Below are 57671 nucleotides of genomic sequence, written 5' to 3' on the forward strand. Positions count from 1 at the left end.
CGCTTCGCTCGCAATGACCGAAAATATTGGGGTCATTGCGAGGAACAACGTGACGAAGCAATCTCTCTGGACTGGTATTCGGAACGCTTATTTAGCCCCTGGCCCCTGATTTTATTATGACTCGCTTGCTACGCGCGTATTTGCTATTGTTCAATCGTTTTATTGAATAAACGAGGTCACCTCCATGACGCAAGATACGCCCGCCGGCCTGGCCACGCGCAGTATTCACGGGCATAGCCTCAAGGATGTCCATGGCAGTCCCCATACGCCGATCTACGAGACCACGACTTTCACCTTCGACACGACCGCGGAAGTTCTGGATGTGGTGGAAGGGCGTACGGTCGGGAGTCTTTATACCCGCTACGGGCTCAACCCCTCTATTTTCGCGCTGGAGGAGACTCTGGCCGGCCTGGAGAATGCGGAAATGGCCTGGGTATTCTGCTCCGGCATGGCGGCGGAAACGGCGCTGTTTTTAACCCACGGCCGTGAAGGCATCATCTGCATCGGCGACGCCTACGGTGGCACCATGGAGCTGCTTGCCGATCAACTGCCCCGGCTGGGCATTCCTACGCACCTGATCCTTGGCAACGAGCTGGATCAACTGGATGCGCTGCTGGCGGCCGGCGCGGGCATGGTGTTCCTCGAGACCCCGACCAATCCGACGCTGGAACTGTTCGATATTGCCGACATCGCCCGTCGGGCCCACGCCCATGGTGCCATTCTGGCCATTGATAACACCTTCGCCTCGCCGGTCAATCAACAGCCCCTGTCACTGGGAGCTGACGTCGTCGTGCACAGCGCCACCAAGTATCTCGGCGGACACAGTGATCTGACGGCCGGCGTGTTGCTGGGGTCCAAAGCGTTGCTGGCACCGGTCTGGAGCTGGCGCAAGAACCTGGGATCGATGCCGTCCCCGGCGACCGCCTCGCTGCTGGCGCGAAGCCTGCGCACCCTGGTGATTCGGGTGAGACAGCAGAACGCCTCGGCACAGGCGATCGCCGAGGCGATGGCCGGGCATCCGAATGTCGAACGGGTCTTCTATCCCGGCCTGCCGGATTTCCCCGGTCATGCCCTGGCCCGCGAGCAGATGCACGGTTTCGGCGGCATGCTCAGCATCGAGATCAAGGGAGGGCGAGAGGCCGCGACCCGCACCGCGGACCGACTGCAGCTGTTTGCCCTGGCGCCAAGTCTGGGCGGTGCCGAAAGCCTGGTGACCCAACCGTGTACCACGACCCACCACGGCCTTGCGCCGGAAGAGCGTTCGCGACGCGGTATTCCCGATGGGTTACTGCGACTCTCCGTCGGTCTGGAAGATAGCGCGGATCTCATTGCCGATCTGGAGCAGGCGCTGGCCTGAATCACTGTTCGAGCGGGCGCATTGCCCCTTGCCGGGCGGATACGCAGCACCCGGGTTATTCGTCTATCTCGCCGCTCAGCCAGTAACGGATGCGTTTGGGGTGGGCGTCGATATAACGGCGGACGGCGGTATCGACATCATGCTCCTGGCTGTCGAGTAACAATTCGGCCAGCTCCGCGTCGTTCAGATAGAACCGGGTGAAGAAACCGGTGAGCGCGGGCGGATAGTCTTGCTGGAAGCCCTGGCGGGCGATGGCATGAATCCGTTCGCGGCCGCCGAGAATCTGGCGGGGATCCTGCAAAAAACGCAGCTCGTAACTGGCGAAGATCCAGTGCGGTTGCCAGGCGGTGACCACTACCCACTCCTGGTTGCGATAGGCCCGATCCAGCACGGCGGTCATGGCGGCGCCGCTGGCGGCGACCAGCTGGTACTGATCATCGAGCTGATAGGCTTTAACCGCCTGTTCCGAGGATTGCATCAGCCCGGAGCCGGGATCGATGCCCTGGATGCGTCGGTTAAGCCGTTTGGCAACCTCGTCTTGCCTGAGATCCTCGAGACTGGCGAGTTCCGATTCAGGAACATAGTCAGGCACCACCCAGCCGAGCCGGCCGGTGTAGATCGGGCCCAGGTTGGTGACCCGGTGTTGCACCTTTTCCCAGTAGTTGCGGTGGGTCTGGGGCAGCCAGCCCATGAGCATGAGATCCAGATCGCCGTCGGCCACGGCCTGGTACTGGATGCCGATGTCGGTCATCACCCGCTCCACCTCGTAGTCGAGATGCTGTTCCAGCAATGTTTTGACCAGGGTGGTGACCACTTCCGCATCGGCCCAGGCGGTCCAGCCGATGCGCAGGGTCCGTTCTTCGCTTTGCCCCGCGGCGGTGACGGCCTGCTGCCGCTCCTCGGCGGAGCGTCCGGCCGGGGTGGTCAGGGGCGTGTCGTAGGTATAGATATAGGCGAACAGCCCGAACGCAATCAGCGCCGCCAGCAGTAACGTGATGCCGCGTCGCAGGCTCATGGGTTACCTGCCGATTTGTTGCCGTTGGGATTATCGCGCGTGATGCCGAACAGCTCGCGCAGCCGCTCGGGAAGCCCGGCGCGGCGGCGCTGGCCAAAGCTCTGGGTGATGCGATCGAGAATGATCGCCAGCACCACCACGCCGATGCCCCCTTCGAAGCCGAGTCCCACATCCAGGCGCTGGATGCCGCGCAGCACCACGTCGCCCAGGCCGCCGGCGCCGATCATCGAGGCGATGACCACCATCGACAGCGCCAGCATGATGTTCTGGTTCACCCCGGCCATGATCGAGGGCAGGGCGGCGGGGATCTGCACCTTGAACAGCAGCTGCTTCGGGGTGCAGCCGAAGGCGAGCCCCGCCTCGACCATCTCCCGCGAGACCTGGCGAATCCCCAGGTTGGTGAGCCGCACCGCCGGCGGCATGGCGAAGATGATAGTGGCGATGGTGCCGGGCACCTTGCCGGTGCTGAAGAACATCACCGCCGGGATCAGATAGACGAAGGCCGGCATGGTCTGCATGAAATCGAGCACCGGGCGCACCCCATTCCAGACCCGGTCGCTGCGCGCCGCCCAGATGCCGATGGGCACCCCGATGACCAGGCTGACCACGGTGGCGGCCAGTACCAGCGCCAGGGTGGAGAGGGTGTCGCGCCACAACTCGAGCCCCAGCACCAGTGCCAGCGCGGCCAGGGCAAACAGGGCGAAACGCCAGTTCACCCGCCAGGCGGCCAGGGCCACGATCACCATCGCCAGCAGCCAGGCCGGGGGGGCCAGCAGCAGGATCTCCAGCGAGGTGGTCAGCCCGTCGATCACCCAGACGATCACATCGAACAGCCACTGGGCGTGGGCCAGCAGCCAGTCGACGATGGCGCTGATCCATTCACCCAGCGGAATGCGGCCCTCGGCCACGGCCGGGCGCAGGGGGTGGAGCAATCTGGTGAGGGCCTCCATCATGTGTCGCTCTTCTCCAGGGTTTCCAGCAAGTGTGCCCGCGACACCACGCCCAGGAACTGATCGTTGCGCCCCAGCACCGGCACCGGATAGGGGGTAGCGGCAACCCGTCCGAGGACATTGTTGAGCCGGGTGGTGTGGCGCAGGGTGCGCGGCCGTGGCAGACAGGCCGATTCGACCGGCCCGTCGCTTTGCTGCAGGGCCTCGCGGGAGGCGATGCCCAAAAAGCGCTGCTCGCCGTCGACCAGATAGGCGTAGTCGTGTTGCTGCTGCTCCAGGGCTTGCAGGAGCTGCCTGGCATCACGCTGTTCGTCCAGCCGGAACAGGGTGTCGGGCGCGCGGGCGATATCGCCGGCGGTGTAGACCTGGGCCAGATCCACATCCTGGAAGAAGTTGCGAATATAGTCGGTGGCGGGGTGGTCGAGAATCTCCTTCGGCGTGCCCACCTGCACCACCTGGCCCCCTTCCATCAGAGCGATGCGATCGCCGATGCGCATCGCCTCGTCCAGATCGTGGGAGATGAAGACCACGGTGCGGGCCTGTTGCTGTTGCAGTTTCAACAGCTCTTCCTGCATTTCGCGACGGATGAGTGGATCCAGTGCGGAGAAGGCCTCGTCCATCAGCAAAATGGTCGGATCGGTGGCCAGCGCCCGGGCCAGGCCGACCCGTTGCTGCATGCCGCCGGAGAGTTCCTCGGGATAACTGTTTGCGTTGCCGCGCAGGCCGACCTGATCCAGCGCGTCCATGGCGCGTTTGTCACGTTCGGTTTTGTCGACGCCGGCGATCTCCAGCCCGAAGGCGGCATTTTCCAGTACGCTCAGGTGGGGCAGCAGGGCAAAGGACTGGAAGACCATGGCGATGTCGCGGCGGCGCAGTTCGATCAGCTCGGCCTGACTCATCTGCACGATATCCCGATCGTCGATCAACACCTCGCCGGAGGTCGGTTCGATGAGCCGGTTGAGCATGCGCACCAGGGTCGACTTGCCCGAGCCGGACAAGCCCATGATGACAAACACTTCGCCGGCCCGGATGCTGAAACTGGCGTCGCGCACCCCGACTGTGGAGCCGGTCTGTTCGAAGATTGCGTCCTTATCGAGCCCTTCTTTGATCAGCTGCCGCGCCGCGTCCGGTTGCGGGCCGAAGATCTTGTACAGATTTCTGACGACGATCTGATCGGTCATATTGAAATTCCGGAGCTATGACGAGAGCCGGCCAGTGTGGCGTGTGCTCCGGATTCATTATGCAGTCGGGGTTCCGGTTTCGACAAGCTTATTGTACGGGTTGCACGCCCCGGGACGGTCGAGCGCCCTACAACTTCCCGGTCAGACATGTTAGTTTTTGCACACACAGGAGCGGTGCGCGTTGAGCCGGGCGTGGTTCGTCGGCGAGCAACACTCTCCCGAAGGTGGAAAACCATGAGTGAACGTCTTCTACACGGTGTGCGTCTTGAATGTATCCAGGGCGACATTGCCAACCAGTCCGACATGGCCGCGGTGGTCAACGCCGCCAATGCCCAGCTGCGCATCGGCGGCGGGGTGGCCGGGGCGCTGCACCGGGCCGCGGGCCCGGGGCTGGAAGATGAGTGCCGGCCGCTGGCACCGATTTCCCCCGGTGAGGCCGTTATCACCGGCGCGCATAATCTGCCCAACCGGTATGTGATCCACTGCCTGGGACCGATCTACGGCGTGGACGAGCCATCCGGGGAGTTGCTGGCGACCTGTTATCGCAATGCGTTGCGCCTGGCCGAGGAGCACAGGATTGAATCCATTGCGTTTCCCGCTCTGTCCACCGGCGCCTTCGGTTATCCGCTGGAGGCGGCAACCGGGGTGGCCCTGACCACTGTCCATACTATGCTGGCGCAACTTTCCGCCGTGCGGCATATCCGTTTCGTGCTGCATGATGCGCCAAGCCTGCGCCTGTACGAGCGAATGCTGGAAAGCCTGCCCGGTTGACGGTCGAAACGAAGCCGTCAATTTCCTGAACCGGCAATGTCTAAAGCCTGACGGGTTTCTCGGTGAGAAACCGCGTGACATATTGTGAATAAAACAAGCTGTATGATGATTCAAACCGAAGCCGACGAAAAAGCCCGGCGCGAGGACCCGTTCGAGGAGAGATCGACGAAATTGCGCGGCGTATCGAGCGCGCTGATTACCCGCGCCATGCACCGCCTCGATCTGACCTGCACGGGCAGTCCCTTCGTGGCGCCCGGGGTACGAGAGTGATGAGTATCGATACGCTGTCAGCCCCGTCGATGATGGGCCGCATGACCTCTCTGCATGAAACGCGGCTGGATCAGGTCTTGCGCCGGCTCAAGGGCAGCGGGGCGCGGCGGGTACTGGATCTGGGCTGCGGTTCGGGCCATCTGCTGTATCGGCTGGCCGGGGAGCGGCAGTTCGAGGCGATCGTCGGCCTGGAAAGCTGCAGCCACTCACTCCTGCAGGCCAGAAACCTGTTGAGCGATTATCTGCACGATACCCCGGGTCGGGTGCGTCTGATCAGCAGCTCCTATACCGAATCGCAGCCCGGCCTCGGCGGTTATGATGCGGCCGCCATGGTGGAGACCATCGAACATCTCAAACCCGGCGCGTTGTCGGCGGCGGAGCGGGTGGTGTTCGCCCAGATGCGTCCGCGCGTGGTATACATGACCACGCCCAATCGCGAATACAATCCGCTGTACGGGTTGTCCCCGGGTCAGTTTCGCGAGCCGGATCATGAGTTTGAATGGGATCGCGCCCGCTTTCGCCACTGGTCGCAGGGCATCGCCCGGCGCAACGGTTACCGGGTGGTGATGGGCGGAATCGGCGAACCCGATCCCGAATTCGGCCCACCGACCCAGACCGCGTTTTTTACCCGGCAGGAATAACGGCTGCCCATCACTTTTTATCTTTACGCATCTTTATCTTTACCCGGCTTTATCTTTAACCAGCTTTATCTTCAAACAATCAAGGAGTTTTCCCGTGCTGGATGATCTCAAACAACGTTTTTCCCATCCCGATGTGCGTTTCTATCAACACGATCAGTTAATCATGATCGAACTGAACAACCGGCACGGCTCGGCCACCCTGACCACCCATGGCGGCACGCTGCTCGGTTATCGGCCCGCCGGCGGCAAGGAGGTGATCTGGCTCAGCGAGACAGCCGTGTATGATGGCAGCAAGCCGGTGCGCGGTGGCGTGCCGATCTGCTGGCCCTGGTTCGGCCCCTATGATCCCGACACCATGGGCGCGGACCCGAGCGACGCGGCCAAAAAAGGCCACGGCGTCGCCCGCTATGAACTCTGGGAGGTTGCCTCGGTACGCAGCACGGATAACGACGCCACTGAAGTCGTATTGCAGCTTGAACCCAATGACGCGATTCGCCAGGCCTGGCCGCTGCCGTTCATGTTGAAATTGATCGTGACCCTGGGTGAGACACTGTCCCTGGCGCTGGTCGGTGAAAACCGTAGCGATCGCGACTGGGTGGTCTCCGAAGCGTTTCACACCTATTTTCGGGTTGCCAACGCGGACGGATTGACGATCGACGGCATGGACAACCTCACGTATATCGACAAACTGCGTGACGATCAGCGTTTTACCCAGACGGGACCGTTGCAGGTGAACATGCCGATGGACTGCGTGTTTGTCGATCATCCCGATACGCTGGTCCTCGAGGACAGCGGCAACCGGCGCCAGATCGTGATGGGGAAGACGAAGAGCGCCAGCACGGTGGTCTGGAACCCGGGTCCCGAAGGTGCGAAAGGCTTTGCCGACATGCCCGACGATCAGTACGCGCACATGGTCTGCGTTGAGGCGGCCAATGCGCTGGATAACGCTTACACGCTCAAGGCAGGGGGATCACACCGCATGGCAATGACTCTTGCAGTGCGTTAGATCGCCCCTCGGTTGCCGAACACATAGAGTACGCCAGATGCCCCGCGCGGTCGGCGCGGGCGTACGCTATGGGTTCTGAGATCGGTATACAGCACCACGCGGCCAGCAGGATGTTTGGAGTCGGAGCAGGACGCTCCCTGCACCCGCAACATTCGTACCCCCTGTCTGTTCTACTCAATTATTGTATTTCGACTTTCACCCGCCGCCCCGGTAGCGTTTCCAGTATCCCGGCTAACACGACCAGGGTCGCTCCCACGCCCATGACGGGACCGAAGGGCTCGTCGGCAAGCAAGGCGGCGGAGAGCGCACCGACAATCACTTCGCTCATGAGCAGGATGCCGACCCGCGCCGGCTCCATTTCCCGGGTTGCCCACATGAAGCCCGTCAGCAGGGCGGCCCACCAGATGCCGCCGATCAGCAGTGTCCATCCCAGTGCTTCGCCATAGTGATCCGGCGCCACCTGCACAGGGTGTTCGTGCCCCAGCGCCAGGGCCAGCAGGGCGGCCATGACGACGGCGCCGGCGCAGAACACGAAATTGCTTTCCGCCGGTCTGGTCCGCACATGGACATGAATACCGGTGGAGGCAATGGCCCAGAGCAGGCCGGATGCCAGCCCGAGCCAGTCCCCCAGCGTTCGCGGCAGTGGTATCCCGTCATGGTTGCCGCGCAGCACCAGGGCAATACCCAGCAGACCGCACAGGATGGCACCGTAACGCCACCAGGAAACGGACCATTTGAGCCACAGGCGCGCGATGAGTGTGCTCCACAGCGGCGTGAGGTAGAACAGCAGGATGACGACGGCTACCTCGCCGTACAGGAGTGCATTGGAATACACAACGAAGGAGGCGCCGCCCAACGCGATACTTAGCAGTGCCCGCTTGTTGGCCTGGCGCAGGCGTTTCCGTCCCCGCCATCCGAAAGGCACCAGACACAGGCACGCGAACACGACGACCGCGAATGTTGTCCAGGGGCCCGCGGTGGCGATCTGCTCGAGTTGTCGCAGCGGTAACCAGTACAGTCCCCAGAGGGCGCCAACCGACAGGATGGTGACACTCGCTAAAGAGTTGATTCGCACCGTGGTCACGTATTCACTCCGGCAACCGGGATAACGCATTCACCCGAATGGGCCGTCGATCAGAACAACAATGAACGATGAATATTGTCTCTTGCCGGTTTTTTTGCATCATGCCCCGGTACACACCCTGCCCGCGTGCTCAGCCTGGCCTTGTTCGGGCTTGGCGCGGCTGCGCCAAGCCCGGGGGAAGTCGCCCTTCGCGCGCGGACCCGGCTATTCCAGCCCCAGAGCCTTTGCCACCACGCCTTTCGCATTGGTTTTGCCGTCGGCGGTCTTCACCGGCCCGGTCTGGTAGGTCCCGCCCTGGCCGAACCACCGCTCGAGCAGTTCGGGATTTTCCTTGATCAAACGTCGACCCGCTTCGGCATAGTCCATATCTTCGTTGATGATGTAGTGCCCCATCTTACTTTGCTCGTCCACGGTATAGTGATAGTTTTCAAGAAACTGTCCGACGTTAGGACACTTCCAGGCATAGCCCGTACGGGCCAGGGTATAGACAGTCGCTCCCCCCTGGTTCGGGCCCCAATATTCTTCGCCCCCGGACAGATACTTCATGTCGATATTGAGATTCATGGGGTGGGGCGCCCATCCCAGGTAGGCTATCCAGCGGTCCTGTCGCACACGGCGGCGGACTTCCGTCAACATAGCTGCCTCGCTGGACGGGACCAGGGTCCAGTCACCCAGCCCGTAGGCATCGTCATCGATCATCTTCTGGATAATCTCGTTGCCGTCATTGCCCGCTTCGATGCCGTAGAGCTCTCCCTTGAAGTCCTGTTTGTGCTCGTCCAGATCCTTAAAGTGCTGGATGCCGGCCTCATAGACATAGGTGGGGACCGCGACGGTATATTTAGCGTTCTCCAGATTCTTCGTCACGATATCGATTTTACCTTCCGTCATGTGCTTTTTAACCATGGAGCGCTGGGTGGGGAGCCAAAGCCCAAGGAATGCATCACGTTGATTGCTCGCCAGGGAGGAAAACATGATGGGGACCGACGCGGTAATGACGTCGGTTTTGTATCCCAGTTTATCAAGCATCCACGCCGCCGTTTCGGTCTTGGCGGTCACCCCTGTCCAGTTGACCTGCCCGAAACGAACGTCACTGCAGGCGGAGGCGTCTTGCGCCACACCGCTGCCTGTGCCATTGAAAAATAAAATGCCCGATGCCAGCAGGGCGGTCATGAGTCGCTTATTCATAGTACACCTCCAATTGTGAGTGATTTAAATGCAGTCCTTTCATCTGCCTGCATAGCCCGTCAGGGCCAGGTTTGTTCTAACGTTGTTTCGCCGCCCACTCGGGATGGATCCACACCGGTATCTGCGCCGGCGGCAACGGTTTGCGCCCGGCAATAAGATCAGAGACTTTTTCCGCGATCATAATGGTAGGGGCGTTCAGGTTGCCGCTGACAATGTCCGGCATGATTGACGCATCCACGACGTTTAACCCTTCCACACCGTACACGGCGGTCGAACCGTCCACGACTGCCTGCGGACCCGATCCCATCGCACAGGTGCACGAGGGATGGTAGGCACTTTCCACCTGGCTGGCGATAAACTCATCGAGTTCGCGATCGCTGTTAACTTTCGACCCTGGCGCGATCTCGCCGCCCCGGTACGCTGCCAGTGCATTTTGTTCGAACAGCTCGCGCGTGAGGCGGATGCCGGCACGCATCTCGGTCCAGTCATCCTCATGCGTCATATATTGGGGATCGATGATGGGCGCATGGGATGGATCGTTCGAGCGTAGTCGCACCGTGCCCCTCGATTTCGAGCGCATGGGCCCCACGTGGGCCTGAAAGCCGTGTCCTTTGATCGGGCTCTTGCCATCGTAGCGGATGGCCATGGGCAGGAAATGATATTGCAGGTCCGGATGTTCGATACCCGCGCGGGATCGAATGAAACCACCGGCCTCGAAGTGATTGGTCGCGCCGTGGCCTGTGTGAAGCAGATACCACTGCAGCCCGATCCGGGCCTGGTTCCACGGTTTTAACGCAGGGTACAACGATACGCTCCGGGTACAACGCTGCTGGATATAGAGCTCCAGGTGATCCTGCAGATTACTTCCCACCCCCGGCAGATCGGCCCGAACCGCGATCCCGTGGTCGCGCAAATGCGCCGCCGGGCCGATGCCCGAGAGCATCAGCAGCTGCGGTGAATTGATGGCGCCGGCCGCCAGGATCACCCGGCGATTGGCGCGCGCCGTATAAACCTGGCCACGCCGCGAGAAGACCACGCCCGTGGCGCGCCTGCCGTCGAAAACAACCTGATGGGTACGGGCCCGCGTATAGACGTCGAGGTTGCCGCGCTCGCCCAGCACCGGGTCGAGGTAGGCCCGCGCCGCGCTGGCGCGAATTCCATTGTGCACGGTCATCTGCATCGGGCCGAAACCTTCCTGACGATAGCCGTTCATATCCGGCGTGTAACCATAGCCGGCCTGTTGACCGGCTTCGATGAACGCCTGATACAAGGGCGACCAACCTTGCCCGGTGGTCACGTACAGCGGGCCGTCGCCACCGTGATAGTCGTCCGCCCCCTGATCCCGGGTCTCGGCACGGCGAAAGTAGGGCAGACAGTGTTGATAAGACCAATGGCTGAGTGCCGGGTCCTGTGCCCAACGGTCGTAATCGAGGGCATGGCCGCGAATGTAAACCAGGCCGTTGATCGCGGAACTGCCACCCACAACCAGGCCCCGCGGGCAGTGCAGCCGACGGTTGGACAGACGGGGCTGTTCGGTGGTTTGATAACCCCAGTCGTAAGTTGAGGTATTCATGGGGTAGGAAAAGGCGGCCGGCATATGAATGCGCCAGTCCCAGCGCGGAGCACGCCCACCGGCCTCCAGCAGCAACACCCGGCAATCGCGGTCCTCGCTCAGCCGCCGCGCCAGAACACATCCGGCCGAGCCTGCGCCGACGATAATAAAATCCCACTCCTTATCGAGTGTCTGTGACACTATAAGAGTCCTTTCGCCACGAGATCAGTCATACGGGCAATCCACACCCTGCAGTTCGACGTGAACGCTTTTTCGCTGGGTGTAGAAATCGATGACGGCCCAGCCGTTCTCGCGGCCCAGCCCCGAGGCTTTGATGCCGCCGAAGGGCATTTCAATGGGTGTGACGTTGTAGTTGTTGATCCAGCAAACGCCCGCTTGCAGCGCCGCCGCCATGCGGTGACCGCGGCTCAGATCGCGGGTAAACACGCCCGCCGCCAGCCCGTAATCGGTATCATTGGCACGTCGAAGGACCTCATCCTCATCATCGAAGGTCAGCACGGACATCACCGGGCCAAAGATCTCTTCCCTGACAATCTCCATGTCGTCGGTACAATCGGCGAACACAGTAGGCAGCACATAGTTACCGCGTGCCAGTTCACCTTCGACGGCGCGTTCCCCGCCACAGATCACACGGGCGCCGGCCTGTTTGCCGGATTCGATGTAAGCGAGAACTTTTTCCATGTGATCGCTCGATACCAGCGGACCCACCTGCGTCGCGGTATCCAGTGGATCACCCAGCCTGAGCTTTTGGGTCCGCGTGGCAAGTTGATCCAGGAAGGCGTTCTTCAGCGAGGTGTGGACGAATACCCGGGTGCCGTTGGTGCAGACTTCGCCCTGGCTGTAAAAGTTGGCCATCATGGCGCCGGATACCGCTTCGTTCAGGTCGGCGTCATCGAAGATGATCAGGGGTGACTTACCGCCCAGCTCGACGGTCACGTGTTTCAGGGTCGTGGCCGCGTCCGCCATTACCAGTTTGCCCGTTGGCACGGATCCGGTCAGCGAAACCTTGCCGATACCGGGATGGTGGGTGAGTGCCTGGCCGGCTTCGGTCATTCCCGTAACCACGTTGAACAGACCGTCGGGCAGGCCGGCCTCGCGATAGACCTGCGCCAGGACCAGGGCCGATAGCGGGGTCAAATGCGCCGGTTTAAAGATCATGGCGTTGCCACAGGCCAGCGCCGGGGCGGATTTCCAGCAGGCGATCTGCAACGGGTAGTTCCATGCGCCGATACCGGCGCAGACACCGATAGGTTCGCGCCGCGTGTAGACGAAGGCCCGTTCCAGATCCACATACTCGCCGGTAATACCGGCGGCGATACCGGCGAAGAACTCAATGCAGTCCGCGCCGGAACCCACGTCGGCGGTTGGTGTTTCCTGAATCGGTCGACCGGTGTCAAAACTCTCCAGGCGGGCAATCTCCTCCGTACGCTCGCGCAGGATAGCCGCCGCGCGATGCAGCACCCGGCCCCGTTCGGCGCCCGTGCGTTTCGCCCATTCGCGTTGGGCGATTCGCGCGGCCTCCACCGCCTTGTTGACATCGGCTTCTGCGCCCAGCGCGATTTCGCAAATCGGCTCGCCATTGGCCGGGTTGTAATCGGTAAAGGTAGCGCCGGTCCGGGCATCCACCAGTTCGCCATTGATAAACAGTTTTTGGTCGTCCACGTGCATCGATTGGGTTCTCCTACGGCGACTGTTTCAGGATCGTGGCCCGGAGGGAGGCTCTGTTCGACTCCCGCCAGATCATGACCGGCATCCATATCTCGTTCGATTTGTGTTCACCACAGGGCACCCGCCGATACAGTAATGTCCTGACCGGTAATTCCAAGCGCCTCATCGCGGCACAAGAAAGCCGCCAGCGCACCGATCTCGTGTGGCTGAATCAGGCGTTTTTGCGGGGTACTGACCCTTTGTTCCTCGATATAGTCTGCGCTCTGGCGTTGAAGTTGCTTTTCGGCAATGTCGCTTAGCCATTCGCGTCCGAAATCGGTTTCCACCCACCCGGGGCTGATACTGTTGCAGGTCACATGGGCTGGCGCGCCTTCCTGTGCCACCGCGCGGGTCAAACCGGTCACCCCCGCCTTTGAGGCGCAATAAGCGGCCGAGGTTGCCGCCCCGACGGAGGCGGCGGTTGAGGCGATGTTGATAATGCGGCCCCATCGACGTTCGATCATTCCCGGCAACACTTCGCGTGTCATGCGAAAGATCCCATTCAGATTGACATCAAGGACCTTGTTCCATAGCGCATCGGGGTGGCCTGAAACGGTATGCTCAACGGTCATCCCCGCCGCGTTGGCGAGGATGTCCACCTTGCCGAAGGTGTTCACGGCTGTCTGGACAATGTTTCTGACCGATTCCGGCTCACAAACGTCCAGAGCGATAGCAACCGCCTGAACTCCGCAACGCGCGATCTCGGAACGTGTCTTTTCCAGTGCCTCTTCACCCGGTCGATATACCAGCTCCCCCTCAATCGTTGAACCTGGCGCCCCTGATAACAGTGAGCCGATGACAACGTCGGCACCGGCTTCTGCCAGTGCAAGAGCCATGGCACGGCCCATGCCCGACGCGCCGCCGGTAACGATGGCAATACGTCCTTCAAGGAATCGTTCGCTCATTGAGATGTTCCCACTTTGTCGCCTTTAAAGATTTACCGCAAGGAGGCTGGGGAACCCGGTCGGGTGCCGGTAACCCATCTTTCCCTGATGGTGATCAGAACACAAACGTATTGGACGGGTCGTTCTTTAAAGATATGCCGCACAATCGTTTCTCATACCAGACACGATTGCGTGGCTGGAACGTAGCCGGAAACGAAAACCGGTTACTTGTGAAGTATAGTCGTCGGCAGATCAATAACAAGCGCTTTGCATACATAAAAAATTTATGGCTAAAAATGGTGAGTTTTTATGTCGATAATGATTATTTTTTATGTGAGTAAGATTTTCTTTAAAACGATTGCAATAAATTTATAAAGCGACGATTATCCCAGAGTACCTACCGGCCGCAGCGACTTCGCGCCTTGTTTTTTGGACGTGCTTGCCAATGTTACGGCCATTCACCTGTTACTAAGGGAACTTGTTTTCGGGAGATGAGCTATGAATAGTAAAATGTGTTCTGTTGCCTTGGCCTCGCTTTTTACCGTGACAATGCCGCAATACGGATGGGCGCAAGACCAGGAAGGGGAGTTGTTTGGCGGGGCGTTGAGTGGCAACGTCATGTTCAGTTCCGATTACGTGTTTCGCGGTATTACTCAAACCAGCAACCTGCCGCAGATCCAGGGCGACCTTGCCTGGAGCCACAGTAGTGGGATGTACGCGGGAATCTGGGCGTCCAACACGAATTTCGGTGGCGGGGATGCGAGCATGGAGTTTGACCCGTTCATCGGTTTCAGTCGCGGTATTGCAGATACCGGTCTTAGTTATGACATCGGTTACTGGTCTTACAATTACCCCGGTGGAGATGAACTCAACTACTGGGAAATCTATGGCATATTGAGCCATCAAACCGGTCCACTGGGATTGAGCGGCAGCGTTTGGTACGCCGACAATTACTTTGGTGATGACTTTTTTGATGATGTGTCCAGCCTTGCCTATGACGCCACGGTTTCCTATCAGATGACCGACAAATGGTCGGTCTCGGCGCGTGTGGGTCAACAGACCTTCGATGAAACCGCGGGGCTTGCGGATCAGGACTATCTCTACTACGACGTCGGGGCATCCATGGCCTGGCAAGATTACACCCTCGGGTTACGTTGGCATGACACCGACGGTGTGGAGCCGGACCTCGCTACCGAATCAGATAGCGACGGGAGTCTGGTGTTCAGTCTTACGCGCAGTTTCTAACTCGAGTTTTGTTCGGGTTGCGTGTCGTTTACGTACTTCGGCCTGTAAGGGTGGCGGGTTCGATCCTTCCTGGACGTACGGGATGATCGCTGGCCTGTTCGAGCGTTGATTTGCCAAAGACATTGGCAGGGGCACCATGATCAAACCGACAATGATTAACGGGGCGGTAAAGGCGATATTATTGCTGTTGGTGCTATTCGCCGCGCCGGGCGTCTATGCCGAAAAACCCATTCGGATCGGCTGGACCGCCTGGTCTTCGACCGAGGCGGTCATGAATATCGCGCGCGAAGTTCTCGAAGGGAAGATGGGGTACACGGTCGAACCCGTCATGGCCGACATCGGGATTCAATATCAGGGTGTGGCGCGTGGCGATATCGATGTCATGCTGATGGCCTGGTTGCCGGTAACCCACAAACCGTACTGGGATCGCTTTGCCGGTGAGCTGGTCGACCTGGGCCCCATCTACCTCGGGGCACGGCTGGGCTGGGCGGTACCCGGTTACATTCCAAAGACGGAACTGCGTTCCATCGAGGACCTGGCCAAACCCGAAGTTGTGCGCAAATTGCGGGGCGAGATTCAGGGCATTGACCCGGGTTCGGGGCTGATGCAGGCCTCGGAGGCGGCGTTGGAGGCGTACGGCCTTGACGATTACAAACTGATCTCGGCCAGTGGAGCGGGCATGACCGCCGCCTTGCAGCGAGCCGCGCGCAGTGAGCAGTGGATCGTCGTCACCGCCTGGAACCCGCATTGGATGTTCGCCCGTTGGGAGCTGCGTTATCTGGAGGATCCTAGGGGCGTATTGGGCGGCAAGGAACGTGTGCATGCCCTGGTCCGACCCGGTTTCTATCAGGACTATCCCGATGAAGTGACCGGTTTCCTGACCCGATTCCATCTGCCTCTGGAGGATGTGGAAACGGTCATGCTGGAGGCGAGTGACTCCTCTTACGAGGAAGCGGCTGAAAAGTACGTACGCACTCATCCTCGACAGGTTCGGTACTGGGTTAGCGGTACGTTTGTGGATTAGCCGGCTGCGAAGGGAGAAATTATATGACTGACAAGATTGTTGTCGAAAATCTGTACAAAATCTTCGGACCCACTCCGAAAGATGCTCTTGAGTTGATTCAGCAGGGCCTGAACAAGGATGAGATCTTCGAACGCACCGGCAACACCATTGGCGTGCAGGATGCCAGCTTCACTATAAAAGAGGGTGAAATCTTTGTGGTAATGGGCCTTTCCGGATCCGGGAAGTCGACGCTGTTGCGCATGCTCAATCGCCTCATCGAGCCTACCTCCGGAAGCGTGCGTATTGATGGACACGATGTGACCCACATGTCGACCAAGGAACTGGTCGCGTTGCGCCGCAAGGATATGGCCATGGTATTTCAGACCTTCGCCCTTCTGCCCCATCGCAGCGTCCTGCAGAATGCCGCTTTCGGCCTGGAAATCGCCGGTAATGACAAGAGTGAAAGCGAGGACCGCGCACTGAAGGCGCTGGACCTTGTCGGTCTTAAAGCCAATGCCAACAGCTTCCCGGACGAGCTTTCCGGGGGGATGCAGCAGCGCGTGGGCCTGGCCCGCGCCCTGGCGGCAGAGCCCTCGGTCATGTTGATGGACGAAGCCTTTTCCGCACTGGACCCCCTGATACGTACGCAGATGCAGGATGAACTGCTGGAGTTGCAGGAGCACAGCGAGCGAACCGTGGTGTTTATCACGCACGACCTGAACGAAGCCATGCGTGTGGGTGACCGCATCGCCATGATGGAAGGCGGGCGTATTCTGCAAGTCGGCACCGGCCGGGAGATCCTGCGCGAACCGGCCAATGAATACGTCGAGGCGTTTTTTCGTGATGTGGATATCACGGGCATCTTTATCGCGGGCGACATCGCCGAGGATGCCACAATGACATTCGCGCCCGATGAAGCGGCGGACAAGGCCCTCAAAGCACTTCAGGACCGCGAGCAGCCATTCGGGTATGTCCTCGCGAAGGATCGTTTCCACGGTGTTGTTTCTCAGGACTCACTGAAACACGCCCTGGAAAACAACAAGGGTGGGTTGTCGGATGCGTATTTGAATGGCCGGCCCCCATTGAAAGCACAAATGACCTTGCGGGAGATTCTGGAACCCGTGGCCAACGCCGGCTATCCCCTGCCGGTAGTAGGTCGTCGCCAGCGCTTCTACGGCGTTATCAGCAGAAGCACATTACTGGAAGCATTACGTAAGGAGGACTGAGCCATGGACTACCGGATACCCGTAGGCGATTGGATCGAAGCCGCCGTTGAATTCCTTCTGAACACGATTCAGCCGTTTTTCGATGGTGTCACATTGGTTGTGGGATGGTTGGTTGATCAGTTGGAATCCGGAATGCTCGGCATCCCGGAATGGTTATTTATCGCAATCATCGCGTTGTTGGGATTATGGCGCGTGGGCTGGCGCTTTACGTTGTTTGCCGTTATCTCCATGGGGCTGGTTATCGGCATGGGCCTGTGGGCGGAAACCGTGGTCACGGTTGCATTGGTCATCGCTGCCTCGGTTGTCGCGCTGGCCATCGGCATTCCCATGGGCATACTGGCGGCCAAGAGTGATATTGCACTGGCGATCATTCGCCCGGTGCTCGATCTTATGCAGACCATGCCGCCGTTTGTGTACCTGATTCCTGCGGCTATGTTTTTTGGCCTGGGCAAGGTTCCGGGCACCATTGCGACAATCATCTTCGCCATGCCGCCGGCGGTGCGCCTGACCAATCTGGGAATTCGTCAGGTGGGCAGGGAAATGGTCGAGGCCGGTCTGGCGTTTGGTTGCACCCGTGGTCAGCTATTGGCCAAGGTGCAGATCCCCGTGGCGATGCCCTCGATCATGGCCGGTGTCAACCAGGTCATTATGCTCGCCCTGTCGATGGTCGTTATCGCTTCCATGATCGGCGCGGGAGGCCTCGGTAATGTCGTTTTACGCGGTATTCAACGCCTGGATATCGGACTCGGTTTCGAAGGCGGCCTGGGGGTTGTGATCGCGGCCATTATCCTTGACCGGCTTACCCAGACCTTCGGTCATCACCGCAAGCAGGCGGGCGTGCTGGAGCGACTCAAGGGAGCGGCGCAGTGGTTTACACGTGGCTCGGGCGAAACGAAAGACAAACCAGCACAACATAAATAAATACAAGACTTTCTGGCCCTGGTCGCATAGTAAGCTTCGAGAAGCCGGGATGGTTCCTTGAATCATGTATGCTGAGTTCGAGTATTGTTGTCTGCATTCGGCCAGAAGCGGCCATTCATCAACGGTCCACATAAGTGGCGCCGCGGTAGCCGCGTCCCAGCGAACGAGAGTGAGCGCACTTGATGTGGTTGTTATACATTCTTACTTATTACCTACAATCTCAAGGAGGGGCGACTTTTCTGAAGTTAGCTCTGTACCCTTTAAGTCTGGTGCAAGCCGCCTTCCGACAGAATATATTTTTTGGCACGCAACATAATGAGCCCATGGCTTGTCAGTAGGATCATAACTTCTGCATGTGGTGAGAAGGAACTGCACTTTCCTTCGACTATCAACTGGCTCTATGTCTGCCACCACCTTAACCACAAACCATACATTCTCTTCGTAATCGACATTATCGACCTGCTTAAGAAAACTGCTAACGATATTCTCAGCTTTCGTTAGGTCTTCATCATTTACCGCAGTGGCTGAAGCTGAAAGAGTTGCTAGCAACACAAGAATACATGTACGAACCAAGGCACTCTCCTTATGTACAACGGTTGAGCCAAGCGGCGGGTTTCCCAGTCTGCTTGGGCGATTTGTTAGAGCGCTTGTTTATAGGTTATAAATCGGACGCTCAGTAAATGGGTAATACTGGCTACAGCAATGCCACTAGCAATAAGCCACCCACCTAATTCTTTCTCAAAATATACGATCACAGTTCCAGACGCAGCGCCAATTAGCGCGACTGACCACCAATATGCCATGTGCTTGTAACTTAGTAACGCATATAAAGGAGCACCGTAAAACAGAACTGCTAAAAAACCGAACGAGGCTGAATAGGCGAAACCAAGCCAGGCCGCATCAGACGGCGAAAGTATTATATTCTTTCCCTCAAGGGACCATAGGTAACTTTCAACAAACCCATATAACGCAATTAAACAGGCGCAAATAAGTAGCGCCACGAGCCCAACCACTTCGGTTTGCCATAATTTTTTACCAAAAGCCATATGCGCTCTAACGATATAAGTAAGGGGCTTTTTAAAAGCGAAGCGAGAGCGCCGCTTTTAAAAAGTCCCAGCGAGTGTAACGAGCGATCTTGACTTGCTTGTTAGGTATTTTCAAATTCTTGACTCAAAGGCGGAAGATATGACATAGCAAGAATTGCACCAAATAATATGCTTGATATTTCATTAAGAGCGGATTCATATGCTAACTCTACGATTACTCCATTGAATGGGAGTAATATAAGGCTTAGCGCTCCAGATATAACTACGACTGTTCTCCCCCATTTTTTAAAGAAAAATAGCCCAATGCAACCGGCTAGTATTACAGCGACAAAAATGATTAATGCACTAAAAAGAAGTAGCTCTGTATTAGATGGTTCTTCATATTCTGTATCAAAAAAACCTCCATAACCATGCCATGATACAATTTCTTGTATTTGTGGAGATTGACTATCAATACTAAATATTGAATAGGAAACACCTACTAAAGGTAAAATAAATGACAACAGAATTAATATACGAAATGTATTTTTAATGTTCATTTTTTACCTAACGTTTGAAGCCAGGCGCGCCGCTTTTTGGCGTCGCCTGGGCTGACTTGTTATGTTCGAAAAGGTGACGGAGGGATTTAATTTTGACCAACTGGAATTATTGCTCATTTTTTAATCCCTCCGTCACCTTTTTCCTCAGACGCGCTCCATAGCTTCGCGAAAACCGGGGTCAGAGCACAGTTGTTACTAATATTAGAGATATCTGTGCTCTGACCCCGGTTTAGAACTTTTCCATATATCTAACGATTTAGTTAAATGGCGCCACGCTTTAACAGCGTCCTTTTTTGAACGCATTGTTATGTGTAGACATTTAACTGACCTTTAATTTTGGCAATATACAGTGCTAGTGATATAGCTGAAACGATAATCACGGCATCTATTACAACTAATAAAGGTGGGAATTTTATTCCCGCCAACACATACAATAATGAATCACCAATCACCCAATATAAGAATCCAATTATTAATGCATGCAGGATAGGTTTATTTATTTTTTGTATAAATAGTAAATAGAAAATAATGAACTCAACAACGAAACCAGCGATATACGTTCCCAAATGGAAAATTTGTGAATTTGAAATAAATCCATCTTTCGCTAGCCATATCCCAAACGGAATGCCCGCAAGTATTTCAAATACTAATAGAAGCAAAGTAAATATCGCTATTATTTTATAATTCACCGGACTTTCCTAAAGCACATAACAGATCTTTTATGGAAATAAGGTCCCTTTAATCTTGTCCGCTTTAACAGGAAAAATTCCGTATAGACAGACACTTATCACGATTTATCCCATTTAATGAAATCAGCAAAGGCGGAAAATATTTCCGCTTTTTTGTTATTTATTAACTGTAGCCACTCAACCCTCAACTTCCACTCAAGCCACTGAGATAATTGACAATTTTCTCAAAAAACGAGCGAAACGGCGGTGCCCTGCCAATAAGATTATACAGACCCTATACCTGCTGTTACATCTATCAAGCTTTACTGAATGTCGGCTCTGGGTCGTTTGCCGTCATAAGCGATTCCCATCTTAGACTAACAAAACCTGATCAGCTTATGAATTTCTACAAGGTGGCCAAAATGGCGCTTTATGGTCACGTACACATAAAAGGCGATGATGGGCGGCCCTTTTAAAGCGCTTTGAGCTTTTTAACTTCTTGAACTTTAGCGCGTTTTGGTGCGGCGGGAGAGGGCGATCGCCGCGAGTATGCTGGCGATCAGGATCCCGGTGCCGATCATCCCGGCCAGCAGGTCGGTGTGCAGGCCCCGATCGAGCAGGGCGCCGAGCAGCGGCGGGCCGATTGCCGTGGAGAGGATCATGATCGCCTGCAGCAGCGCCCGGATCGCGCCCAGATGGGCCAGGCCGTAACGTTCGGCCAGCAGCGGGGTGAGGGCGCTGGAATTGAAGCCCAGCCCCAGGCCCAGCAGCGCCGGCCACAGCAACGCTGCCCAGGTGGCGTCGAACCCGGCGAGCACCGCCATGGCGGCGATCAACGGCAGCAGCGAGGGGACGAACAGGCGCGTGGCGGTGAGCCGATCCACCAGTGGCCCGGCCCCCAGCAGCCCGGCCACATGGCCGACCGCGAACAGCGCCAGTCCCGAGGCCACCAGTTCGGTCGTCCAGCCCTTGGTCTCGGCCAGCGGGATCTGGTGAAAAAAGGCGATGGTGACCGTAAACGGCGCCGCCACGGCGGCCGGTACCAGCAGCAGGAAGCGCCAGTCCCGCACCACCTCGCGGCGTGACCAGTCGCGTGCATAGTGCGACTCCCGGCTCTCGACGGGCAGCTCGCCACCGTGGGCGCCTTTTAGCAACCAGAGCAACAGGGGCAAGAACAGCACCAGCACCACGACACTGCCCAGCAGCCAGAGCTCGCGCCAGTGCAGATACGCCAGTGCCGCCACGGCCGTGGCTGGGAACACCGCCTCGGCCAGCGGCAGCCCCATGGCGGCGATCGAGACCGCCTTGCCCCGCCCGCCATGAAACCGCTGGGCCATGGTGGTCAGGGCGATATGGGTCATGAGTCCCTGGCCGCCCAGGCGCAACAGGAACAGGGCCAGCAGCAACGCCACAAGGCCGTTGCTGACGCCCAGCAACAGACAGCCGGTGATCAGCAGCAACGCCGCGCCGCTCAAAAACCAGCGCAGATCGCTGCGATCGTAGAGCTTGCCCAGCCAGGTCAGCAGCAGGGCACTGGCCAGGGTCGCGCCGCCATACACCAGCCCCAGTTCGCCGTGGCCCAGATTGAAACTCTCGCGCAGCTGGGGGTTGAACAGCCCTATATAAAAGGTCTGGCCGAAACCGGAGAGCATGGCGGTCAGCAGGCCGAAGGCCAGCAAGCGCCGGTGGGCCCACAAAAAGGCAAGATAGTCGCGAGGCAGGAGGCGTTTTGGCATGGCGCGCAGTCTAGCAGAAAGGTCCCCCGGGTCAGGCAATGGTATACTGGCGTGCATGAAAAACCGCGCTGAACTTCACGCCAATCCGGTTGCTTGCCCGTTATGCCACCATCCCGCCGAGTTCTTTTGCGCGGATCGGCGCCGGCGTTTTTTCCGTTGCCCGCAGTGCGAACTGATCAGCGCCGATCCTGGCGCGCATCTGGATAGTGCCGCAGAGAAGGCGGTCTATGATCGCCACGACAACGATCCGGCCGATCCGCGCTATCGGGCGTTTCTGGCGCAACTGTCCGAACCGTTGCTGGCGCGGCTGAGTCCCGGTATGGCAGGGCTGGATTACGGCTGCGGCCCGGGTCCGACCCTCAGCGGCATGCTGCGCGAGGCGGGGATGGCCATGCACGATTACGATCCGATTTATGCGCCCGATGCAACGTTGCTGGAACGCGAGTACGATTTTGTCACCTGCACCGAGGTGGTGGAGCATTTTTGTGATCCGGCCACCGCCTGGCCGCAACTGGCGGCGCGGGTGCGCCCCGGTGGCTGGCTGGGGGTGATGACCTGGCTGGTCTCGGACCCCGATCCGCAAGCCTTTCGTAGCTGGGGCTACAAGGGCGATCCGACCCATGTCAGTTTTTACCGGCCCGCCACCTTCGAGTGGCTGGGGCGGACGCTCGGATTCGAGGTCGAATTCGTGGCCCCGCGGGTGATCCTGATGCACAAACCGGCCGGCTGATGTGGTAACATTATTTGCCTGACGTAAAGACAAAGGGCCGCGGGCCCTTTTTGTTTTTTGCAGGCCATTTTCAGTTCAATGGCAGCTTGTGCCGGTCCCCCCGCGACGACAAGCCGTGAACCCGGTCAGGCCCGGAAGGGAGCAGCCGTAGCGGTGGACTCGGGCGCCGGGGTGTGGCTGGTACGAGCTGTCACCCTCTCTCAGTGACGAGGGACGAGGTACGAGTGACGAGGAAGATCAAAAGCCCTCCCCATGGGTTGTAGGAGCGGCTGTGCCGCGACCGGCCTTGCCAGTGCGCACGGGGGGCGCGCCGCAGGCGCTCCTACCGGCCACTGGCCTTGCGGTTTTCCTCGTACCTCGTTACTCGTCCCTCGGCCCTTTGTTCCGATTGATGCACCGCCTCCCGCGGACAGGTAGAATGGCCTTTCCATGACGCTTCGGATGGGTTCGGAAAAAACATGAGTTATCAGGTCCTGGCACGCAAATGGCGGCCGCGCACGTTTGACAAGCTGGCGGGGCAGGAGCATGTCTCGCGGGCGTTGATCAATGCGCTGGATAACGATCGCGTGCATCATGCCTTCCTGTTTACCGGTACCCGCGGTGTGGGCAAGACCACCATTGCGCGCATCTTCGCCAAGTCGCTCAATTGCGAGCAGGGGGTCAGCTCGCAGCCTTGCGGCGTGTGCAGCGCCTGTACCGAGATCGACGAAGGCCGCTTTGTGGATCTGCTGGAGGTGGATGCCGCCTCGCGCACCAAGGTGGAGGACACCCGCGATCTGCTGGACAACGTGCAGTACGCGCCGACCCGGGGTCGTTACAAGGTGTACCTGATCGACGAGGTACACATGCTCACCAATCACAGCTTCAATGCACTGCTCAAGACCCTGGAAGAGCCGCCGCCGCATGTGAAGTTCCTGCTCGCCACCACCGATCCGCAAAAACTGCCGGTGACCATTTTATCCCGCTGTTTGCAGTTCAACCTGCGTCGCCTGCCGGCGGAGTTGATCCTGAGTTATCTGGAAAGCGTATTGCAGGAAGAGGGTATCGAGTTTGAAACCCCGGCGCTGCAGCAACTGGCACGGGCCGCCGACGGCAGCATGCGCGATGCGCTGAGTGTACTGGATCAGGCCATTGCCTACGGCGGGGGCACGGTGCGCGAGGCGGATGTGCGCGCCATGCTCGGCAAGCTCGATCAGCAGCCGGTCACCGCGCTGCTGGATGCGCTGGCCGAGGGCGACGGCCAAAAAGTCCTGGCCATCGTCGAACAGGCGATGGATCTTATTCCGGATTACAATGAAGTGCTGGTCGAGTTGATCAACGTGTTGCATTCGCTGGCGCTGTTGCAGCAGTTGCCGGAGGCGTACCATGAGGGGATGGGCGATCAGCCGACGCTGCAGGCGCTGGCGCAGAAATTGAGCGCGGAAGATGTTCAGCTCTATTACCAGATCGCCCTCAACGGGCGGCGCGATCTGCCCCTGGCGCCGGATCCGCGCAGCGGTCTGGAGATGGTACTGTTGCGCATGCTGGCGTTTCGGCCGCTGCCGGCGGCGGACAGCGGGGGGACACCTTCGGCAAAAAAGCCTGAGGCGGACGCGAAGCGTCCGCAACCCGACAGCGTAAAAAGTGAACCGCCGCCGGTCGCGGCCGCCGCGCCGGTTGAACCGGCGCCGCAACCCGCCCGGGACTGGTCGACGATTGTCGCCGGCCTGTCGCTGGGCGGCGCGGTCAAACAACTGGCCGCCCATTCGGTGCTGCTCGGCCATGAGGGTAACCGGATAAAACTGGCGCTGGATCAAGGCGGTGCGCCGCTGTATACCAAAGAGCGCGAAGCACAGTTACAACAACAGCTGAGTGACTATTTTGGTCAACCGGTTAAACTGACCATTGAAGTGCGCCAGGTGGAGGGGGCGGAGACCCCGGCACGCCGCGAGGCGCGCGAACGTGACGAGCGGCAGAGCGCCGCGGTGGCGGCGATTGAAAACGACGCCAATGTGAAAAACCTGATTGAGACCTTCGATGCCCGGATCAATACGGGCAGCGTGGAACCAATCGATTAAAGCGACAGCATGAGTTGAGGTAAATATTATGAAAGGTGGATTAGGCAATCTGATGAAACAGGCCCAGCAGATGCAGGCCGACATGCAAAAGGCCCAGGAAGAGATGGCCAAGATCGAAGTGACCGGTCAGTCCGGCGGCGGCATGGTCAAGGTCACCATGACCTGCAAGCATGACGTCAAGCGCGTCGAGATCGATGACAGCCTGGTGGGTGACGACAAGGAGATGCTCGAGGATCTGGTGGCCGCGGCCATGAACGATGCCGTACGCCAGGTGGAAAAAACCGTCCAGGAGAAGTTTTCCGGCATGACCGACGGCATGAACCTCCCGGAAGGGTTCAAGCTGCCATTTTAGATTGTTAATAGTAATCTCGCGAAGATGCAGAGACGTTTATACCCGTTGTTGGGGTGCAAAGAAAACAAGAGATTGAGTGTTTGAAAAGCGCCAGACCTGTCTGGGCGGCACAAGCACTGAATAACTCAGAACTTTACCCTTCCGATTCTTTGCGCCTTTGCGGCTCTGCGAGAATTATTCAGGATAATTTTTCATGTCCTTTAGTCCCCTGATCAACCAGCTCATCGAGGCGCTGCGCTGTCTGCCCGGCGTGGGGCCGAAGTCGGCGCAACGCATGGCGTTTTATCTGCTGGATCGGGAGCGCGAGGGGGGACGTCACCTGGCGAACACGCTGCTGGAGGCAATCGAGAAGGTCGGCCATTGCGAGCAGTGCCGGAATCTGAGCGAGACGCCGGTGTGCCAGTTGTGTGCCAGCGACAGCCGGGATCGCAGCCTGTTATGTATCGTTGAAACACCGGCCGATGTGCACGCCATTGCCCAGGCGACCGAATACAAGGGATTGTTTTTCGTGCTGATGGGGCACCTGTCGCCGCTGGACGGCATCGGGCCGCTGGATATCGGTCTGGACAAACTGGGTGAACGGCTGGACAGCGGCGAGATCAGCGAGGTGATCCTGGCCACCAACGCTACGGTTGAAGGTGAAGCCACCGCCCACTACATTGCCGAGATGGCGGCCCGGCGCGAGGGGATCAACGTCTCGCGCATCGCCCAGGGCGTGCCCATGGGCGGGGAGCTGGAGTATGTCAATAGCAGTACCCTGTCCAGAGCGTTTCTGGAGCGCCATCGACTCTAAATAAGTGTTCCGAATACCAGATCATTTTGTTCAAAAGATTGTTTCGCGAAGTTTATGCCCCACAGGGGTGCTCGCAATGACCAAAAATAGAGAGGTCATTGCGAGGAACAACGTGACGAAGCAATCTCTCTGTACTGGTATTCGGAACATCTATTTAGGTCAGATGACCGAATACGTTTGCTGAAATCGTTTTTACATTCTGTTTATTTCTCTGCGATCTCAGTGCTCTCTGTGGTAATTATTATTCAATAGTTCTCCTGCTCCACCGACTCCAGCAGCTTCAGGTAACTGTCATAACGTTGCGCACTGATACGGTGACCGACCTGTTCGCGCACGGCACAGCCGGGCTCGCTGCGATGCAGGCAGTTGCGGAATTTGCACTGTTCGCGATAGTCGTTGAACTCCCGAAAGCCGAGTGCCACTTCATCGGCCCGGATCTGCCACAGGCCGAATTCGCGAATCCCCGGTGAGTCGATGATCGTACCGTCGTGATCCGGCAGATGATAGAGCATCGCGGTGGTGGTGGTGTGGGTGCCCTTGTTGGTGGCGTCGGAGACATCCCCGACCCGGGCATCGACGCCCGGTAGCAAGCCGTTGATCAGCGATGACTTGCCGACCCCGGACTGGCCGACCACGATACTGCTGCGCTCGCGCAATACCGGCCGAAGCCGGTCGAGTCCGTGCGCCAGATCGGCGCTGACGGGGATCACCGGATAACCGATCTGCGTGTAGATATCCAGACGCTGCATCAGCGTCTCGCGCGCTGTCTCGTCCAGCAGATCGGTTTTGTTCAGCACGATAACCGGCATCATCCGGCTCAGTTCGGCGGCTACCAGATAGCGATCGATCAAGGCCTCCTTGAAGGCGGGGCGGGGGGCAATGACGATCAGCAGTTGATCGATATTGGCAGCGATGATTCGGGGTTTGCCCCGGCTGTCGGGCCGGGAGAGGGCCGAGTGGCGCGGCAGGCGCCGGGTCACGACCGTATCGCGTTCACCGATCTCCAGCGTTACCCGGTCGCCGGTGACCAGCGGGCCGGCGTTTTTACGGCAGTGACACTCGTGCTGCCGGCCGTCGTCGGTTTCGACACGCAGGCGTGCCCCGTAATTGGCAATGACGGTAGCGCTGCGTTGTGAACCGGTCATGTCCACGGCGGGGCGATCGCCTCCGGAACCCATCGCCCCTGTCATGGCCGGTTAATGACGCGGTGCTCAGTCAAACAGGGCATCGACCCGGGCGGCGCAGATAAAATCATTTTCAGACAGTCCCCCGACCGAGTGGGTGGTGAAGGTGATCTGACAACGATTATAACTGACTTCGAGATCCGGGTGATGGTCCTGTTGATTGGCGATCCAGGCCACGGCGTTGACGAACTCGATGGTCTGGTAAAAGTTCTTGAACTTGAATTCCCGCGTCAGGGTCTGTTCGGCCTCATTCAATGCCCAGTCGCTGATCGCCTTGTGCAGTTCCGCGGCCTGTTGCTTGTCCAGCGGGGGACTGCCCTTGGGCAGAGACTGGCATGCTTTGTCGGCGAGTCCCATAACGTTACTCCTCGAACTTGTAAAAGTTCTGGTTGAGATAGGTGACCACATCCTCGATTTGATTTTCCGGCCAGGAGACGCCCAGGCTGGTCTTGCAGCGGCGGACCTGCTTGTACAGGGCGGCCAGCGATTCGATACGTCGATTCTCGCGGGTGTAGATGCCGGTGCCGTCGTGGCCGTATATGCCGTCTTTCATCGCCGCGTGACACTGGATGCAGTTTTCCTGATGCAGCTCCCGCCCCTGTTCGGGATCACCGGCCCAGGCTGTGGCGGCTAACAGGAAAAGAAACAGACCGGTTATGGCGTTGTGTCGCAACATTGGAGTTAACCTCGTGCGTTGTGCAGACATGGACTTAACTCAGTTTACTCGACAAATGGGCAATGCGCACGGGGGCCGGCGGATGTGAATCATGAAAGGCCGAATAAACCGGGTCAGGCGTGAGGGTACTGGCATTTTCCTTGTATAACTTGACCAGCGCCTCAATCAATGTCCCGGCGTCACTCTGCTCGGCGGCAAAGTCGTCGGCCTCGAATTCGTGTTTGCGGCTGAAGGCGGCCATCAACGGTTGCAGATAGAGGCTGAAGACCGGCATTACCAGCATGAACAGCAGCAGGGCGATATAGGTCGACGGCTGCGACACGCCCAGACCGTGATAGAAGGGCGGATAATCCAGCAGCCAGGCGAGCAGCGCCAGGCCGACCAGGCTCATAACGGCGACCACGCCGATCCGTTTTTGAATATGCCGGCGCTTGAAGTGACCCAGTTCGTGGGCCAGGACCGCTTCCACTTCATCGGGCGTCAGCGACTTGAGCAGGGTGTCAAAAAAGACGATGCGCTTGTTGTCGCCCAGCCCGGTGAAATAGGCATTGCCGTGGCTGGAGCGGCGCGAACCGTCCATGATAAAGATGCCGTTGCTGCGAAAACCACAACGTGCCAGCAGCTTTTCGATCCGCTCGCGCAGCGCGCCGTCATCCAGCGGTGAAAACTTGTTGAACAGCGGAGCGATAAACGCGGGATAGGCCCACATCATCAGCAGGCTGAAGCCCATCCAGATGGCCCAGACATACAGCCACCACCACGGCGAGGCATCCTGCATCAGCCAGAGGATCAGCCACAGCAGCGGCCCGCCGATGAGCACGGCAAGCAGCATGTTCCTGGCAAAGTCGGCGACAAACAGTTTGCCGGTCATGCGGTTGAAGCCGAAGCGCTCTTCCAGGCGAAAGGTACGATAAAGACTGAGGGGAATATCCAGCAGGGTACTGATCAGCATGAAACTGAAGATGACCGCCAGGCCCGTGAGGATCGGCGACAGGGACATGGCGCGCCAGAACTGGTCCAGCAGGTTCAGTCCGCCGCCCAGGGTCCAGATCAACAGCAGGGCAGTGCCCAGCAGCAATTCGACTTTCCCAAAGCGCAGTTTGGCCAGGGTGTAATCGGCGGCCTGTTGATGGGCCTCCAGGGAAATATGATCGCGGAACGCGGCGGGTACCGCGTCACGGTGTTGACGGACAAAGCGGTATTGCCGCTGTCCCAGCCACAGCTGCAGGGCGAGCGACAGCACCACCGCCAGCAGAAAAATGATTGTCACCGTATTCATCATGGAATTCCCTGTTAGAGCACAGCACCGCAGACTAGCCTCTGATAGAATGGATGGCAAGTCACGCGCGATGGAAACTGTTTATGGCACAAGATAACAATAACCTGATCTGGATCGATCTGGAAATGACCGGGCTGGATACCTTCAATGACATGATCATCGAGATTGCCACCGTGGTCACCGACAATCAGCTCAACATTCTGGCCGAAGGGCCGATGCTGGCCATCCACCAGAGTGATCAGATCCTGGCCAGGATGGACGAATGGAACACCCGCCAGCACGGTCAGTCGGGCCTGGTGGAGCGGGTGCGTAACAGCACGGTCGACGAGGCCGAGGCGGAGACCCGCACGCTGGAGTTCTTGCGTGAGTACGTGCCGCCCGGCATCTCGCCCATGTGCGGTAACAGTATCTGCCAGGATCGCCGTTTTCTGGCCCGCTGCATGCCCCGGCTGGAAGCGTACTTTCATTACCGTAATCTCGATGTCAGCACCCTGAAGGAGCTCGCCAACCGCTGGGCGCCGTCGATCAGCGGCGGGCTCAACAAAGCCTCCAGCCACCTGGCGCTGGATGATATTCGCGACTCCATCAACGAGTTGCGCTATTACCGCGAGCATCTGTTCAAGTCTTTCCCGGCCAGCGGAGCCTGATCTGCCGTGAGCGTGGCGGGGCTGACGTGCTTCTGACACCAATTATATAGGGTAAGAATATAGCGTACCCCACCGCCGCGGAGGGTGACGTTGATACACATGTTTTCAGTGCGTGTTACAAGGCCGCGCGAAGTGTGATTTTGGTCACAATATTGGTGTATTATTCGCCTTTGGCAGCAGGCTGGGTGAAACGGGCCTTACTGCCGGACTTTTGTGTAATATGCTGTATAGACTGGCGCAATCGGGACGTTGACGGGAAATTACCCAAGTGATGGAGCGACTTCTGGATGTAACGCGTGGCGCCACGGGATGCGCCGCCACCGGCGAACCGGGGATCATGCCGATCCACCTGGCGTGCGCGTTTATCGAACGGTTTGCAGGTAGCAACCAGGCGGAGGTCATGGGGTGAGTGGTATCGCCATCTATGCCGCCAACCGGCCCAGGTTGCACGAAGACCTGGTCGAACAGCATGCGCCGCTGGTCAAGCGCATTGCCTGTCACCTGATTAACCGGCTGCCCGCCAGCGTGCAGCTGGAAGATCTGATCCAGGCCGGCATGATCGGTCTGCTCGAAGCCTCCCGCAATTACGACAAAACCCAGGGCGCCAGTTTCGAAACCTACGCCGGCATCCGCATTCGCGGCTCGATGCTGGATGAAATCCGCAAAAATGACTGGGCGCCGCGCTCGGTGCATCGCAAGGCGCGCATGGTGGCCGAGGCGGTGCGCGAGATCGAAAACGATCGCGGCCGCGATGCACGTGATGTGGAAATCGCCGAATCGCTGGAAATGTCACTGGAGGATTATTATAAAATCCTGCAGGACAACAGTTACCACAAAGTGTTGAGTTTTGAGGACATGGGCACGGGCGAAGATTCGATGCTCGACAACATGTCCGACAATACCCCGGGGATTGTCGACGGTCTGCAGAACGAGGATGTGCAGCGGGTCGTCTCCGAGGCAATCGCCAGCCTGCCGGAGCGCGAGCGGCTGGTGATGGCGTTGTATTACGATGAGGAACTCAACCTGCGCGAGATCGGCGCGATCATGGGGGTGAGTGAGTCGCGGGTAAGTCAGATCCACAGTCAGGCGGTGATTCGTTTGCAGGCGAGGATGGCGAGTCGGTTCAAGGATGCTTGAGATGGCTGATTGAGCGGATTTGGATGATTATTTGCAGGCCCCGGCAGGGGCCTGTTGCATTTTGGCGGGTTGAATACGGTTTGTTCCTTTCCAGATACGGGATAACCCGTAGACAGTATGTTTGTTAATGACTGAACACCTTGTACAGTGTTATCCCGGTTTATAACCATTTGAAGGATTTTGCTGTGAAGGACGGTTGTTGTACCGGGAGATCCTCAGTTTTATCCGCGGTTGGATCTTTTGTCTAGCGCAGTGTTCTCGATAAGTGGTGAATATGCTGTACCTGGTGACGTTTTATGGTGAGTGAACTTGATCCCGCTTATCTCGATGCGCTTTCTGGCAGGTGAAGTATCACAGTGCGTTTGGTCCATTGTAATTAACGGACTGGTTATTAGATCGCCAATAGCTTGCCGGATTTCGTTTTTGTCTTTTGGATGAATTGACCTATACTCGGGTCATGATTTCGAATCATCACCGGATTGTCAGGTTTGTCGAGCAGGGATACATTCCATCGGAGAAGATGGATCAGGCACTGACGATCAGTGGTGTCTATCCCGATGCCGCTGCCTGGCGTTCGTTTATTAATCACCTGTTGTTATGGCTCGGCGGTTTGGCACTGGCGTTTGCGGTGCTGTTTTTTGTCGCCTATAACTGGTCGGAGCTGGGTCGGTTGTTCCGGTTTGCGCTGGTGGAAGTGTTGATCGTCGCCGCGATCATTGTCTACTGGAAACTGGGCACCGGACGCATGGCCGGCAAGGTGGCGTTGCTGGGCGGGACGATTTGTCTGGGCGTGTTACTCGCCCTGTATGGCCAGACATATCAGACCGGGGCGGATCCGTGGCAGTTGTTTTTTAACTGGGCACTGCTGATTCTGCCCTGGGTAGTAATCGGGCGCTTTGCACCGTTGTGGCTGGTATGGCTGGCGTTGATCAATATCAGCATCAGTTTGTATTTCCGAGCGTTTCCCAATGCTTTTGATCTGATCGGGATCGTACCCTGGAACAGCGGGGTGTACTGGGTGCTGTTTTTGTTTAACACGCTGGCACTGACGCTCTGGGAGCTGGCCGCCCGGCGCTGGTCGTTTATGGCACAGCGCTGGGCGATTCGGCTGGTGGCGCTGGGCAGTGGTTACGCGGTGACCTGGCTGGCGTTGATCAGCATCCTGGCAAACGGGATGAGCGATCGCGCCGGCCTGTTGAGCGGGCTGATCTGGTTACTCTGGCTGGCGGGTATGGGTTGGGTCTATCGCTACCGGATTCGGGATCTGTTCATGCTGACCGGTTGCTGTTTGTCGGCGATTGTGGTGATGACGACGTTACTGGCGCGCTATATGCTCGAAGGTGATCCGGTGGGCGCCTTTCTGTTGCTGGCGCTGATGGTGATGGGCGCCGGCAGCGGTTCACTGGTCTGGCTCAAGCGTTTGCACCGGGAGTGGCAGGCATAATGCGCCAGGAAACCCTCTGGACAAAGCTGGTCGAGGCGGGGATTGTCGAGGGGCCGGCGCCGATCGAGGAAGGCGGGGAGTCGCCCTGGTATATGCGTGTGCTGACCGGCTTCTCCGGCTGGCTGGCGGCGTTGTTCCTGCTCGGTTTTGTCGGCTCGGCGTTTGTCTGGGCGATTGATAACGCCACGCTGTCACTGGCCGTGGGGGCCGTCATGATCCTGGCGGCGTATACGATCCTGCGCCATGCGCAAAACGAATTTGTGGAGCACCTGGCGCTGGCTTTGAGTCTGGCGGGGCAGGCGCTGCTGTTCTGGGGTATCTTTCGACTTAACAGTCCGGGCTGGTCGGCGTCCACCTGGTTGTGGATCGCGTTGCTGGAGATGGCGTTGACCTGGTGGATGCCCAGCTTTGTGCACCGGGTCTTTTCCGCATTTGTCGCGGCGACGGCGTTATCGGCGGCCTTTGCATTGATGCATGTACCCTATGTCATGGACAGTGTCTTGCTGCTGGTCATGGCCTGGATCTGGCTGAATCTGTTTCGCTATCCGCAATACCTGGCCCGCTGGCGTGCCGTCGGTTACGGGCTCGTGCTGGCATTGATTCCGTTGAAGGGTTCGGTATTGTTTCAGGCCAGCGGTACGGGCTGGCGGGCACAGCCTTTTCAGGTCGAGTCATGGCTGCAGCCGTGGATGGCTGAACTGTTGACCGTGGCGGTGGTGCTCTATGTGGTGTGGTGCTTGCTGCAACGTTATCAACACGATACCGGCGACCGTTTCAGTTTGCTGGTTCTGGCCGCGACCCTGTTATTTGCGTTGCTCTCGCTGGAAGCGCCGGGACTGGCGACGGCCCTGGTGATCCTGTTACTGGGGTTTGCCGTGGGTAACCGTGTGTTGCTGGGGCTGGGGATCGCTGCGCTGCTGTTCTTTGTCTCCGCTTATTATTATTTGCTGGATATTACCTTGCTGGCCAAGGCGGGCCATCTGCTGGTTATCGGGGTGACGTCGCTGTTGCTGCGCTGGCTGGCCGTGCATTACCTGTTTGCGAGGGAGGTGGCTGGTGTCCCTCAACGTTAAGGTGGCGCTGTTGACCCTGGTTGCAGCGCTGGCACTGGTGAACGGGGCGATCTATGACAAGGAGCAACACCTGGCCCACGGACAGGTGGTCTATCTGGAGCTGGCGCCGGTCGATCCACGCTCGTTGATGCAGGGTGATTACATGGCGCTGCGTTTTCAACTGGCTCAGGCCGTTCGCAAGGCCCTGCCCAAGAGAAAACCTGATCAGGCGCGGCCCTGGCGTGAGACGGTCGCGGCGAGCGATGGCCATGTGGTGGTCGGGCTGGATGCGCACAACGTGGCCAGTTTTCGGAAGCTGTATGACGGGCAATCCCTGGCGGAGGATGAAATCCTGTTGCATTACCGGGTGCGCCACGGCCGGGTGAAGTTTGCCACCAATGCGTTTTATTTTCAGGAAGGCCACGCTGAGATGTATCAACCGGCCCGCTACGGTCGTTTTCGGGTCGACGATCAGGGAGAAGTGCTGCTGGTCGATCTGCATGATGAACAGCTCGATCCATTAGGTCGGCCGGATTAACCGATGTTTTGAATCCTGTCACAGGTATGTGGACGCGTTGGATCGACAAGGAGTTATTCACCGCGTATTTCGGAAAGCACGGCGGCTGTGGCCGGAGTCAAATTGCCCGTATATGTGAAACATCTGCCTGGCTATTCTGGTGTGGTGTCCATCACGCTTTATTGCCGTAAATATGTGAACCAGTTCTCATTTCGTCGGCCGCCATGAGGATGTATGTGGTTTTTCTTATTAAGGTTTTCAATTGTATACCGATATCCTTATCAATATTTGAAGACTGATGCCGGCCGTTTGTCCGCCTTGGGAAATAATTAAATCACAGAAAGGATTCCATGTTTGTCATTGTTGAACAGTCCGGGGCGCTATCTTGAAGCCGGCCATACTGGGACTGCGGGGTCGGCTGTTGTTGCTGGTTTTGCTGGCGGTGATCCCGGCCTTTGTATTGATTGGTTACACGGCCTATCAGCAACGCCAGCAGGTGGCAGCCGAAGTCGATGAGCAGGTCCTGAGCATCGTACGGAGCGCGGCCCGCGAGCAGCGTCAGCTGATCAGCACGACCCGCCAGTTGCTGATGAGTATGGCGCAACTGCCGGCGGTTGTGCCGAACAGTTCGCGCGTGCATGTGTGCAGTGACATTCTGAGTATGCTGCGCAAACCCAATCCTTATTACACCAATTTCGGCGTTGCCAGGCCCGACGGTGAGTTGTTCTGCAGTGCGTTGCCGATGCACAAAGCGGTGAATATTACCGACCGCAGCTATTTTCAGCGTGCCCTGGAGAGCCGGGATCTGGGCATCGGCGAGTACCAGATCGGACGTCTTACCGAGGAGCCGGCGATCAATTTCGGCTATCCGGTGACTAATGTGGATGGGGAGATCGTCTCGGTGGTGTTTGCGGCACTGAATCTCTCCTGGCTGGAGGAGATGATTAGCAATGTGGAACTGCCGGACGGCGCCAGTCTGATGGTGATCGATAATCTCGGCACCTTGCTGGCGCGTTATCCGGAGACCGGCAGGGCGGGAGAGTCCGTTCGTGGCGAGGCGGTATTTCAGGCTGTTAAACGACGGGACAGCGAGACAGCGCTGACTCTGCAGAACAAGGCGGGCGAGTCGGTTCTCTATGCTGTTTCCCCGTTGCACTACAGTACTTCGGGTCGCATCTATATCAGTATCGGCATTCCTGCCGAGATGGCGTTTGCCGGTGTCAATCAGTATCTCTATAACAGCGCCAGGTTACTGCTGCTGGTAGTGCTGCTGGTATTCGCGGCGGCCTGGTTCGGCGGCGATATTCTGGTATTACGGCGTATTCGCGCACTGAAAAGCGCCGCGGAGAAACTGGCGGCCGGCGACATGTCCGCGCGCAGCGGCCTGCCGCGCGGCTCGGAGGAACTGGGCCAGCTGGCAGCGACCTTTGATGATATGGCCGGTACGCTGCAACGGACCGACCGGGCGTTGCGTACGCTCAGCGCGGGTAACCATGCGGTGGTGCGTGCAACCGACGAGGCGGGCCTGCTGCGCGCCCTGTGCGACAATATCGTGACCTCAGGCGGCTATCAGTCTGCCTGGGTAGGCTATCGTGATGAGCAAAACCCCCGACAGGTACAGCTCAGGGTACTGGCACCGCAGGAAGACGGTGTGCCGGCCGACGAACAGGATCCCCTTGATCTGCTTGGCTCGATAGAACAGGACGATAATCCCGTACGCAGTGTAATTGAGCAGGGTGAACCCTTTGTCTGTCGGGAACTGGGTCACGATCCCCGCATGACGCCGTGGCGTGTCATGGCCGAAGACCTCCGGATTAATGCACTCGTATTGTTTCCGCTGCAGGTTAATCACCGAATCATCGGCATTCTCGGAATCAGCTCATCCGATCCCGATGCATTTGATACGAACGAAATATCTCTGCTGGAAGAGGCGGCCGAGGATCTGGCCTACGGCATTCGTACCCTGCGCATGTCGGTGGCGCATGAACAGGCTCATGCGACTATTTCTCATATGGCTTATTATGACTCTTTGACCGACTTGCCCAACCATTCCCTGTTCGATGAGCATTTGCAGACTCGTATAGACAAGGCGCAGCCTACTATTTTGCTGTTTATTGATCTGGATCGTTTTCGCGAAGTCAACGAGGCAATCGGCTTTCATCGCGGTGATTCACTGTTGCGCGATGTTGGTGAGCGTATCAATTATTTCCTGCCAGCGGAGATGCTTCTGGCACGCATGCGTGGTAATGAGTTTGCGGTGTTGGTGCCGGGTGAGAAGGCAGGCGTGGTGGAGAAGACGATTCGGGACATCCTCGCCGCGCTGGATAAGCCCTTTAATGTTAATGATCTAACCCTGGACGTCAGTGTGACTATCGGTGTGGTCCGCTATCCTGAACACGGTAGCGAAGTACCGGTGCTGATCCGTCGGGCGGAAACGGCGGTACGCCAGGCACGCAATGCCAGTGAAAGTGTTGCCGAATACAAGCCGGAGGATGAAGAACTGGGCCAGCGTCGTCTGTCTCTGGCTACCCAGTTGCGCTACGCCATCGAACAGAATGAGCTTGTGTTGCATTACCATCCGAAGATCGATCTGCCCACTGAAAAACTGTGCGGGGTCGAGGCATTGGTGCGCTGGGATCATCCCCGCGAGGGCATGATCCCGCCGAATCAGTTTATCCCCCTGGCCGAGGAGACGGGGCTGATCAAGCCGTTGACCGACTGGGTACTCAAAGCCGCCATGTGTCAGTCGACCACCTGGCGCTGGAATAATCTTCGGCTGCCTATCTCGGTCAATCTCTCCGCTCGCAATCTGTATGATCGCCACCTGGTCGAGAAAATCGAGCACATGCTGTCTGTCTGCGATACCGACGTCAGTCTGATCAACCTGGAGTTGACCGAAAGCGCCCTGATGATAAACCCGGACAAATCCATCGAGACACTCCACAAGTTACACGAGCGAGGCTTCTCACTGTTTATCGATGATTTCGGCACCGGTTATTCCTCCCTGAGTTATTTGCAAAAAATGGCGGTTTCCGTGCTTAAAATTGACAAGAGCTTTGTCCAGGCGATGCTTTCCGGTCCCGACTCGTTGACCATCGTCAGCTCCACCATTGCCATGGCCCATGACCTGGGACTGAAAGTGGTGGCCGAAGGGGTGGAAAACGAAGCAACCTGGAACCGGCTGAAAACGCTGGATTGCGATGTGGCGCAGGGCTATTACATCACCCGGCCATTGCCACTGGCCGAATTCGAGGCCTGGCTGGACGAATCGGCCTATAGTACCGGTTTCCGCCGGAGTTGATAGCGCCATTCTGTCTGTCTTGATTCATCCTCCGTGGCCTGCTACATATAAACTCTATTAATAATAAAACAGGCATAACAGCGTTTACGGGGTTGCGGGCATGCCACAAGCTGAACTGAACTACCACGAACGGCGGGATAAATACCGCCTGCCGTTGAATCGCCAGGTACGATTGAGCTCACCAACCCGGGGTGTGCTTCGAGTGGAGGGGGTGGATTATTCCCCGTCGGGGATCGCCGTCTCCTGCCCGACGCCATTACCCGTTGGGGAACAGATTGCCGTCTGTTTTCCGGTCGGCCGCACCCGGCAGACTGAACTGGAAGTACAGGGCGAAGTGGTTCACTACTACCGAAAAGATGGTGATTTTGTCCTGGGTATCCGGTTTCTCGAATGGCTGGAACCGCCCACTCACGCCGGTTTTTAAATCCGAATGTCAATACGGCTCTTTGCCGAACGGACGATCCTGTTAAACGTGTTTCAGCCGGCAAGACACGGTGGCTTGCCTGACGTGGGTGCTGCCAGCGAGGCATGGACCGCGGCGGGTTCGCTGGAGATAAAAATCGCGGCTTGAAATTGTTCGGCGCGTGCCACATTCAGAATCACTTCTTCATAAAGCCAGTAGATTAACCCGCTTTCCTCCACCCGGTAACGCCACTGGTAACGCGCCTGTATCCAGGGCTCCCGCAGGCTGTCGAGCGTCTGCCAGGTTGTATCGTCGGTATAAGCCAGATACCGATCATCAATATGAAAGCGATCGATCTGCAGCGTGTGATCCGCCAGCCTCCGGTATTGCAATCGGTTACCCAGTCGATCATCGCCGTGACAATCAATCACAATATTATCTGAGCCAAGTGTCTGTGCTGACGATCGTTCGAGTGGGTAGCGATCCGGCAGGGCTGCCCGTCGCTGTACATCAGCTTCACTGCGCTCGCCCTTGTCCCATTGCCTGAAAATAATCTGCAGTAGTAACTGATTCATCGGTGTTTGGTTATTCCGCGGGAATTTTATTATGCCAATCGAATCACTGAGCTGTCATGCAATAGATGATTGAAATATGTCGATTATTTGATCTCATCGACCGTATAGCGCGAAACTTTCAGGGTGTCGGACCAGTAGTCGGCCGGCAGGCCGGCCTTGCGTTTAAGATGTTGCAGGAACTGTTCGGGTTGGGGCAGGCTTTCCCAGACGGAGGGCAGGAAGGTTCCCCGGTGCCCTCGATCCTCGAGTATCAGCCCATCGACCTGCGGACGCAGCTGTTTGAGCAGATCGGCCTCACTTGTAAATTGCAGGGGTTCGGCCGGATTGAGCAGGGAAATATGGTATTCAAGATCCGGGAATTCATCGGTGCTTAACGGCGCAAAACGAGGATCGCGAAAAGCCGCGGCAAAGGCGTTTTCAGCCACATCGATCACCAGGGGGCGATGCGCTTCGAGACTGCCGATACAGCCGCGCAACTGCCGATTTAACATCAGCGTGACAAAACTGGCGCCCGGCTGTTGTAACGACGCGTCATAGTCGCCGGGCTCGACGGTTAAAGGCCGGCCATGTTGCAGGCCGTATTGAATGGACTGGCGGGCAATGGCCAGTAACTGTTGGCGCTGGTTATCGTCCATCACTGGATAAGATACGCCCCGTAACCGACCACCTGATCCCGGGGACCGCCGGTATCGCCGGAGTTGCGCTGATCCACCGTGGTGGCCTGCAGGCCGTGTTCACGGGCGAACTGCAACAGCCCGTTGACCGGATTGCGACCGCAGGCATCACCATAGCCGATGGCATCGGGCTGCAAGGCTTCGATGGCTTTTGAGGTTGCGCTGTCGAGCCGTTGTGCGGTGGCATAATCATGGTAATGGCTGAGATCGGAACTGATGACGATCAGGGTCTGCTCATCCCAGAATTGTTCAATGACCTCATCCACCTCATGGGGATCGGCTTCACCCACGACTAACGGGATCAGGACAAAGTCATCCAGCACCATTTGTAAAAACGGTAACTGCACTTCCAGGCTGTGTTCCATTGCGTGGGCCTGATCCGCGCATGTCACCTGTGGTAAAGTTTCCAGCCGTTCGATGGCGGCGCGATCCAGCGGAATCTGGCCCAGGGGTGTGAGAAAATGGCTGGCGCTGCTGGTGGCCAGTCCACGCAGCGGCACCCGGTGTGAGGGGCCGAGCAACAGCACCCGCTTGAACCGGGAGTGGGCGGGCTGAATCCGGGCGTAAGCGCTGGCGGCCACCGGACCGGAATAGACGTACCCGGCATGTGGGGCGATGATGGCCCGTGGCACCGGTTCATCGCCACCGAGTTTGGCCCGGGCCTGCTGCAGATACGTTTCGAGCATCGGGCGCAGCCGCTCGGGCTCGGCGGGATAAAACATCCCGGCTACGGCGGGTTGGCGAGTGTGGGGGTTCATAGTCTCACCATAGAGTCACGCTGACAGGGTTTCAAGATAACCCTGTGTCAAAAGCGGAAAATAATCAAGGCAGGAAAAATATGTTTTCAAGAGGTCTCGCACGATACAACTACAGCCTGGTCGGGTTACTGATGGTGTGGGGAACCGCGCCACTGATGGCGGCAGAGGAGGACGAGCAGTCCGGGGCAGAGCAGAGCCCGCCCGCCGAGGAGGCAACCCCGGCTCCGGACAGGTGGGATGGTGCGGCTGAACTGGGCTTTATCATGAACCGGGGTAATACCGAGAGCGAGACGCTGAATGCCCAGTTCCGGGTGGAAAATACCCGCCCCAAATGGTTACACCGGGCGGAACTCAAGGTGTTGCAAGTCTCCGAGCAGGAGACCACCACCGCGGAGAGTTATCAACTGTCGGGACGCTCCGAATATTCACTGGACGAAAACGATTACCTGTTCGGCACTCTGCGCTACGAGGATGATCGGTTTGCCGGCTACGATCGGCGCACGACCGAAGTCGTCGGTTACGGGCACCAGTTTCTCAAACGGGAAGATATGACGCTTAAAGGTGAGTTCGGTGCGGGTGCCAGACAGACCAAAAATACCGACGGCAGCAGTGACAGTGAAGGCATCGTCCGCGTTGGTCTCGATTATCAATGGGCAATCACCGAGACGAGCTCTTTCAGTGAAACCATTTATGTGGAACACGGTGATCACAACACCTATACGGAGTCGGTAACCGCCGTGACCGCGAAAATCAATAACAGCCTGGCGATGAAGGTAAGCTACACCATCAAGGACAACAGCGAACCACAGCCCGGTTTCGAGAGTACAGATACCCGTACCGCCATCACATTGGTGTATGATTTTTAAGTGTCCCGGCACAAGCCGTCAATAAAGAGTTGAAGCAAGCATGACAGACAACGTTCGTATCGGCATCGTGACTGTCTCCGACCGCGCCAGTCGGGGCGAATACGACGATCAGGGGGGACCGGCTATCCGCGAATGGCTGGACAAGGCCTTGACCAATGAGTGGGAAGCGGTGTCGCGGCTGGTTCCCGATGAGCAGGATCAGGTTGAGGCGGCGCTGAAAGAGCTGGCGGATGAACAGCAGTGTTGTCTGATCGTCACCACCGGCGGCACCGGTCCGGCGCGGCGCGATATTACTCCCGAAGCCACCGAAGCGGTATGCGACAAGGTGCTCGACGGTTTTGGCGAACAGATGCGCGCGGTCTCCCTGCAATATGTCCCCACCGCGATTTTGTCACGCCAGATGGCTGGGATCCGGGGAAAGAGTCTGTTGATCAACCTGCCGGGCAAACCGTCAGCGATAGCCGATTGCCTGGATGCGGTGTTTCCGGCGGTGCCGTATTGCATCGATCTGATCGAGGGGCCGTATCTGGAAACCCGCGATGAGGCGGTCAAGGCGTTTCGTCCCAAACATGCAAAAAAGCCGGCCGACTGAGGCGATGGAAAAAACCGATATCCATCGCGCATTGGCCCCGGCCGCCGATATGCGCGAATTGATCCTGCAAACCGAGTCTCTGCTTGATGCGAGCGGAATCTATTTCGGTCACGGCACCGACAATGCGCTGGACGAGGCCGCCTATCTGGTGTCCTACAGCCTGGGATTGGCGCCGGATTTCACCGATCAGGATCTGCAACGTCAGGCCAGTGACGAACAGAAACAGCAACTGGCCGATCTGTTATGGCAACGGATCCGCACACGCAAGCCTGCTGCCTATCTGACCCATGAAGCGTGGTTTGCCGGCCTCAAATTTTATGTGGATGAACGGGTGTTGATTCCCCGGTCACCTTTCGCGGAGCTGATTGCCGATCAATTTGAGCCCTGGGTGGATGCTTCGAAGGTGCAGCATGCGCTGGATTTGTGCACCGGCGGGGGCTGTATTGCCATCGCCATGGCCGAAGCCCTGCCGCAGGCCCGGATCGATGCCAGTGATCTCTCCGCCGGGGCGCTGGCGGTGGCCCGGATCAATGTCGATCAATACGCTTTGGCGGATCGGATCGAACTGATCGAATCGGATCTGTTCGCCGGGCTGGGTGAGCGGCGTTACGATCTGATCGTCAGCAACCCCCCCTATGTGGATGCCGACGACATGGCCGCACTGCCCGAGGAGTACCGGCACGAACCGGCCATGGGCCTGGCTGCCGGGACGCAGGGACTCGATTTTGTCCTGCCCATGTTGCGCGAGGCGCCCCGGCATCTGAATCCGGGCGGAGTGTTGATCGTGGAAGTGGGCAACAGCGCCGAGGCGCTGGCCGATTTGCTGCCCGGGGTGCCGTTTACCTGGCTGGAATTCGAGTTCGGCGGCCACGGCGTATTCCTGCTCACCGCCGAACAACTGAGCGCGGCTTCGGAGGCGATCCTGGCGGTGTAGACAAAGAAAACCCAACGCAGAGGCGCAGAGAAAACATAATTATTTCAGGCATCTCTGAACGGGGTCATTCCGGCGATTGTACCCGTCAGCCGATACGAAGAATGTCAGGTAGCGCTGCGCGCAACCTGACCTGCTCGCTTCGCTGCTTGACCAGCAGGGCCGGGCGACGACGAATGAGGAAAAGCCTTTAACCACGAAGACCCGAAGCCACGAAGGTTTGATGGATTTGAAACTTCGTGTTCTTCGTGCCTTCGTGGTGAGTTTCTTATCCCTGATTTGAGAGGGTCCGCGATCATGGTATGAGCCGGATTTGATCCAGATCATAGTCCGCAGCCGCCAAAAATGGCGATAATACCGACAATTTCCTGGGGGATGGCTATGCATGAGCTGGAATTCGACAAGGACCTGATCCGCCGCTACGACAAGGCGGGACCGCGCTATACCTCCTATCCGACGGCGGTGCAGTTTCATGACGGCTTCGGACCGGACGAATATCGCCGTCAGGCGGCGCTGAGCAATCAGCAAGGCCGGCCGCTGTCGCTCTATTTTCATCTGCCGTTTTGCAACACGGTCTGTTTCTATTGCGCCTGCAGCAAGATCATCACCGCCAACCGGCGCCGCGCCAATCCGTATCTGCAGCGACTGCATCGCGAAATCGAATTGCAGAGTGAACTGTTCGATACCACGCGTCCGGTCGATCAGTTGCACTGGGGCGGCGGCACGCCGACCTTCATCAGCCATGACGAAATGCGCGAGCTGATGGCCAAAACCCGTGAACATTTCCAGTTGCTGGATGACGATACGGGTGAGTATTCCATCGAGATCGATCCGCGCGAAGCCGATCGTGAAACCATCGCCCTGTTGCGCGAACTGGGTTTCAACCGCATCAGCCTGGGTGTGCAGGACTTCGATCCGGCGGTGCAAAAAGCGGTCAACCGCATTCAGTCCGAAGCGCAGATCGCCGAAGTCCTGGAGGCCGTACGGGAGTACGGGTTCCGTTCCACCAGTTTTGATCTGATCTACGGGCTGCCGCTGCAGAGTGTTGACAGTTTCAGCCGTACCCTGGACAAGGTTGTGGCCCTGGGGCCGGAGCGCCTGTCGATTTTCAACTATGCCCATCTGCCCGATCTGTTCAAGTCGCAACGCCAGATCAACGCCGAGGATTTGCCCGGTCCTGACGAGAAACTGGCGATCCTCAAGTATTCCATCGAGAAATTAACCGAGGCGGGCTACGTTTATATCGGCATGGATCACTTTGCCAAGCCCGATGATGAACTCGCCGTGGCCCAGCGCAACGGCACCCTGTATCGCAATTTCCAGGGCTACTCCACCCACGCCGACTGCGATCTGATCGCCATGGGCATGACCGCCATCGGCAAGGTGGCCGACAGCTACAGCCAGAACGTCAAGACCGTGGAGGAATACTATCAGTGCATCGATCAGGACCAGCTGCCGATCTTTCGCGGCCTGACGCTGGATGCCGACGATTTACTGCGCCGGGAAATCATCAATCAGCTGATTTGCCATTTCACGCTCTCTTTTCCCGTGGTGGAGGCGGCTTTTGGTATCCGCGTGGCGGAATATTTCGCCACCGAACTGGAGGAGCTGGCGACGCTGCAGGAGGATGGTCTGCTGCAACTCGACGAGCGGGGCATCACCGTGCTGAGTGCCGGTAAGCTGCTGATCCGCAACATCTGCATGGTGTTCGACAAATACCTGCGCCAGCAACAGACCCGGCGCTATTCCAAGGTCATCTAAACAATTCGACTCTCGCAAAGACGTTTATGCCCGTTGTTTGGGTGCAGAGCCCGCCAAGTAGCTGAATCTATTACTTGGCGAGCTCTGCGTCTCTGCGAGAGATAATTTGCATTCTTCCCGTCCCAGGGGGGCGTCCAACATTGTCCAATCCGGCTGACTCCGTGCCGGCTTCTTCATCTGTCCCGCGCCGCCGAGTTCCATTACAATGGGTACACTTGACCCCATTGGAATGCGCGAAAAATGTCCGGTAACAGTTTCGGCAAGTTATTCACCCTCACCAGCTTTGGCGAGAGCCACGGGCCGGCCATCGGCTGCGTGGTCGACGGCTGCCCGCCCGGGCTGGCGTTGAGCGAGGCGGATCTGCAGCGGGATCTGGACCGGCGCAAACCGGGCAAGACCCGGCATACCACCCAGCGTCGCGAGGCGGACGCGGTGCAGATCCTCTCCGGGGTGTTCGAGGGCCATACCACCGGAACACCAATCGGGTTGATTATTCATAACACCGATCAACGCTCGAAAGACTATTCCGAGATCATGCACCAGTTTCGCCCGGGGCATGCCGATTACACCTATCAGCAGAAATACGGGATGCGCGACTATCGTGGCGGGGGACGCTCCTCGGCCCGCGAGACCGCCATGCGTGTGGCGGCCGGCGCGATCGCCAAAAAATATCTGCACGAAAAGCTGGGAATCCGGATCCGCGGCTACATGAGTCAGCTCGGGCCGATCAGGGCCGAAGCTTTTGACTGGGACGCGGTGGAAGCCAATCCGTTTTTCTTTCCCGATGCCGCCAGGGTCGGGGAGCTGGAAGAGTATATGGACGCGTTGCGCAAATCCGGGGACTCCATTGGTGCGCGCATCAACGTGGTGGCCGACGGGGTACCGCCGGGACTGGGTGAGCCGATTTTCGATCGCCTGGATGCGGACCTGGCACATGCACTGATGAGCATCAACGCGGTCAAGGGCGTGGAAATCGGCGCCGGTTTCGCCGCGGTGGAGCAAAAGGGCACCGAGCACCGGGATGAAATGACGCCGAAAGGGTTTTTAAGCAATCAGGCCGGCGGGGTTCTCGGCGGCATCTCCAGCGGTCAGCAGATTATGGCCAGTCTGGCCCTCAAACCGACCTCCAGTCTGCGCCTGCCGGGCAAGGGCATCGACACCGACGGTAATCCCATCGAGGTGATTACTAAAGGACGCCACGATCCCTGTGTCGGTATTCGAGCCACCCCCATTGCCGAAGCGATGATGGCGATTGTGCTGATGGATCATCTGTTGCGCCATCGTGCCCAGAACATGGACGTGCACTCCAGCACGCCGGTGATCCCGCCCGCCGCCCGCTAACGGTGGTCGGGATCGTGGGACAATCCGGATTGATACTGCCTGCCCCGGGTGACACAGCACGGGAACCACGGAACACACCGAAAACACTGAGCTTCTTTTATTTCAGAAATTGCTTTCGGTGCAACCGGTATATTCAGTGGTTAAACGCCAGCCCCTGTTTGTGGGCATTGATGGCCTGTTTAATCTGTCTTCCCGAACACGGGGCTGAGGCGTGACCGTGTCGTCCAAAGCGCCGTACTGGCGGTTATCCGCGTTTTACCTGTTTTATTTCGCCAGCCTGGGTGCGCTGGTGCCGTACTGGGGGCTGTACCTCAAGTCACTGGGCTATGAGGCGGCCGCGATCGGGACGATTATGGGACTGGTCATGGCGACCAAGATCGTCTCGCCCAATATCTGGGGCTGGATTGCCGATCACACCGGCAAGCGCATGGCGATTGTGCAACTTGGCAGCCTGCTGGCGTTACTCACGTTCACCGGTGTCTATGTCTCATCGGATTTCTGGTGGCTGGTTCTGGTGATGGCGGTGTTCAGTTTCTTCTGGAACGCGGCGCTGCCCCAGTTCGAGGCGACAACGTTCAATCATCTGGTCGGTCAGGTGCATCGTTACAGCTCCATTCGCCTGTGGGGCTCGGTTGGTTTTATTGTCACGGTCTGGGTGATCGGCTCTACCCTCGAGGGTGAAGCGATTCGCTGGTTACCCCATGTGCTGCTGTTCCTGTTTGCCGGGATCTGGCTCAGCAGTGTCGTGGTGCCGGAAGACGCGGCCGGCCACATGCCGCTGGATCATCAGCCGTTGCGTCAGGTACTGGCCAAACCGGCGGTCGCGGGCCTGTTGATCGCCTGTTTTTTGATGCAGGCCAGCCACGGTCCTTACTACACCTTCTATTCCATTTATCTGGAAGAGGCGGGCTACTCACTGAACAAGATCGGTTTGCTCTGGGCGCTCGGTGTGCTGGCGGAAGTGGCGGTGTTTCTGGTGATGCACCGCATGGTGCCCCGGTTTGGCCTGCGCTGGTTACTCATGCTCAGTCTGTTGCTGGCGACCTTGCGCTGGGTGCTGATTGGACTGTTTCCGCAGTGGGTCGGGATCATGATATTTGCCCAGCTGCTGCATGCGGCCACTTTCGGTATCTACCATGCCGCGGCAATTCAGATGATTCATCTGTTTTTCAGCGGTCGCCATCAGGGCAAGGGGCAGGCGTTATACAGCAGTCTCAGTTTTGGTGCCGGCGGCGCGGCCGGCAGTTTCTATAGCGGTTACCTCTATGATCTGGGCGGGCCGGTGGTGATGTACAGTCTGGCCGCAGCGCTGAGCCTGATCGGCATGCTGGTGATTTACATATTTGTTTACCCTCCCGCCGATGAATCCATTGCGGTAAAATAGACATCCCGCGCCGGCAGCTGATAAACCAGGTTCACGGCTTTATAAACCCCGACAGGTAAAAGGTGTTAATCCCCCGATGTTAACCCAGGCGAGAACCCATGATGGGCCCACCCATGATGTGCTGATTATCGGCGGCGGTATATCCGGCGCCGCGTTGTTATATACACTGGCGCGTTATACCGATCTCGGCAAGCTCTGTTTACTGGAAAAGCACGACACTATCGCCGATCTCAATTCCCATGGCCGTAACAACAGTCAGACCCTGCATTGCGGCGATATCGAAACCAACTACAGTTTGGAGAAAGCGGTCAACGTGAAGGCGACCGCGCGCATGGTGGTCAACTACTGCGAGCGGGTATCGGAAAAAGAGAGTCTGATCTTCAAATATCCCAAAATGGTACTGGGAGTGGGGTCCAAAGAGTGTGCCGAATTGCGCGAACGTTATGCCCGGTTTCATGAACACTTCCCCGGGATGCGTCTGCTGGAAAAGGATGAGATCGCCGAAATTGAACCGCGCGTGATACAACAGCGTGGTGATGAGGAGATCGTGGCGCTGGCGGTACTGGATGAGTACAGCGCCGTCGATTTCCATGCCCTGTCCAACAGCTTTATTTATCAGGCCCGCCAGGAGCGCAACAAACGGATCGATGTCCATCTTTCCACCTATGTAAAGGAAATTCGCCGGCATGACGATCACTTCGAGGTCATCAGCAGTCGCGGTACCTATCGGGCAAGGTTCGTGGTGGTCTCCGCCGGCGCACACAGCCTGTTATATGCCCAGCGCCTGGGTTACGGGCTGAACTACTCCTGCCTGCCGGTGGCGGGAAGTTTCTATTACACACCGAGGGTACTCAACGGCAAGGTTTATACGCTACAGAACGAGAAGCTGCCGTTTGCCGCGATTCACGGGGATCCCGATGTGTTAATCCCGGAGAAAACCCGCTTCGGTCCGACGGCATTGGTGTTGCCGCTGCTGGAACGCCATAATCTGCGCACGGTCGGTGAGTTTCTGCGGGTCTTTCGTCCCGACTGGGGCGTAGCGAAAGTATTATGGGATCTGTTCCGGGTCTCGGATATTCGCAACTATATGTTCAAGAATCTCCTGTTTGAGATTCCTTTTGTCCGCCGGCTGTTGTTTTTACGCGATGCACGCAAGATTGTCCCGGATCTGACGCTCAAGGAACTTGAGTTTGCCAAAGGTGTCGGCGGGATACGACCGATCATGATCGACAAGCTGAATCGGAAGTTACAGCTCGGCGAGGCAAAGATTAACCCGGGCAACGGAATTATTTTCAACATGACGCCGTCGCCGGGCGCGACCAGTTGCCTGGGCAATGCCGAAAAGGATATGCGGATTATTGCCGATCACCTGAACTGCAAGGTTGATGAGGCGCGCTTTGCCGAGGAGATTTCAACACCGGATTCAACGACCTCAGACTGATTCATGTTCAGGGCCCTTCCTGTTTGTTTGAATCCGATATGCCAAAAATGATTTAACCGGGAGTTTACTATGCGTTCGAACGCCATTATGACATCGACGGCTGATATGGCATTACAGCTTGAAGACGCGCAGAAAAGACTTTGCGCGCACCCTCTCTATCGGGTTCTGGATGATCCGCGGGCATTGACTTTGTTCATGCAATATCACGTTTTTGCCGTCTGGGATTTTATGTCCTTGTTGAAGTCATTACAGCGAGGTCTGACCTGTCTGGAACTTCCCTGGCGGCCTGTTGATGGCTCGAAGGAAGTGACGCGGTTTATCAACGAGATTGTCCTGGGCGAAGAGAGCGATCTCGATCAGGATGGTAAAGCCTGTGATCATTTCACGCTTTATCTCAGGGCAATGGCCGAGGTAGGAGCGGATCCCACAGCCGTCAGGTCGTTTCTGGAAGATTTTGATTATAACGTCATTCCGAAGGGCGCAAGAGAGTTCGTAAAAATGAACCTGGCGCTCGCCGACAGCGGTGAGTTGCACAGAGTGGCTGCCGCGTTTTTCTACGGCCGGGAAAAATTGATCCCGGCAATGTTTGATAAAATTCTCGACGGATTGAAAGAGAAAAAGCAGGCGTGTCCCACGCTGGTCTATTACCTGGAGCGCCATATCGAACTGGATGGGGAAGAGCACTCGCATCTCGCACGACAGTGCCTGGAGAGCCTGTGCGCAGACGATCCGGCGTTACTCGATGAGGCCTATGAAACCGCGTTGCTGAGCCTCGAGTCGCGCAGCCGGCTGTGGGATGCCGTGCTCGAGCAGTATCGTCAATCCTGAATCAATCTGAGCCGGGTGTTGACCTGTTTTACGCCGGGCGTCTTGCGGCACAGGCGGATGATTTTTTGCCGGATTGTCTCATCACCCACCTCGCCGTTCAGGGTTACGACGCCTTCCGTGGTGTTGACTGTGATACGGCTGGCATTGATATCCGGATCCTTGATTAACTGGCGACGGATTGTCGCACTGATACGGGTATCGGAGGGTGTTGTTTCATTGTCGTTAAAACCGTATTCACTGCTGCCGTGGTGTCCCCCGGTGGCGGCGAGCGTACCGCAGGCGGCGAGCTGAATTGTCAGCAGCAGGGCGATCAGCAGGGGAGGGAGTCGAAACATGGCGTGGTACTCGGTGTTGGCGGGTCCGGCGAGTTTAACCCGGATCGGCGTTGTGTTGCAGCGAATCCAGCATGGCCGTGGCGGCGTTGCTCAGGGTGCGCCCGGCGTGCCAGACCACCCCCAGTTGTCGTTCAAGCTGTAATGGCGACCACTGCAGGGTTTGCAGTTCGTCATCGACCAGGGTTTGCGGCAGTACACTCCAGCCCAGACCGATGCTGACCATCATCTTGATGGTCTCCAGGTTGTTGGTGGCCAGCTTGACCCGGAGGAGGCCATCGGGGCAGGCCTGCGCAAAAGCCTGTTCCACCAGCTCGCGGGTGTAGGTGCCGCGCATGGGCAAAATCGCGGGGTAACCCAGCAAGGTCTCGGGCGTGGCGGAGCTGGCCCGGGCCAGTGGATGGTCGGTGCCAATCACGATGGCCAGCGGATCGCGCCAGATCGGCTGGAATCGGAGTTCCGCCGGGGGCACGAGAGGCAGGGTGACCACGCCCAGCTCGCAATCGCCATGCAACACCCCGTGACAGACCTGCTCCGATTCCATGAACTGCAGATCCAGCTCGACAGCGGGATACGCCGTTGTATAGCGGCGCAGGACGGCCGGCAAGCGGTGCAGGCCGATGTGGTGACTGGTGCCCATGCTCAATTGACCGGCAATCTGGCCGGAGAGGTTGCGAATGGCGCGGCGACTGTCCTCCCGATCCAGCAGCAGCTGGCGGGCCCGGGGCAGCAGCGCACGGCCCGCCTCGGTCAGTTGCACCTGATGGCCGATGCGGTCAAACAGCGGACTGCCCAGCTCCTCTTCCAGTCCCCCGATGCGCTTGCTGATGGCCGGCTGGGTGAGAAACAGCTGGCCGGCGGCGCGGGAGAAGGAGCGTTGCTCGGCCACGGCGATGAAAGCTTGAAGATGAGCAAATTCCATGAAATAAAGTTATAGATAATATGAAAATAATGAATTTGGGTAATAGTATAGAAGCAGGTTAAACTTTGTCCAATCCGGACACAGGAACAGGAATCATGAGCCCCAGGACCTTGTACGACAAATTGTGGGATCGGCATGTGGTGCGCGATAACGGTGACGGTACCGCGCTGCTCTATATTGATCGGCATCTGATTCACGAAGTGACCTCACCCCAGGCCTTCGAGGGCCTGCGCCTGGCCAACCGCCAGCCCTGGAGCGTGGGCGCCAATCTGGCCACGCCGGATCACAATGTGCCGACCACTGACCGCAGTCACGGTATTACCGATCCGGTTTCGCGCCTGCAGGTGGACACGCTGGATCAGAACTGTCAGACCTACCACATTACCGAATTTGCCATGGCCGATCCGCGCCAGGGTATCGTGCACGTGATTGGCCCGGAGCAGGGCGCGACCCTGCCGGGCATGACCGTGGTCTGCGGCGACAGTCATACCTCCACTCACGGCGCCTTTGGCGCACTGGCCTTCGGTATCGGCACCTCCGAGGTGGAGCACGTACTGGCCACCCAGACCCTGGGGCAGCAAAAATCCAAATCGATGCTGATCAGTGTGGACGGCAAGGCGCCGGCCGGGGTGACCGCCAAGGACATCGTGCTGGCGGTGATCGGCCGGATCGGTACCGCCGGCGGCACCGGTTACGCCATCGAATTCGGTGGCGAGGCGATCCGCGATCTCTCCATGGAAGGGCGCATGACCCTGTGCAACATGGCCATCGAGGCCGGGGCCCGCGCCGGCATGGTGGCGGTGGACGACAAGACCATCGACTATGTCAAAGGCCGGCCGTTTGCCCCGCAGGGTGCACTCTGGGAGCAGGCGGTCGCCGACTGGCAGGATCTGCACAGCGACGCCGATGCCGTATTCGACAAGGTGGTGCATCTGGATGCCACGACCCTGCAGCCCCAGGTCACCTGGGGCACCTCGCCGGAGATGGTGGTCGGCGTGAATCAGACGGTCCCGACCCCCGAGTCGTTCCCCGAGCCGGTCAGGCAGGAGGGCGCGCGTGCCGCGCTCAAATATATGGGACTGGAAGGCGGGATGCCGATTTGCGAGATCAAACTGGACAAGATCTTCATCGGCTCCTGCACCAATTCGCGCATCGAGGATCTGCGCGCCGCCGCCGCGGTCGTCAAAGGTCACAAGGTGGCCGGGAACATCACGCTGGCGATGGTGGTGCCGGGCTCCGGGCTGGTCAAACAGCAGGCCGAAGCCGAGGGGCTGGACAAGATCTTCCTCGAGGCCGGGTTTGAATGGCGCGAGCCGGGCTGTTCCATGTGTCTGGCGATGAACGCCGATCGCCTCGAGCCGGGCGAGCGCTGCGCCTCCACCTCGAACCGCAACTTCGAAGGCCGCCAGGGCCAGGGCGGGCGCACCCACCTGGTCAGCCCCGCCATGGCCGCCGCCGCCGCCATCGCCGGCCACTTCGTCGATATTCGAGAGCTTTCCTCATGATCGCAGAGGACGCGGAGGCGCAGAGTCGCAGAGGAAAACAATTTAATCATTCTCCGCGGCTCCGCGCCTCCGCGACCTCCGCGTTACTTTGCAGGATATGATCTATGGAAAAATTTGAGACATTAACCGTAATCGTCGCGCCGCTGGATCGATCCAATGTCGATACCGATGCGATCATTCCCAAGCAGTTTCTCAAGTCGATCAAGCGTACCGGCTTCGGGCCGAATCTGTTCGACGAGTGGCGCTATCTGGATCACGGCGAGCCGGGCAAGGACAACAGTCAGCGGCCGCTCAATCCCGACTTCGTGCTCAACCAGCCACGTTATCAGGGCGCGCAAATCCTGCTGGCGCGGGAGAACTTCGGCTGCGGCTCCAGTCGCGAGCATGCGCCCTGGGCGTTGCTCGATTACGGCTTTCGGGTGATTATCGCGCCCAGTTATGCCGACATCTTCTATAACAACTGTTTTAAAAACGGCATTTTGCCTATTGTGTTGGACGCCGAGACCGTTGACAGATTGTTCAGGGCCGTGGAAGCGCAGGAAGGTTATCAACTGACTGTGGATCTCGAACAGCAACAGATTCGCACACCCGACGGCGAAGTGATCCCCTTCGAGATCGACGCCTATCGCAAACAGCGCCTGCTCGAAGGCCTGGACGACATCGGTCTGACCCTGCAGCATGCCGACGAGATCCGCGCCTACGAGGAACAACAACAGCGACAGCGTCCATGGTTGTTCGATCAATAAGAGATACTCTGGAAATCAACGCGGAGTTCGCGGAGTCGCAGAGACGCGGAGAAATAATTAATTTGTTTTCCTCTGCGGCTCCGCGCCTCCGCGTCCTCCGCGTTAAATAAATTGAATTTGAAAAGAGAATAACCCTATGACGAAAAAGATTCTGGTATTGCCCGGTGACGGGATCGGTCAGGAGATCGTGGCCGAGGCGGTGAAGGTATTGGACGCCCTGAAAACCGATGGCCTGGATGTTGAGCTGGACGAGGCGCTGGTCGGGGGCACGGCCTATGACGAACACGGTACGCCGTTGCCTGCCGAAACGCTGGATCTCGCCAGGGAGGCCGATGCGATTTTGCTCGGTGCGGTCGGCGGTTATAAATGGGAGTCGCTGGAGATCGCGGTCCGCCCGGAGAAGGGCCTGCTGGGGCTGCGCTCGGAACTGGAACTGTTTGCCAATCTGCGTCCGGCCATCCTTTATCCGCAGCTGGCCGATGCCTCGACATTGAAACCGGAGGTGGTCTCCGGGCTGGATATCATGATCGTGCGCGAGCTGACCGGCGGCATCTACTTCGGCCAGCCGCGCGGCATTCGTACCCGCGAGGACGGCCAGCGCGAAGGCTACAACACGCTGGTCTACAGCGAGTCGGAGATCGAACGCATCGCCCGGGTCGCGTTCGACATTGCCCGCAAGCGTAATCACAAGGTCTGCTCGGTGGACAAGGCCAACGTGCTCGAATGCACCGAGTTGTGGCGGGAAGTGACCACCACGGTCGGCAAGGAGTATGACGACGTGGCACTGAGCCACATGTATGTGGACAACGCCGCCATGCAACTGGTGCGTGAACCCAGGCAATTCGACGTGATGGTTACCACCAACATGTTCGGGGATATTCTCTCCGATGCCGCGGCGATGCTCACCGGCTCCATCGGCATGCTGCCCTCGGCCTCGCTGGATGCCCACGGCAAGGGGATGTACGAGCCGATCCACGGCTCGGCCCCGGATATCGCCGGGCAGAACGTGGCCAATCCGCTGGCGACCATCCTTTCCGTGGCGATGATGCTGCGCTATTCCCTGGACGAGCCGGATATGGCCGATCGGATCGAGCAGGCGGTCAACACGGTGCTGGATCAGGGATTGCGCACCGCGGACATCTTCCAGGAAGGCACACAGAAAGTCGGCACCAGCGAGATGGGGGATGCGGTCCTCAAGGCGCTCTGACACTAACAGGGCCGAGGGACGAGTTACGAGTGACGAGGAAAATAACCCCTTACCCCGTCATTCCGGGCAAGCCGGAGGCGCGACCCGGAATCCAGCCTTAAAGGGAACAGGGACGAGTTATGAGGGACGAGGAATAGCGGAATGAATAGAACCAATCGGGAATTTTATTCGCCTCGTCACTCGTCCCTCGTACCTCGACCCTGTTCAGGGTTACAATGTCAGGTATATAACAGCAGAGTTTTGATCGAGGTGAAGCAATGAAACGCACGGGTCTGGTAGGTTGGCGCGGTATGGTGGGGTCGGTCCTCATGCAACGCATGCGCGAGGAAAACGATTTCGATCAGATTGAGCCGGTGTTCTTTTCCACCTCGCAGACCGGTCAGCCGGGGCCGGATGTGGGCAAGGACGTCCCGTCGTTAAAAGACGCCAATGACATCGATGAGCTCAAGCAGATGGAGGTCATCATCTCCTGTCAGGGCGGCGATTATACCGAGAAGGTTTATCCCGCGCTGCGCAAGGCGGGCTGGGACGGATACTGGATCGACGCGGCCTCCACTCTGCGCATGAAGGACGACAGCATCATCGTGCTGGATCCGGTTAACAAAGACGTCATCGAGGCTGGACTGGACAAGGGCATCAAGACCTACGTGGGCGGTAACTGCACAGTCAGTCTCATGCTGATGGCTGTCGGCGGCCTCTTCGATCAGGATCTGGTCGAGTGGATTTCACCCATGACCTATCAGGCCGCTTCCGGTTCCGGTGCGCAACACATGCGCGAGCTGATCCGCCAGATGGGCGCGATTAATGAGTCGGTCAAGGATCTCAATGCCGATCCCGCCACGGCAATCCTGGATATCGATCGCCAGGTAGCCGAGTTCATTCGCAGCAAGGAGTACCCGGTCGATCAGTGGGGCGTGCCGCTGGCCGGCAGCCTGATTCCCTGGATCGACAAGCCGCTCGACAGTGGTCAGACCAAGGAAGAGTGGAAAGCGGAAGTCGAATCCAACAAGATCCTGGGGCGCAGCGACAAGCCGATCCCGATCGACGGCATCTGTGTGCGCATCGGGGCCATGCGCTGCCACAGCCAGGCATTGACCATCAAGCTGAACAAGGATGTGCCGCTGGATGAAATCAGCGACATCCTGGCCCGGGCCAATGACTGGGTGAAAGTTATTCCCAACGACAAGGAGGTCAGCATGGCCGAGCTGAGCCCTGCCAGTGTCACCGGCAAGATGCACGTGCCGGTCGGGCGCCTGCGCAAGCTGAGCATGGGCAACGACTATCTGTCCGCCTTCACCGTCGGCGATCAGCTGCTGTGGGGTGCCGCCGAACCCCTGCGTCGCATGCTGCGCATCCTCCTCGACCACTGAACGTGTTTTGTATCAAAGGTGCATTTGAAAAAACGCGGAGGACGCGGAGGCGCAGAGTCGCGGAGGATTATCATTTTATCTTCTCTGCGTCTCCGCGACTCCGCGAACTCTGCGTTTTTGATCAAGGTGCATCAAATATGACGAACAGCAGGAAGTCAGGCAAAGAGGTTGTCCCTGGTGAGTAAACAAGTGGATATCGCAATTGTCGGGGTCACCGGCGCGGTGGGTGAGGTGATGCTGGAGATTCTCGAGCAACGGGATTTTCCGGTCGGGACGATCTATCCGCTGGCCAGTGCCAATTCCGCTGGCAAGCGGGTAGAATTTCGTGGCAAGTCGCTGGTGGTCAGGGAGCTGGCGGATTTCGACTTTTCTCAAGTGCAACTGGCGCTGTTTTGCGCCGGCGAGACGGTGGCGGCCGAGTATGCGCCCCGCGCGGCGGCGGCCGGTTGTGTGGTAATCGACAACAGCGCCCGGTTCCGTGGCGATGCGTCGGTGCCGCTGGTGATTCCCGAAGTTAATCCCCGGGCGATTGCCGGTTATACGGCGCACAACATCATCGCCAGCCCCGACGCGACCACTGTGCAACTGTGGGTTGCCCTGAAGCCGATTTACGACACGGTCGGGATTGAGCGGCTCAATGTGGCGACCTATCAGGCGGTCTCCGGCAGCGGTAAGGCCGGCGTTCAGGAGCTGGCCGGGCAGACGGCGAACCTGTTAAATGCCCAGCCGCTGAAAAATCGGGTTTATGATCGGCAGATCGCCTTCAACGCCCTGGCGCAGATCGAAGCGGTTGAAGAGAACGGTTATACCCGCGGGGAGATGAATCTGGTGCGCGAGAGTCACAAAATACTTGCCAGTGAGACGCTCGCGATCAATCCGACGGCGGTGCGGGTGCCGGTGTTTTATGGTCATGGGATGGCGGTACATCTGGAAACCCGCGATAAACTCGGTGCCCGGCAGGCGCGCGCCTTGCTGGAAGAGGCGCCGGGTATCACGCTGATGGACGAAGGTCGCGAACACAGCTATCCGAGCGCGGTCACCGATGCCGCCAACGCGAACACCGTGCTGGTGGGACGCATTCGTGAGGATATCTCTCATCCGCGGGGGCTGGACCTCTGGATCGTGAGCGATAATGTGCGAAAGGGTGCCGCATTAAACAGTGTTCAAGTTGCTGAAATTTTGGTAAAAGAGTATTTGTAAGCTATAGTTACTGCGTACTCATAAAGAATATTTCAAGAATGCGGGATAAGTTATTGAATTATAAAAATAAACTGCGTTGCCGCAAGTTTGGGGGTGCGGGAGCATGACAGACGGGAGAATTTCTATGTTGCGAAAGCTGGCTGGGGGCCTGGCTACGGCCTGCCTGGTTTTGCTGCCGTTGAGTGCCCAGGCGCTGGGATTTGGCAACATCAAGCTCGATTCCGCCCTCAATGAACCACTCGATGCCCGGATTGAGCTGATCTCTCCGACAGCATCGGACCTCGAAAGTCTGACGGTCAAACTTGCCTCCGAAGGGGCCTTTACCCGGGCCGGTATTGATCGGCCGCATTTTCTGAGCGGACTCGAATTTGACGTCGTCGAGGAGGGTGGCAAGCCCGTCATCCAGCTCCGTTCCAAAGACTCGATCCGCGAGCCGTTTATCAATCTGCTGATCGAATTCAGCTGGGATAACGGTCGCATGCTGCGCGAATACACCATGCTACTGGATCCGCCGGGGCAGATGCGAAGTGAACCGGCACCGGCCATGGCCGAGACGCCGACGACCGAAGCCCCGACCGATACCATCCAGCGCGAGCCGCAGCCCTATACGCCCGAACCGGCACCCGACACCGAGCCGACCGCGACGGAATCCCCCGATACGGCGCCACAACCCGAATCCACCGCCCAGGCGCAGCCCGGGAGCGCCGCGGAAGAAACAACGCTTTCAAGCCGCGATGAAGATACCGATCCCTTTGTCGATGACGGTTCCCTCTTCCCGCGCATCGATATCAGTGATGATCGAGCCACGGGGGACATGGAGGCCGGCGAGCTCGATTACGGTGTCACCCGGCAGGGTGACAATGCCTGGACCATCGCCGAGAAACTGCAGCGCGGTGCGGAGTCGGCCAGCATTTACCAGATCATGATGGCGCTGTTGCAAAGCAATCCGGATGCGTTTGTCGACGGCAATATTCATCGTCTTAAAACCGGACAGGTACTGCGTATCGAAGATCCGTCGCTGCTCAATGCCATGAACCGGCAACAGGCGGCCAATGAATACGTGGCCCAGACCGAAAACTGGGAGGAGTATCGCCAGGCGGTGGCCGAGCGGACCGAACGTCAGGCCGTGGTGGCGGATGGCGGTGCCGGGGAGCCACCGGTGCGTGCCGAACAGGAGGGGGAATTGACCCTCTCATCGCCGGATGGCGAACAGCTGCAGGCCGGTGCGGGCGCCAGTGAAGAGGCGATGAGCAACGATCTGATTGCCTTGCAGGATGAAATGCGCCAGTTGCGCGAGAACGCTTCGGGCACCCAGGAACGTAACGTCGAACTGAACCGGCAACTCCAGGAAATGGAAGAGGAAATTGAACGTTTGCAGCGTTCTGTTTCGGTCAAGGATGATGAACTGGCCACCTTGCAGCAGCAACTGGCCGAGCTGAACGCCGAGCCGGCCGAGACCGAGACCCCGGCCGGGGATGAGCCGGCTGCCGAAGAAGCCGGGGAGTCGCAGCCCGCCGAAGAGGCGATGGCGACCGAGGAGAGTGAGGTTGAACCGGCTGACGCCGGGGCGGAGTCGGAAGCTGAACCGGCTGAGTCGGATCAGGCGCCGGCCGAAACCGCTGAAGAACCGGCCGAAACCGCCGAAGAAGATGAGTCAC

General features: G+C 58.2%; 56 protein-coding genes and 1 other RNA gene (1 of these 57 running past the window's edge). 36 read left to right on the top strand and 21 right to left on the bottom strand.

All coding sequences use genetic code 11. The annotated features are described in order from the left end of the window. The first annotated feature begins 184 nt into the window (after window positions 1-184). On the top strand, window positions 185-1357 hold the full coding sequence (locus EDC23_RS10530; RefSeq protein ID WP_134084337.1) for a trans-sulfuration enzyme family protein: 1173 nt from the start codon (window positions 185-187) through the stop codon (window positions 1355-1357). Window positions 1358-1412: 55 nt separating this feature from the next. On the opposite strand, the gene EDC23_RS10535 is transcribed toward EDC23_RS10530, so the two are convergent. From EDC23_RS10535 to proV (EDC23_RS10545), 3 genes are read right to left on the bottom strand one after another with little or no spacing between them, the layout of a single operon-like run. Next, on the bottom strand, window positions 1413-2372 hold the full coding sequence (locus EDC23_RS10535) for a glycine betaine ABC transporter substrate-binding protein (protein ID WP_134084339.1): 960 nt from the start codon (window positions 2370-2372) through the stop codon (window positions 1413-1415). Then, complete coding sequence (locus EDC23_RS10540) at window positions 2369-3325, bottom strand: ABC transporter permease (RefSeq protein ID WP_243830772.1); 957 nt, start codon at window positions 3323-3325, stop codon at window positions 2369-2371. Before EDC23_RS10540 ends, EDC23_RS10535 begins: the two co-directional genes overlap by 4 nt. Then, entirely contained in the window at window positions 3322-4503 is a 1182-nt protein-coding gene (proV, locus tag EDC23_RS10545) for a glycine betaine/L-proline ABC transporter ATP-binding protein ProV (RefSeq protein WP_134084341.1), read from the bottom strand. The genes EDC23_RS10540 and proV (EDC23_RS10545) overlap by 4 nt, the downstream gene beginning before the upstream one ends. 234 nt (window positions 4504-4737) lie before the next feature. On the opposite strand from proV (EDC23_RS10545), the gene EDC23_RS10550 reads away from it, so the two are divergent. From EDC23_RS10550 to EDC23_RS10565, 4 genes are all read left to right on the top strand, one after another. Then, window positions 4738-5274: a macro domain-containing protein gene (locus EDC23_RS10550; RefSeq protein ID WP_134084343.1), complete on the top strand. Its 537-nt coding sequence runs from the start codon at window positions 4738-4740 to the stop codon at window positions 5272-5274. 84 nt (window positions 5275-5358) lie between these two features. Further along, on the top strand, window positions 5359-5544 hold the full coding sequence (locus EDC23_RS10555) for a hypothetical protein (protein WP_134084346.1): 186 nt from the start codon (window positions 5359-5361) through the stop codon (window positions 5542-5544). After that, window positions 5544-6185: a methyltransferase gene (locus EDC23_RS10560; RefSeq protein WP_208321349.1), complete on the top strand. Its 642-nt coding sequence runs from the start codon at window positions 5544-5546 to the stop codon at window positions 6183-6185. The genes EDC23_RS10555 and EDC23_RS10560 overlap by 1 nt, the downstream gene beginning before the upstream one ends. A 94-nt stretch (window positions 6186-6279) precedes the next feature. After that, window positions 6280-7191, top strand: coding sequence for a D-hexose-6-phosphate mutarotase (locus EDC23_RS10565; protein WP_243830773.1), 912 nt, complete (start codon window positions 6280-6282; stop codon window positions 7189-7191). A 178-nt stretch (window positions 7192-7369) separates the two neighbouring features. Here the strand turns inward: EDC23_RS10565 and EDC23_RS10570 are convergent, their stop codons facing one another. From EDC23_RS10570 to EDC23_RS10590, 5 genes are all read right to left on the bottom strand, one after another. Continuing rightward, window positions 7370-8305: a DMT family transporter gene (locus tag EDC23_RS10570; protein WP_134084348.1), complete on the bottom strand. Its 936-nt coding sequence runs from the start codon at window positions 8303-8305 to the stop codon at window positions 7370-7372. A gap of 174 nt (window positions 8306-8479) precedes the next feature. Beyond that, window positions 8480-9460, bottom strand: a complete 981-nt coding sequence (locus EDC23_RS10575) for an ABC transporter substrate-binding protein (RefSeq protein ID WP_134084350.1) — start codon at window positions 9458-9460, stop codon at window positions 8480-8482. Window positions 9461-9536: 76 nt separating this feature from the next. Then, a complete protein-coding gene (gene betA / locus EDC23_RS10580; protein ID WP_399359361.1) occupies window positions 9537-11216 on the bottom strand; it encodes a choline dehydrogenase in 1680 nt (559 codons plus the stop codon). Window positions 11217-11237: 21 nt separating this feature from the next. Further along, complete coding sequence (gene betB, locus EDC23_RS10585; protein ID WP_134084354.1) at window positions 11238-12701, bottom strand: betaine-aldehyde dehydrogenase; 1464 nt, start codon at window positions 12699-12701, stop codon at window positions 11238-11240. A 107-nt stretch (window positions 12702-12808) separates the two neighbouring features. After that, a complete protein-coding gene (locus EDC23_RS10590; RefSeq protein WP_134084356.1) occupies window positions 12809-13645 on the bottom strand; it encodes an SDR family NAD(P)-dependent oxidoreductase in 837 nt (278 codons plus the stop codon). Between the two features lie 477 nt (window positions 13646-14122). Here EDC23_RS10590 and EDC23_RS10595 point away from each other — a divergent pair, with 477 nt between their 5' ends. The 4 genes from EDC23_RS10595 to EDC23_RS10610 all read left to right on the top strand — a co-directional run bounded on the left by EDC23_RS10595 (window position 14123) and on the right by EDC23_RS10610 (window position 18019). Then, entirely contained in the window at window positions 14123-14869 is a 747-nt protein-coding gene (locus EDC23_RS10595; protein WP_134084358.1) for a TorF family putative porin, read from the top strand. Between the two features lie 154 nt (window positions 14870-15023). Next, complete coding sequence (locus EDC23_RS10600) at window positions 15024-15893, top strand: glycine betaine ABC transporter substrate-binding protein (protein ID WP_134084660.1); 870 nt, start codon at window positions 15024-15026, stop codon at window positions 15891-15893. A 23-nt stretch (window positions 15894-15916) separates the two neighbouring features. Then, window positions 15917-17098 carry a glycine betaine/L-proline ABC transporter ATP-binding protein ProV gene (gene proV, locus EDC23_RS10605; protein ID WP_134084361.1) on the top strand — a complete coding sequence of 394 codons (1182 nt, stop codon included), beginning with the start codon at window positions 15917-15919 and terminating at the stop codon, window positions 17096-17098. A 3-nt stretch (window positions 17099-17101) separates the two neighbouring features. Further along, window positions 17102-18019, top strand: a complete 918-nt coding sequence (locus EDC23_RS10610) for an ABC transporter permease (RefSeq protein ID WP_134084363.1) — start codon at window positions 17102-17104, stop codon at window positions 18017-18019. 638 nt (window positions 18020-18657) lie between these two features. On the opposite strand, the gene EDC23_RS10615 is transcribed toward EDC23_RS10610, so the two are convergent. From EDC23_RS10615 to EDC23_RS10630, 4 genes are all read right to left on the bottom strand, one after another. Further along, the gene (locus EDC23_RS10615) at window positions 18658-19065 is read right to left on the bottom strand and encodes a hypothetical protein (protein WP_134084365.1); all 408 of its coding nucleotides are present in this window, start codon (window positions 19063-19065) and stop codon (window positions 18658-18660) included. Between the two features lie 101 nt (window positions 19066-19166). Further along, entirely contained in the window at window positions 19167-19604 is a 438-nt protein-coding gene (locus EDC23_RS10620) for a hypothetical protein (RefSeq protein ID WP_134084367.1), read from the bottom strand. 305 nt (window positions 19605-19909) lie between these two features. Then, on the bottom strand, window positions 19910-20293 hold the full coding sequence (locus tag EDC23_RS10625; protein WP_134084369.1) for a hypothetical protein: 384 nt from the start codon (window positions 20291-20293) through the stop codon (window positions 19910-19912). A 485-nt stretch (window positions 20294-20778) separates the two neighbouring features. Continuing rightward, window positions 20779-22008 (bottom strand): MFS transporter, encoded by a 1230-nt coding sequence (locus EDC23_RS10630; protein ID WP_134084371.1) that lies wholly within the window; start codon window positions 22006-22008, stop codon window positions 20779-20781. A gap of 55 nt (window positions 22009-22063) precedes the next feature. On the opposite strand from EDC23_RS10630, the gene EDC23_RS10635 reads away from it, so the two are divergent. From EDC23_RS10635 to recR, 5 genes are all read left to right on the top strand, one after another. After that, window positions 22064-22738 carry a class I SAM-dependent methyltransferase gene (locus tag EDC23_RS10635; protein ID WP_134084373.1) on the top strand — a complete coding sequence of 225 codons (675 nt, stop codon included), beginning with the start codon at window positions 22064-22066 and terminating at the stop codon, window positions 22736-22738. A gap of 89 nt (window positions 22739-22827) precedes the next feature. Then, window positions 22828-22924: signal recognition particle sRNA small type (gene ffs, locus EDC23_RS10640), an RNA gene on the top strand. A gap of 272 nt (window positions 22925-23196) precedes the next feature. Then, entirely contained in the window at window positions 23197-24795 is a 1599-nt protein-coding gene (gene dnaX / locus EDC23_RS10645; RefSeq protein WP_134084375.1) for a DNA polymerase III subunit gamma/tau, read from the top strand. Between the two features lie 25 nt (window positions 24796-24820). After that, window positions 24821-25147 (top strand): YbaB/EbfC family nucleoid-associated protein, encoded by a 327-nt coding sequence (locus EDC23_RS10650; protein WP_134084377.1) that lies wholly within the window; start codon window positions 24821-24823, stop codon window positions 25145-25147. Between the two features lie 193 nt (window positions 25148-25340). Next, the gene (gene recR, locus EDC23_RS10655) at window positions 25341-25940 is read left to right on the top strand and encodes a recombination mediator RecR (RefSeq protein WP_134084379.1); all 600 of its coding nucleotides are present in this window, start codon (window positions 25341-25343) and stop codon (window positions 25938-25940) included. A gap of 245 nt (window positions 25941-26185) precedes the next feature. Here recR and rsgA read toward each other — a convergent pair whose 3' ends face one another. Genes rsgA through EDC23_RS10675 form a run of 4 tightly spaced genes read right to left on the bottom strand, consistent with a single transcriptional unit; the run spans window position 26186 to window position 29079 of the window. Next, window positions 26186-27118 carry a small ribosomal subunit biogenesis GTPase RsgA gene (gene rsgA, locus EDC23_RS10660; RefSeq protein ID WP_166668840.1) on the bottom strand — a complete coding sequence of 311 codons (933 nt, stop codon included), beginning with the start codon at window positions 27116-27118 and terminating at the stop codon, window positions 26186-26188. Between the two features lie 33 nt (window positions 27119-27151). Beyond that, a complete protein-coding gene (locus EDC23_RS10665; RefSeq protein WP_134084383.1) occupies window positions 27152-27481 on the bottom strand; it encodes a 4a-hydroxytetrahydrobiopterin dehydratase in 330 nt (109 codons plus the stop codon). Between the two features lie 4 nt (window positions 27482-27485). Further along, window positions 27486-27800, bottom strand: a complete 315-nt coding sequence (locus EDC23_RS10670; protein WP_134084385.1) for a cytochrome c family protein — start codon at window positions 27798-27800, stop codon at window positions 27486-27488. A gap of 34 nt (window positions 27801-27834) precedes the next feature. After that, window positions 27835-29079, bottom strand: a complete 1245-nt coding sequence (locus EDC23_RS10675) for a M48 family metallopeptidase (protein WP_134084387.1) — start codon at window positions 29077-29079, stop codon at window positions 27835-27837. Between the two features lie 83 nt (window positions 29080-29162). Here EDC23_RS10675 and orn point away from each other — a divergent pair, with 83 nt between their 5' ends. The 8 genes from orn to EDC23_RS10710 all read left to right on the top strand — a co-directional run bounded on the left by orn (window position 29163) and on the right by EDC23_RS10710 (window position 37601). After that, a complete protein-coding gene (gene orn / locus EDC23_RS10680) occupies window positions 29163-29726 on the top strand; it encodes an oligoribonuclease (RefSeq protein ID WP_134084389.1) in 564 nt (187 codons plus the stop codon). A 268-nt stretch (window positions 29727-29994) separates the two neighbouring features. Beyond that, a complete protein-coding gene (locus EDC23_RS14150; RefSeq protein WP_166668841.1) occupies window positions 29995-30135 on the top strand; it encodes a hypothetical protein in 141 nt (46 codons plus the stop codon). Beyond that, window positions 30132-30863 carry an RNA polymerase sigma factor FliA gene (locus EDC23_RS10685; RefSeq protein WP_134084391.1) on the top strand — a complete coding sequence of 244 codons (732 nt, stop codon included), beginning with the start codon at window positions 30132-30134 and terminating at the stop codon, window positions 30861-30863. The genes EDC23_RS14150 and EDC23_RS10685 overlap by 4 nt, the downstream gene beginning before the upstream one ends. Before the next feature lie 457 nt (window positions 30864-31320). After that, window positions 31321-32307 carry a DUF2157 domain-containing protein gene (locus tag EDC23_RS10690; RefSeq protein WP_134084393.1) on the top strand — a complete coding sequence of 329 codons (987 nt, stop codon included), beginning with the start codon at window positions 31321-31323 and terminating at the stop codon, window positions 32305-32307. Further along, window positions 32307-33380 carry a DUF4401 domain-containing protein gene (locus EDC23_RS10695; protein ID WP_134084395.1) on the top strand — a complete coding sequence of 358 codons (1074 nt, stop codon included), beginning with the start codon at window positions 32307-32309 and terminating at the stop codon, window positions 33378-33380. The genes EDC23_RS10690 and EDC23_RS10695 overlap by 1 nt, the downstream gene beginning before the upstream one ends. Next, a complete protein-coding gene (locus EDC23_RS10700; RefSeq protein ID WP_134084397.1) occupies window positions 33364-33897 on the top strand; it encodes a GDYXXLXY domain-containing protein in 534 nt (177 codons plus the stop codon). Before EDC23_RS10695 ends, EDC23_RS10700 begins: the two co-directional genes overlap by 17 nt. A gap of 364 nt (window positions 33898-34261) precedes the next feature. After that, window positions 34262-37177, top strand: coding sequence for a bifunctional diguanylate cyclase/phosphodiesterase (locus EDC23_RS10705; RefSeq protein ID WP_134084399.1), 2916 nt, complete (start codon window positions 34262-34264; stop codon window positions 37175-37177). Window positions 37178-37277: 100 nt separating this feature from the next. Further along, window positions 37278-37601, top strand: coding sequence for a PilZ domain-containing protein (locus EDC23_RS10710; protein WP_134084401.1), 324 nt, complete (start codon window positions 37278-37280; stop codon window positions 37599-37601). Between the two features lie 53 nt (window positions 37602-37654). On the opposite strand, the gene EDC23_RS10715 is transcribed toward EDC23_RS10710, so the two are convergent. The 3 genes from EDC23_RS10715 to amrB form a co-directional block, all read right to left on the bottom strand. After that, a complete protein-coding gene (locus tag EDC23_RS10715) occupies window positions 37655-38155 on the bottom strand; it encodes a hypothetical protein (protein ID WP_134084403.1) in 501 nt (166 codons plus the stop codon). A gap of 83 nt (window positions 38156-38238) precedes the next feature. Continuing rightward, on the bottom strand, window positions 38239-38790 hold the full coding sequence (amrA, locus tag EDC23_RS10720) for an AmmeMemoRadiSam system protein A (protein ID WP_134084405.1): 552 nt from the start codon (window positions 38788-38790) through the stop codon (window positions 38239-38241). After that, window positions 38790-39587: an AmmeMemoRadiSam system protein B gene (gene amrB, locus EDC23_RS10725; RefSeq protein WP_134084407.1), complete on the bottom strand. Its 798-nt coding sequence runs from the start codon at window positions 39585-39587 to the stop codon at window positions 38790-38792. The genes amrA and amrB overlap by 1 nt, the downstream gene beginning before the upstream one ends. Window positions 39588-39667: 80 nt before the next feature. Between amrB and EDC23_RS10730 the strand changes: the two genes are divergently transcribed. The 8 genes from EDC23_RS10730 (at window position 39668) to EDC23_RS10765 (ending at window position 48731) form a co-directional block, all read left to right on the top strand. Further along, window positions 39668-40453: a DUF481 domain-containing protein gene (locus EDC23_RS10730; RefSeq protein WP_134084409.1), complete on the top strand. Its 786-nt coding sequence runs from the start codon at window positions 39668-39670 to the stop codon at window positions 40451-40453. 40 nt (window positions 40454-40493) lie between these two features. Then, complete coding sequence (mog, locus tag EDC23_RS10735; RefSeq protein ID WP_134084411.1) at window positions 40494-41045, top strand: molybdopterin adenylyltransferase; 552 nt, start codon at window positions 40494-40496, stop codon at window positions 41043-41045. Window positions 41046-41094: 49 nt separating this feature from the next. Beyond that, window positions 41095-41979 carry a 50S ribosomal protein L3 N(5)-glutamine methyltransferase gene (gene prmB, locus EDC23_RS10740; RefSeq protein ID WP_208321360.1) on the top strand — a complete coding sequence of 295 codons (885 nt, stop codon included), beginning with the start codon at window positions 41095-41097 and terminating at the stop codon, window positions 41977-41979. Between the two features lie 372 nt (window positions 41980-42351). Continuing rightward, window positions 42352-43737, top strand: a complete 1386-nt coding sequence (gene hemN / locus EDC23_RS10745) for an oxygen-independent coproporphyrinogen III oxidase (protein WP_134084664.1) — start codon at window positions 42352-42354, stop codon at window positions 43735-43737. Window positions 43738-43977: 240 nt separating this feature from the next. Next, window positions 43978-45078, top strand: a complete 1101-nt coding sequence (aroC, locus tag EDC23_RS10750) for a chorismate synthase (RefSeq protein ID WP_134084413.1) — start codon at window positions 43978-43980, stop codon at window positions 45076-45078. A 217-nt stretch (window positions 45079-45295) separates the two neighbouring features. Further along, entirely contained in the window at window positions 45296-46462 is a 1167-nt protein-coding gene (locus tag EDC23_RS10755) for an MFS transporter (RefSeq protein WP_134084415.1), read from the top strand. Between the two features lie 76 nt (window positions 46463-46538). Continuing rightward, window positions 46539-47903 (top strand): FAD-dependent oxidoreductase, encoded by a 1365-nt coding sequence (locus EDC23_RS10760; RefSeq protein ID WP_134084417.1) that lies wholly within the window; start codon window positions 46539-46541, stop codon window positions 47901-47903. A 69-nt stretch (window positions 47904-47972) separates the two neighbouring features. Then, entirely contained in the window at window positions 47973-48731 is a 759-nt protein-coding gene (locus EDC23_RS10765; protein WP_208321352.1) for a DUF3050 domain-containing protein, read from the top strand. Here EDC23_RS10765 and EDC23_RS10770 read toward each other — a convergent pair. Both EDC23_RS10770 and EDC23_RS10775 read right to left on the bottom strand, forming a co-directional pair. Further along, the gene (locus EDC23_RS10770; RefSeq protein ID WP_134084419.1) at window positions 48722-49066 is read right to left on the bottom strand and encodes a BON domain-containing protein; all 345 of its coding nucleotides are present in this window, start codon (window positions 49064-49066) and stop codon (window positions 48722-48724) included. The two genes, EDC23_RS10765 and EDC23_RS10770, sit on opposite strands and share 10 nt — an antisense overlap. 34 nt (window positions 49067-49100) lie before the next feature. Then, window positions 49101-49985 (bottom strand): LysR family transcriptional regulator, encoded by an 885-nt coding sequence (locus EDC23_RS10775; protein ID WP_134084421.1) that lies wholly within the window; start codon window positions 49983-49985, stop codon window positions 49101-49103. Between the two features lie 95 nt (window positions 49986-50080). Here EDC23_RS10775 and leuC point away from each other — a divergent pair, with 95 nt between their 5' ends. The 6 genes from leuC to EDC23_RS10805 form a co-directional block, all read left to right on the top strand. Continuing rightward, entirely contained in the window at window positions 50081-51490 is a 1410-nt protein-coding gene (leuC, locus tag EDC23_RS10780) for a 3-isopropylmalate dehydratase large subunit (RefSeq protein WP_134084423.1), read from the top strand. Window positions 51491-51594: 104 nt separating this feature from the next. After that, entirely contained in the window at window positions 51595-52236 is a 642-nt protein-coding gene (leuD, locus tag EDC23_RS10785; protein WP_134084425.1) for a 3-isopropylmalate dehydratase small subunit, read from the top strand. Between the two features lie 136 nt (window positions 52237-52372). Continuing rightward, window positions 52373-53443: a 3-isopropylmalate dehydrogenase gene (gene leuB / locus EDC23_RS10790; RefSeq protein ID WP_134084427.1), complete on the top strand. Its 1071-nt coding sequence runs from the start codon at window positions 52373-52375 to the stop codon at window positions 53441-53443. 257 nt (window positions 53444-53700) lie between these two features. Next, on the top strand, window positions 53701-54813 hold the full coding sequence (asd, locus tag EDC23_RS10795) for an aspartate-semialdehyde dehydrogenase (protein WP_134084429.1): 1113 nt from the start codon (window positions 53701-53703) through the stop codon (window positions 54811-54813). Between the two features lie 177 nt (window positions 54814-54990). Beyond that, window positions 54991-56013 carry an aspartate-semialdehyde dehydrogenase gene (locus EDC23_RS10800; RefSeq protein WP_134084431.1) on the top strand — a complete coding sequence of 341 codons (1023 nt, stop codon included), beginning with the start codon at window positions 54991-54993 and terminating at the stop codon, window positions 56011-56013. A gap of 124 nt (window positions 56014-56137) precedes the next feature. Next, window positions 56138-57671, top strand: the beginning of a protein-coding gene (locus tag EDC23_RS10805; RefSeq protein ID WP_166668842.1) for a FimV/HubP family polar landmark protein. Its footprint extends 1541 nt past the window's final position; only the first 1534 of its 3075 coding nucleotides appear in the window; it begins with the start codon at window positions 56138-56140; its stop codon lies off the right edge, out of view.

The sequence above is a fragment of the Thiohalophilus thiocyanatoxydans genome (genome assembly GCF_004366735.1).
GTDB lineage: Bacteria > Pseudomonadota > Gammaproteobacteria > UBA6429 > Thiohalophilaceae > Thiohalophilus > Thiohalophilus thiocyanatoxydans.

Bases quoted from the DNA above. Each gene is read 5' to 3' on its own strand.
- EDC23_RS10530 (WP_134084337.1), top strand. From the start codon at position 185: ATGACGCAAGATACGCCCGCCGGCCTGGCCACGCGCAGTATTCACGGG.
- EDC23_RS10535 (WP_134084339.1), bottom strand. From the start codon at position 2,372: ATGAGCCTGCGACGCGGCATCACGTTACTGCTGGCGGCGCTGATTGCG.
- EDC23_RS10540 (WP_243830772.1), bottom strand. From the start codon at position 3,325: ATGATGGAGGCCCTCACCAGATTGCTCCACCCCCTGCGCCCGGCCGTG.
- proV (WP_134084341.1), bottom strand. From the start codon at position 4,503: ATGACCGATCAGATCGTCGTCAGAAATCTGTACAAGATCTTCGGCCCG.
- EDC23_RS10550 (WP_134084343.1), top strand. From the start codon at position 4,738: ATGAGTGAACGTCTTCTACACGGTGTGCGTCTTGAATGTATCCAGGGC.
- EDC23_RS10560 (WP_208321349.1), top strand. From the start codon at position 5,544: ATGAGTATCGATACGCTGTCAGCCCCGTCGATGATGGGCCGCATGACC.
- EDC23_RS10570 (WP_134084348.1), bottom strand. From the start codon at position 8,305: ATGCGTTATCCCGGTTGCCGGAGTGAATACGTGACCACGGTGCGAATC.
- EDC23_RS10575 (WP_134084350.1), bottom strand. From the start codon at position 9,460: ATGAATAAGCGACTCATGACCGCCCTGCTGGCATCGGGCATTTTATTT.
- betB (WP_134084354.1), bottom strand. From the start codon at position 12,701: ATGCACGTGGACGACCAAAAACTGTTTATCAATGGCGAACTGGTGGAT.
- EDC23_RS10590 (WP_134084356.1), bottom strand. From the start codon at position 13,645: ATGAGCGAACGATTCCTTGAAGGACGTATTGCCATCGTTACCGGCGGC.
- EDC23_RS10595 (WP_134084358.1), top strand. From the start codon at position 14,123: ATGAATAGTAAAATGTGTTCTGTTGCCTTGGCCTCGCTTTTTACCGTG.
- proV (WP_134084361.1), top strand. From the start codon at position 15,917: ATGACTGACAAGATTGTTGTCGAAAATCTGTACAAAATCTTCGGACCC.
- EDC23_RS10610 (WP_134084363.1), top strand. From the start codon at position 17,102: ATGGACTACCGGATACCCGTAGGCGATTGGATCGAAGCCGCCGTTGAA.
- EDC23_RS10615 (WP_134084365.1), bottom strand. From the start codon at position 19,065: ATGGCTTTTGGTAAAAAATTATGGCAAACCGAAGTGGTTGGGCTCGTG.
- EDC23_RS10620 (WP_134084367.1), bottom strand. From the start codon at position 19,604: ATGAACATTAAAAATACATTTCGTATATTAATTCTGTTGTCATTTATT.
- EDC23_RS10630 (WP_134084371.1), bottom strand. From the start codon at position 22,008: ATGCCAAAACGCCTCCTGCCTCGCGACTATCTTGCCTTTTTGTGGGCC.
- EDC23_RS10635 (WP_134084373.1), top strand. From the start codon at position 22,064: ATGAAAAACCGCGCTGAACTTCACGCCAATCCGGTTGCTTGCCCGTTA.
- dnaX (WP_134084375.1), top strand. From the start codon at position 23,197: ATGAGTTATCAGGTCCTGGCACGCAAATGGCGGCCGCGCACGTTTGAC.
- recR (WP_134084379.1), top strand. From the start codon at position 25,341: ATGTCCTTTAGTCCCCTGATCAACCAGCTCATCGAGGCGCTGCGCTGT.
- rsgA (WP_166668840.1), bottom strand. From the start codon at position 27,118: ATGGGTTCCGGAGGCGATCGCCCCGCCGTGGACATGACCGGTTCACAA.
- EDC23_RS10665 (WP_134084383.1), bottom strand. From the start codon at position 27,481: ATGGGACTCGCCGACAAAGCATGCCAGTCTCTGCCCAAGGGCAGTCCC.
- EDC23_RS10670 (WP_134084385.1), bottom strand. From the start codon at position 27,800: ATGTTGCGACACAACGCCATAACCGGTCTGTTTCTTTTCCTGTTAGCC.
- EDC23_RS10675 (WP_134084387.1), bottom strand. From the start codon at position 29,079: ATGAATACGGTGACAATCATTTTTCTGCTGGCGGTGGTGCTGTCGCTC.
- orn (WP_134084389.1), top strand. From the start codon at position 29,163: ATGGCACAAGATAACAATAACCTGATCTGGATCGATCTGGAAATGACC.
- EDC23_RS10690 (WP_134084393.1), top strand. From the start codon at position 31,321: ATGATTTCGAATCATCACCGGATTGTCAGGTTTGTCGAGCAGGGATAC.
- EDC23_RS10695 (WP_134084395.1), top strand. From the start codon at position 32,307: ATGCGCCAGGAAACCCTCTGGACAAAGCTGGTCGAGGCGGGGATTGTC.
- EDC23_RS10710 (WP_134084401.1), top strand. From the start codon at position 37,278: ATGCCACAAGCTGAACTGAACTACCACGAACGGCGGGATAAATACCGC.
- EDC23_RS10715 (WP_134084403.1), bottom strand. From the start codon at position 38,155: ATGAATCAGTTACTACTGCAGATTATTTTCAGGCAATGGGACAAGGGC.
- amrA (WP_134084405.1), bottom strand. From the start codon at position 38,790: ATGGACGATAACCAGCGCCAACAGTTACTGGCCATTGCCCGCCAGTCC.
- amrB (WP_134084407.1), bottom strand. From the start codon at position 39,587: ATGAACCCCCACACTCGCCAACCCGCCGTAGCCGGGATGTTTTATCCC.
- EDC23_RS10730 (WP_134084409.1), top strand. From the start codon at position 39,668: ATGTTTTCAAGAGGTCTCGCACGATACAACTACAGCCTGGTCGGGTTA.
- mog (WP_134084411.1), top strand. From the start codon at position 40,494: ATGACAGACAACGTTCGTATCGGCATCGTGACTGTCTCCGACCGCGCC.
- prmB (WP_208321360.1), top strand. From the start codon at position 41,095: ATGCGCGAATTGATCCTGCAAACCGAGTCTCTGCTTGATGCGAGCGGA.
- hemN (WP_134084664.1), top strand. From the start codon at position 42,352: ATGGCTATGCATGAGCTGGAATTCGACAAGGACCTGATCCGCCGCTAC.
- aroC (WP_134084413.1), top strand. From the start codon at position 43,978: ATGTCCGGTAACAGTTTCGGCAAGTTATTCACCCTCACCAGCTTTGGC.
- EDC23_RS10760 (WP_134084417.1), top strand. From the start codon at position 46,539: ATGTTAACCCAGGCGAGAACCCATGATGGGCCCACCCATGATGTGCTG.
- EDC23_RS10765 (WP_208321352.1), top strand. From the start codon at position 47,973: ATGCGTTCGAACGCCATTATGACATCGACGGCTGATATGGCATTACAG.
- EDC23_RS10770 (WP_134084419.1), bottom strand. From the start codon at position 49,066: ATGTTTCGACTCCCTCCCCTGCTGATCGCCCTGCTGCTGACAATTCAG.
- EDC23_RS10775 (WP_134084421.1), bottom strand. From the start codon at position 49,985: ATGGAATTTGCTCATCTTCAAGCTTTCATCGCCGTGGCCGAGCAACGC.
- leuC (WP_134084423.1), top strand. From the start codon at position 50,081: ATGAGCCCCAGGACCTTGTACGACAAATTGTGGGATCGGCATGTGGTG.
- leuD (WP_134084425.1), top strand. From the start codon at position 51,595: ATGGAAAAATTTGAGACATTAACCGTAATCGTCGCGCCGCTGGATCGA.
- leuB (WP_134084427.1), top strand. From the start codon at position 52,373: ATGACGAAAAAGATTCTGGTATTGCCCGGTGACGGGATCGGTCAGGAG.
- asd (WP_134084429.1), top strand. From the start codon at position 53,701: ATGAAACGCACGGGTCTGGTAGGTTGGCGCGGTATGGTGGGGTCGGTC.